Genomic DNA, 46834 nt, shown 5'->3' on the forward strand with positions numbered 1-46834 from the left:
TAACGACTGGGGGGCTGGTATTTGTTTATAAGAGACAGGGTCCCTACGGGCCTTCGGCCCTCCGTTCGCGGCCGTCCTTCGGACGGCCGGCGGACCCGCTCCGCGTGTCCGTGACCTGACCTTCGGTCAGGTCGGCCCGGCTTCGCTCGGGCCAGTCGGTCACTCCGCTTCGCTCCACTCCCTCCAGTGGTTGAGGCTCCATCATATCGCTGAACTGGGAATTTGGCTGGATTCACGACAGGCTGACTAGGGGAAGGGTGGCGCGCGGGGGCGCGTGCGGGTCGGCTTCACTCCCGCTGGATTGGTCTAGTCCACGGTCTAGACCACTGTTTCGGCCTCACGGCGGGTCGGGGTGCGCTACCCTCGGAGGGTGAGCAACGGTCTCCAGTGTATCAGTCTTCAGACGTCAGGTGATCCCGCCGGAAGTGGGGTCCTGACCCGTGCTTTTCGGGCGTTCACCGGAATTTGCGGCCGGGGACTGATATCCTGCCGGATAGTCGCTTCTGTCGCGCGCTATATCCGGTCGCCTCGATTCTCGGGCCGTCCATCGAATGTATCAGTAGGGCACTGTCAGCATTTCCCGCGTGGTCCCTGGTGTGGGTCCGGGAATGAGTGAGGGGAGACACGTCTTCGTGAATGTCGTAAAGCCTGGCTTGAAGGCCGCTCAGGCAGCCGCCGGCATCTCGCTGCGCGGGCACCAGGAGGAGGCGCTGGAAGCCATCGTGCGGGGCCTGACGCCCCGTCCGGGGCACCCGGCTCCGAACGGGCTGCGGGTGACGGTGCAGATGGCCACCGGCTCCGGCAAGAGCTACGTCGGTGCTGCGGCCGGCCAGAAGCTCGTCCCGCGCGGGACGGTGCTGGTGGTCGTGCCCACGCTGGACCTGCTGGTGCAGATGGTCGGCGCCTGGCGGGCGGCCGGGCGCTCCGGGGACATGCACGCCATCTGCTCGCTGGTCGACTCGGAGCTGCCGTTCGGGGTGATGGCGAGCACCAGCCCGCTGATGATCGGCATGTGGCTGTCCCGGGCCGCGAAGCACCGCCGGCCTACCACCCTGTTCGCCACCTACACGTCCGTGGGCGCGGTCGCCGACGCCTACGAGTACTGGGCGGAGCACCAGGGCGAGCTGCTGCCCCCGCTCGGGCTGATGGTCTGCGACGAGGCGCACCGCTCCTCCGGCAGTGTCGAGAAGACCTGGACCGTGGTGCACGACCAGGCCGCCATCCCCGCGGACCGCCGGCTCTACATGACGGCGACCCCGCGGATCTGGGCGCCGCCCAAGCGCCCCGTCAAGGGCCGCGAGGGCGCCCATCAGCCGCTGCCGGAGGAGCTGGCGGTGTCCATGGACGACCAGCGGATCTACGGCCCGCACGTCTACTCCCTGGGCCTGGCCGAGGCCATCGACAGGAAGCTCCTGGCGCCGTTCGAGATCGTGGTCCTGGAGCTGCGCGACCCACTCGGCGACCGGGCCGCGGCCGAGGCACAGGGCGTGCCCTGGGGTCCGGGGGTAGGCGAGGCCCCCGACGGCAGTGAGGACGAGGTGCCGGCCGCGCGCATCGCGGCCATCCAGGCCGGGCTGGTCAAGACCGTGGTCGAGCGGGGGCTGGAGCGGTGCATCACGTTCCACGGCCGCACGATCGAGGCGCGCTATTTCTCGGAGACGCTGAACCAGACCGTCGAGAAGTTGCACTTCGAGAACCCGCAGAAATACCCGCCGGAGTTCTGGACGCAGTGGCTCTCCGGTGAGCACGACGTGGATTTCCGCAAGGAGGTCATCGGCGACTTCGGTAAGGGCAAGGAGGACGACGGACTGAGGCATCGGATCGTTTCCCAGTGTAAGGTCCTGGGCGAGGGAGTTGATATCCCGAATGCAGATTCGATTATTCTCCAAGGCAGGGGCAGCATGGTTGATATCGTCCAGGCCATCGGCCGGGCCCTGCGCATGCAGCCCGGCGAGGGAAAAACTGCCAGCCTGATTGTCCCGGTTTTCCTCAAGCCCGGGGAGCAGCCGGGGGACATTGTGGAGTCCGATTCGTATGGGCCCCTGATCAAGATCCTTACCGCTTTGAGGTCGCACGACGCCAAGGTGGTTGAGGCCCTCGCAGTGCCGCAGAAGTCCGGCAAGCGGACCAAGGGGCGCAGCGCCGAGGCTGCTTCCGGCCCTGGTGAGAGCATGGTTGGTGAGGATGGCGGGTCGGGGGCGTTCACGCTGCCGGTGCGGTTCCAGTCGCCGGTGGACGAGAACGTGCTTGCCCTGTTCATCGCGTCCCGCGTTCTGGTCGGCGAGACGCAGTTGTGGCGTGAGGGGATCGGGCATGCGCGGAAATGGTTCGAGGAGACCGGCGGTCTTGACGTGCCTTATTCCGCGCTTGTCGGGGAAAACGGGAATTATCCTCTCGGAAAGTGGCTGTCGGACCGGCGCGGCGAGAATTCGGCTGGTGAGTTGGCGTCATACCGGGTGGAGATGCTGGATGCGCTCGGGATGATCTGGTCCGTGAGCGATGCTCGGTTCGAGGCCGGGCTGGACTGGGCGCGGGTGTGGGCGAAGGGCCACGGCGGCAGCCTGGCGGCGCCGGCGCGGGCCTCGGTCGGTTCTTACCCGATCGGCACGTGGCTCTCCGAACTGCGGTCTGCGGCCCAGGTGCCGGCAGGCGAGCCGGGGGCGTTGACGCCGGAGCGGCGGCGGGCGCTGGAGGAGATCGACCCGTTCTGGTGCCCCGCCTGGCCGATCACCTGGCAGCGCGCCTTCGCGACCGCCCGGCAGTGGTGGCTGGAGTCCGACGGCCTGGTCGACTGGACCACCCTGCCGGTGGACACGGTGTACGACGGCGAGCAACTCGGCCGCTGGGTGCAGGCGCAGCGGGCCGGCTGGCCCGGCCTGGAGGAGGACCAGCGGGACCTGCTGACGGCGATCGGCATCGAGGCCGACCAGGAGCTGGTGGCCGCCAAGGCCGCCGCCGAGGCGAAGCCAAAGGTGTCCCGCGGCGACAGGTTCGCCCAGGGCGTCGCCGCGCTCGCCCAGTTCGTCGAGCGGGAACGGCATCCCCGGGTGCCCCGCCCGCACAAGGAGCCGGTGGCGACCATGGAGGCCGGCCCCGGAGGTGAGGAGCAGGTGGCGGTGTCGCACTTCGCCCTGGGCACCTGGCTCAACAACCAGAAGGCCCGCCGGGCAAAGCTGACCCCGGGCCAGCTCGCGCAGCTCGCCGAGCACGGCGTCGAGTGGGCCTAGCGGCCCGTACCGGCCGGGTTGATGAGGATCCGCGAATTTCCCCAGGCTTGCTCTTCGCTCCCCAGGTAAGTGCACATACATGGAAGGTGTCGATCTTGCGCGCCGCACTCACTAGCATGCATGCGGGCAACCGCCTGAGAGGTAGGAGGCGACGGCGTGGAGCCTGACGTCGGCCAGGACAGGGACGGGAAGCACCGTGAGCGCCAGGGAGATGTACGGAACGTGCTCAGAGCAGATCGTGGGTGTCCTGAAGGGTGTCGGAGACTCGGCCATGGTGCTCTCGTACGAGGAGGATCGGGCGTTCGCGGCACTGAGTCTGGACCGCTTCGGAGCGATCGGGTCGAGTCGGCTGGACTGGGATGGGGCCGAGGTGCTCGGACGGTGCGAGGGGTTCGACGGTGGGCACTTGCGCAGCATGGTTCGCCTGTACGCCGATGTCGGTCCAGTGCAACCGATGGCGCGGCGAGGTTGTCCCAGAACACGATGGCAAGGCCGCGCTGGTGGCCGACCATGCCGAGGCGGTCGTTGACGCCTCTCGCGCGTGCTGGATCTATCTCACCGGCAGCGGGGTGCTGATCGAGTTCCAGGACGGTGAGGGACTGACGGCGGGGCGGGTGCCGTCCTGACGTTCCACGGACACGTCATGAGCCGTGTGGGTGGGGAATCGAGGTGAGCAGGTCTATCCCACCACCAAGCACGGGGTGGGGATTTTCAACGAGCGCCATCAGGGTTGATGTCGTCGCCCGGCGGTAGGCTGCCGAGGCCCTGAGAAAGCACTGGAAGGCCGTCACCTGCGGGTGGCGGCCTTCGGGCTTCTCTACCCTGCCGCGCGCTCCGTGGCGGTGAATTCTGCTGCTTCGGGCACGCGGTGCGGCGCCGTCCTGGAGACTCCCCGTTATGGACGACAGGACCGTGGGCCAGGACCCGAAGACCGTGGAGAAGAGCCTGGAGGGCACGTTGCCGTGGCTGGTGCCGTCCGGCCTGGCCGCCGAGGCACTCGCGCAGCTGGACCGGCCGCTGCTGGCCTGGATCCAGGACCCGGAGTACAACGAGTTCGACTCCGCCGACTTCTACGCCGAGCACCGCGAGGCCGGCGACAAGCTGTCGAAGCTGGAGAAGCGGATCGCTAAGCTGCCGGTGCGCCAGTCCTGGCGGATGGAACGGGTCTGGACCCCGGACGAGGAGAGCAGCGAGGCGTACGAGGCGGCGTACGAGAAGGCGTCGGTGACGATCGGCGACCGCCGGCTGCACCCCAGGGACCTGGACGCCTACGCCACGATCGCCTACGAGGTGGCCGGCCTCCACCAGGAGGAGGACGGCTTCGACGAGGACGACCAGGGCGAGGTGCCCGGCGAGCTGGACTCCGCGCTGGAGTGGGCCCGCGCCGGGGTGTGCGTCCTCCAGCAGTCGCTGCCCTGGCCGTTCACCGACGTCCTGCTCTACAGCGAGCTCGACAACCGGCCCGCCCACCGCATCCTCTACTGCTACGCCGACCTGCTGCGCCGCCGCGACCCGAAGGCGGCCGCGGCGTGGTTCACCGCGCTGGTCTACCTCAACCCGAACGACAACCTGGGCGCCCGCTTCATCGCCCCGGGCGGCCCCCAGTACCCCGGCTTCTGAGCAGTGCGGAAGGCCGTCACCCTGCGCGCGGGGTGACGGCCTTCGGCGTGTTCGGCTCGGATCGGGGCGGCCGGTGTGTACGGCCGGCTGCCCCGGACAGCGGTGCTGGCCGGCGTCCGGGCGCCGCAGGGGTGTACGAGGCGGGCGGTGAGGCCAGGGCATCGCCGCGCGCCCTGGTCGGGACGCTCGGTGTGCTCAACGAGTGGGCGCGGGCTGGGGTACGTGGTCCCCGGTTTCCCATCCGCAGCGTCGGCACCACGGCAGGCCGGGGATTCCCGGGTCGTACTGGCCGCAGGGCACTTCCTGTTTGGGCAGCGGGGTCGGGGTGTGGAAGTCCCACAGCGGCAGTGCCGCGGGGTCCAGTCCTCGGGCCACCAGCCGGCGGTAGAGCGCTGCGTGGGCGTTGTACTCGGCGACGTCGGTCCCCAACTGTCTGCCGGCCTCGATCACGTCGGCGGCATACAACGTCCTCAGCCCGGCCGTTCCGCTCTTCTCCAGGGCGTGGACGATCGCACGGTCGGCGGCGACCAGGGCCGCTTGAAAGGCGCGCCAGCGCTCGAGTTCCTGCGGCGTCGGGCGGAAGGTCATCCGCAGCCGGCGGCGAATGGCCCTGGCTCTGTCGGCCGCCTTCTTCATCATGACTCGCACACTACCGACCACGGTGGACGACGGTGGCGGGAACGGCGTCAGCGGTCAGCTCTTCTCGGGCGGCCGAGGGTCCGGCCGCTGACCGCTGCGCCCGGGCCGCGAGGTCGGCAAGGTGTGGGTAGTCCGGCCGGCCGGGAGCGCGAGGCCGGGAGGTCGGTGCTTCAGATCCGGCCGGGGATCCGGGTGTCGTGCATGCCCCAGGAGGAGTCGGCGGTGCCCCAGATCGTGTCGGGTGTGCTGAAGCCCCACACCGAGTCCCTGCGCGCGCGTGCGGTCATGACGTCCTCCCAGCGTTCGGTGATCGGGCGCACCACTGTAGGCGTGCTGACCAGGGATGTCATTGCTCCTTCCGTGCTTGGGTCCCGTTCGGTGGCGGGCCTGTCGGTCTACGGGCGCTTCCATGGCTGGTCGGGGGTGGTCATCGGCATGATGGTCTGTCGGTAGGCGGTCTCGGCTGCGGCCATCGCGGCCAGGACTCGTGCTTCGAGGTCGTCGTCGCGCTCGTCCGGGTCGGTGAGCGATTCGGCCAGGGCGAGTGCGAGGTCGAGATGGTCGAGCGTGTGCGGGTAGTGCTCGGCCAGCACGGCGTAGCGGTGGTCGTGGGCGGTGCGGAGTCGGTGGACCCAGGTCTGCGGCCCGGCTTCGTCGACCGGTTCGAGGTCGGGCAGCCAGGTGCGGTGGTGCGCTCGCATGATCGGTTCGAAGGGCCGGTGGTCGACGACGGTGCCGCACGGGTGTGCTTCGGTGGTCGGGGCCATGCCGCCGCGGCTGTGGGCTCCGGCCAGGTAGGCGACCTTGCGCCGGTGGGCGCGGCAGCCGTACGCCTCGAAGCCGCCGCCGCGGCGCCGGATGGTCTTGAAGGTGGCGGGTTCGGTGCACGCGTTGAGGTTGCGGATGGACGGCACAGCGGCTCTCCCCAGGGGTTCGGTTCTCACGTTCCTGGACCGGAGGCTAGAGCCGCGGCCGCCGATCGCTTCCTGCGTTCGGCAGCACCACCGGGCTCGGATCCGTGCTAGGGCGGGGGCTGCCGACCCGTCGGAGCCGGAGGGTGGGCGGGGTACCTCTCCATGGCTGTCGCGTGGGAAGAGGTGTCGTCCGTCCTGATCGGCTTGCCCGACGGGTCCGACCTTGGTGAACAGAGGTGGGCCGTGCGGGGGTGCCCCTGCTTTCGGTGCGCCTCTCGGTGCCCGGGTACGGCCCCCGGCCGGGACAACCCCGGGGCCCCCTGTACGGGCAACCGCCCGGCCGGGCCGGCTGTCACCGGCGGCGGTGACGCCCGGTGGACCGGTGCGGGCCTCCGGGCGGGGGCAGGTCGACCGTCGCGGGGACGTCGACCAGGGCGGCGACGTCGCTCGTGAGCGTGCCGCAGGCCGAACACGCCCCCGGCGCCGCCGAGAGCCCCGGCCCGGCCAGCACCTGGAACAACAGAAGCGTCCGCGCGCACTCCGCACAGCCGAGCGGGCCGGCGCCCAGCTCCGGACGCACCTCCACCAGGTCGAACCCGAACTCGTCCGTGCCGTGTCCAGGTCTCCCTGTCGCTGTGACAGCCCGCTTAGACGCGTTGATCAGTATGGAAGGTTGCAGCCCAGCTGGGACCGGCTGGAATGCCAGCAGTTCGAGAGCTTCATGAAGTGCCGTTCCCACTCGCCTGTGGAAACGTTCTGGGCGTTGATCTCCACGGTCTGGTTCGGCTTGAACCACCAGTGGGGCTGATGCCCGCAGGGGACGAGCCGGAAGTTCGGCGTATGTACGTACTGGTTGTACTGGTTGTAGCCTCCCACGTTCGCGTATTGGCCGAAGTAGGCGTGATCTGAGCAGACGACGACCTCGTAGTTTCGCTCCGCTGCACTGGCGGCCGGAGCGGGCACTGTCAGGCCCAGGGTTGCCAGCCCTAAGGTGACAGCGAGCGTGGTACAGCGCTTGCGGACATTCATGGACACGGTTCCTTCCGTCGTAGCGGGGCTGCGCGGTGTACCGCTGAACCTTGGCTTGCACAGACCACGGTGCACCGCAGTTAGCGGAAAGACGAGGGGGCGGCTCGGCCAAGTTGTGCCTTCTCGGGGCGCCCCACTCCGACAGCCTGTACTGCTGCGGGCGGCCTCTCGTGCGTGGCGAGGATGCGGGGTCAGGCGACTCGCTGGTCGGCCGCCACCACGAGCATGGTGATGGCGTGGTCGGCGTCCTGGGCCACCCAGGGCACGAGGTCGGCGGCGTCGACGACGGCCCGGCCGTCGATGAACGCGAGCCATCCTGTGTCGTTGGTCCGGCGTTCGATCCAGCCCAGCAGACGCCGGTCCGGCCGGCGCACCGCGAGCACGGCCGGTTCGGCGTCCCAGCTCTCGGCCAGCACCGTGCCGCCGTGGGCGGTGCGCGTTCCGGTCGGCGCGCCCAGTCGGCGCAGCAGCGGGTTGACGGAGGTTCGCTCGGTGGCGAGTGCCAGGCGCAGCTCTTCCACCGCGACGGCGCTGGTCCGGGGTTCTGCGTCGGCCTGGTCCACGTCTGTTGATTCGACGCGCGAGGTTTCTGCGGGTGCCGCGGCGGGTGCTGCGCCGGGGCTTGTTTCGACGCGCGTGGAAATGTGGGGGCGGGCCGCCGGAATGTTCGGGCCACCGTCGACGTCGGCGGCCGGGGTGGTGGATCGGGCGCCGTCGGCGGGGGTCCCGCCGGCCGGTGCGGCTGGGCCGGCGAGGCCGCTTGTTTCGACGCGCGACGATTCCGCCGGCGTGGGCACGGCATTCTCGGCGGCGGCGGAGTCGGCCTTCAGTCGGGCGGCCGTCATCTCGTAGCGCAGCACGTGGGCCTGGCGCAGCAGGCGCTGGGTGGCCCCGGTGACGCCGGCCTCCAGCGATCGCAGGGCCTGGTTGCAGCGGGGGTCGTCGCCTTCGCCGCGGCGGGCCTGCTCCAGGCGTTGCAGGTAGCGGGCGGCGCTGCGCTGGACGGCCGCGGCGAGGTCCATCAGCTCGCGGGCGCCGCCCTCCGGACTGCCCAGGGTTTCGACGCGAGAGGAAATGAGGGCGTCGGCGACGGCGTCCTGCTGGCTCTCGGCGCGCCGGCGCCGGTAGGCCTTCGACGAGCAGGCCCGGCCGCAGTAGACCGGACGACGGCCCGGGCCGGAGGCACGCAGGGCGGCCCCGCAGCCGAGGCTCCGAGCCTCGACCGGACCGCACGGTTCGTCGGTGGTGTGCCATAGGGTCCGCTCATGATCGCGCGTCCCACTGGGCAAGCGGAGGGGCCGTACGATGCCGCCTTCCTGCCACGCCAGCAGATGATCCTCAGCGCCACCGAGCTGCCGATCTCCGATCCGGTGGCCAAGTTCGGCGGCGAGCCCGTCTGGCTCGCCGAGCCGACCTGGCCGGTGCATCCGAAGTCCGGCGAACCGCTGGTGTTCATCGGACAGTTCCCCGTACCCGGTCCCGAACTCCGGCTGGCCTACCTCTTCCTCCACGAGGACCACATCGTCATGGGAGGAATCGACCCGGAGGACGGCGAGGCCGTTCTGCTGGTGCAACCGGACGGCCGCATCCCGCCCTTCGCCGCCATCGGCCCGCCCGGAACGCGTGGACGGACCCTGTGGCGCTGGGGCCCCGGGTACACCGAGATCCCAGTCGAATGGCGCGTCGACCTTCAGCCGGTGCCGCCCGACGTCGACCGCACGATCGACGAGGAAGCGGCATACCAGCGCGGCATGCGCGGCGACGGTCCTGACATCGACGACTGCGATGGGGAGGAACTGCACGACTACTACGGCGGCACCGCTTGCTACCCCAACCACGAGGCGCGGGTCGACGCCCCCTGGCAGTTCCTCTTCAAGATCAGTGACGCCGGCGAGGGCAAGAATGATCCGTACTTCCTCAACTTCGGCTACGGGTACGGCTTCGCCTTCGTCAGCCCCGACCACCGAGAAGGCCGCTTCTTCTGGGAGTGCTCATAAGCGCGCAACAGTGCCGAGAAGACTGACAACTCGCGGTTGGCTGCAGGAATCGTGACCACTTGGTGCCAGCAAGCGTGTCCCATCGACCGTAGACCACCAGCTCGCCGAGCCTCACTGGTTCCAACTAACGTGTCACGGCTCAGTCGCGTTGAGTAGTGGTCATGTGCCGTCTCTGGCAGCGCTGAGGTATGTGGCCGTGGTGCTGTTGACGGGTGCCGTGACCGCATAGGTTCGCCGGGTTGCCGGTCGGGACGGGTGGCCCGGTGCGCTCTCGCTGCGGTAAGGGCGCGATCATCAGCCCGGCCGCGGCTGAAGCCTCCTATGACCGCGGTCTGCTGTGCCAGCGCCACGTGGTGAGACGAGGGTGCCCCGGCAGTTCGGCGCGGCCGGTGGCCCACAACAGGGTGAGCCAGGGATCCGCGCCGCCCGGAGCCTCCGGAAACAGACGAGCGAGCACCCGCGAGCAGAGAGCGGAGGGCGGGGTCCAGGCAAGCCCGAAGCCTTCCGCCACATCGTGCACGTGTACCAGCGTCTCTACCACCCCCACCTCCGCGAAGCCTTCAGGATCCGACACCCCGGCGGCGTGGTGGGCGCGGACCCGGGGCGGCGTCGTACGCACCATGGCGACCAGCAGCGCGCCGCACGCCTCCAGCACCTGCACCAGGCCGGCCGGACCCGCATCACGCTCCGCGAAGAGGAAGTACGCGGGTCCGTCCGGCCTCTTCTGGCGCAACGCGAAAGGCACATGGGTGTCCAGCGGCGGGTCCTCACCCTGCAAGCTCCGCCTCGGCCGGTGACCCGCACCGCCCTCCTCCGCCGTCTGTCCGCCGGCCTCCGTCGTCTCGCGCTCGACATCGAGGCCGACGCCGAGCTGGTGGCCGCCAAGCAAGCCGCCGCGGCGAAGCCGAAGGTCTCGCGCGCCGACCGGTTCGGTGCCGGCCCTGGCGGCACGCGCAGCCTTCGTTGAGCGCGAGGGGCACGTCCGGGTCCCGCGCACGCGCAAGGAGAACGGCGTCTCGCTCGGGACCCGGCTGAACAACCAGACCTGGTAGGCCGGTACCGGGTCGCGCTGGTGTCGTTGGCCTGCCGGGGGCCTACGGAGGCGTTGGAGGCCGCCGTCCCGTACTGGGGCTGCGGCCTCCACATTCGTCGGGTCTGTCGCGGTCAGTGTGATCAGGAGCCTGAGCTGCCCTGCGGCTTGGGTAGGGCATGGGCGGTCGATCAGTTAGCGTGGACCGCTGTTGGACGTGGTCGGGGGCATCGTGGGCGCTAGCAAGATGTACGGAACACATGCTGGGTCTCTCACCCGGATGTTGGACGCCGTTGGCGACTCGGTGATGTTGCTCTCGTACGAGGAAGACACGGCATTCGCCTCGCTGAGCTTGGGCCGTTTCCCGGCCGTGGGGTCGAGTCGGCTGGACTGGCACGCGGCGGAGGTGATCGAGCGGTGCGAGGCATTCGACAGCGGGCAGCTGAACAGGATGGTGCGCGCGTACGCCAAGAGCGGCGAACTCGTGGTCGTGTTCTGGTCCAATCTGGCGGTGCCGTCGGTCGCGATGGAGGCCGGGCTGATGGCCGAGTATGCGGGGGAGGTGTTGGAAGTCTCGCCCGCGTGCTGGATCTATCTCACCGACAGCAGGGTGCTGATCGAGTTCCAGGATGGCGAGGGTATGACTGCGGGCCGGGCGCCGAACTGACGTCACTGGAGCCGGCCGTAGGGCGAGGGCCCACCGCAGCTCACGACGACGCGAGCGAGCCGGCAAAGACGACGGACGGGCGGGCGCCCCAGCGAGCGGCACGGGCGGCAGGCAACCTGGGACGGCGGCGCAGAGGACGACGGCCGGACCAGGTACAGCGCAGGCGCGCGGCTTGACGGGTGGGGCCGGTGCTGACGAGTCGTCCCTGGGCCCTTTCGCCCCGGCCGCCGGTTAGGCCGTAGCCACCCCCGTGCAGACCGGGAGGTCTGCCTTTTCGTCTCCAGTGCAGGACACTCCGGTTCCGGCCCCACCCGCACACCACTGTAGAAGCCCCCACCGACACCCCCTCCGGCCACGCGGTCTAGACAGGGACAACCAGTCACCAAGACCACGGGCGCAGCACAGACCACAACGAGAACGACGAGCGCCCACAACGTCAGCTATGACGTGCGCTCTTACCGCCCCAGATCGGCGTGGGGCCGGGGAAGCGGGCGGCGGGAGGGCAGTGCTCAGCGGGGCCTCCGGGGTCTTACCCGCCCTTTCCCGCCCCTCGGGGCGGTCTCGGACCGGGTTGTTGTCCGAGGCGCGCGCTACGCTGCGGCGGCCCTGAAAAGGCTGTGGAGGTCGTCGCCCTGTTGTGGGGTGGCGGCCTTCGGGCATTCTCCGGTGTGGGCCCCGGCGGGCATCCGTGGGGCCGGTAGTTCATTGAGATTTCATGACGCTCACTCGCCACCTGCTGAAATGCATGATCTTTAGCAGTTCTTCCGTGCCGACCAGGCTTGTGCGGGATTATGCGGGGCCAAGGGGCGGTACTTGGCAGGCGTGGGCAGACCGGCACCGCCCTGGAGGCGCTCACGGCGAAGCGGAACCCTGCTCGCGGCGAATTCCCGCGAGACGCGCGCCGCGTCCCGCTGCTGCCGGAGCTTCGCACCCGGCACGGCCGGCCCCTCCGGAGCCGGATGGCGTATCCAAGCGAGTGGGGTCGGCGTGCAACAGGAGGGGCGAATGCTCGCAACGGGCAGGACGCGATGATGCAGGACCAGTTACTCGGAGGCCGCTACCGGCTGCTGCGGCAGCTCGGCGAGGGCGGCATGGGGCAGGTGTGGGAGGCCCTGGACGAGACGCTCGGCCGCAGCGTCGCGGTCAAGGTGATCTCCCTGCTCGCGGGTGACGGAAGCCGCGGCAACGAGGCCCGCGCCCGATTCCTGCGCGAGGCACGCATCACCGCCCAGCTGCAGCACCCGAACATCGTGACCATCCACGACCTCGGCGAGACCGGCGAGGGGAGCGAACGGGCCCCGTTCCTGGTGATGGAGCTGGTGCGGGGCGAGGACCTGCACACGGTCCTGCGTCGAGGTGCGGTCACCCTCGCGAACGCGGCCCGATGGGGCGCGTCGATAGCGGACGCACTGGCCGCGGCGCACGCGGCCGGAGTCACGCACCGGGACATCAAGCCGTCCAACGTCCTCATCACGCCGTCGGGCACGGTGAAGGTCCTCGACTTCGGCATCGCGAGGGCGGCCGACCCCTACGCGACCGGGGACCGGCTCACCCAGACCGGCTTCATCGTGGGCACACCCCCCTACATGGCGCCCGAGCAGGCACGCGGCTACCCCGAGCCGCGCACTGATCTGTACGCACTCGGTTGCGTCCTGTTCGAGATGATCACCGGCCGGCTCCCCTTCCAGGCCCCCGACGCCGTGGGACACCTCACGGCACACCTCACCGAGGAGCCGCCCGTACCCAGCTCGGTGACCGCCGGTGTGCCCGCCACCTGGGACGACCTCCTGCTGAGGCTCCTGGCAAAAGACCCCGACCAGCGATACCCGAGCGCCAGCGACCTTTCCATGGCCCTGCGGCACCTCGACGGCGCACCCGAACCCGTCGGCGGCCTCACACCACCGGCAAGCCCAGCCCTCCGGTCCCCCACGGCAGCGACAGCCCCACTCCCGCCACCGGCCCCCACCCGCAGGCAGAGCGGCCTGACTCCACGGCCGGACACCGCCCCGGCACGCACCCCCGCCCGCCGCGGCCGCGTGACGCGCCACATCCTCTCAGGGGTTCTGTGGCTGCTGCTCCTCGCCGCATCGGTGCTCGCCATAGGGCCCGTCACGATTCTGCTCGCGCCCCTGGTCACCCTGGTGTACACAGCAGTACTCAGGCCGCACTCCAGCACCCTGACGCGCGCAACGGGATTCGTGGCCGCGGCGGCCGTCACCTTACTAGACGCCAGGGTTGTTATCTGGATGATCCGTTACAGAGATTTCTCGTTCTGGCGGACGTGGATCTTCTTCATAGTGTTCACCCTGATCATCGCGGCGTACCTCTACCGCGAGATCAAGACCAGACGCGCGGCACGCTCGCTCTCGACATGATCCCGGGCCACTGCGAGGCGCTGAGCCGGCATCGTGCCGGCCTACGTCTCCGACCGCCAGGCCGAGGGCGCAGGGACGGTGCCGGTCTTGGCGGCCGGGAGGTGTCGTCCAGCGGCGTCCGGGGGTGTACGGGGTCGTCCGGATTCTGCGTTGTGCTCCGTGCCGTCGGCTGCTGAGCTTCAAGGTGCGCCCCGGCACCGGCTCGGGGCGGGACCGACGAACCGGAGGGTTCCATGCGATTCACCAGGACCAGGAAGCGTGCCTCGGCCGTCGCGCTCGCCGTGGTGGCGATGGGCGTGACCGGAGTGGGGAGCGCGACCTCGGCACAGGCAGCCGAGGGCTCCTGGACGATCCGCAGCGGCGGCTGCGTCGCGTTGGAGAAGGTCGAACTCCAGAGCGGCCACGACCACATGGCGATCGATCCGATCGCCGCCCCCAGCGGCTGTACGTTCGGCATCATGGACCTGAACACCGGCCAGTGGGCGTACGGCCCGACCACCTACCCCGGCCAGTCGCCGTGGTTGTACGACGGCCCGGGCATGAGCCTGCAGGCGTGCACGTGGGGGCCGCGCAGCGCAGAGGTGTGCGGCCCGCCCAACTGAGCCGCCACAGCGCGCGGCCCGGGCAACTGACGCCGAACGCTCCGGGCCCGACTGGAATCCGTTCGGTCGCTGTTCGTGGGAGTGCTTCGACCAGGACCGGGCGACCGCTGCGGAGCAGCAGGCGATGATCGATTCCGCGCCCGAGGCCTTCGCCAAATTCGCCGGCTTGGCGCCCGGACGGCGGCTGGACGACGGGCTGCCGTGATGGCGCTGCTCTTCGCCCTGCCGGCGGGTGTCGCCCTCGCCCGCGCCGTCAGCATTCTGCGCCCTGAAGTGGACCCGCCGCGCCGGCCGCGACTGGTACACCTACCTGTCCAGCAGGACGTGATCACGGTTCCCAGGCGCTCCGACGCGGCTCACTGGAGCACGACCGTCACGCCACACCGCTCCAGGAGCTGCACGATCTCCTCGAAGTAGGAGAGCCGACCCTCGGGATCGTCGATGACCTCTGCCAGTGCGCGCCGCGCGACCTCGGAGTCGTGCCAGACCAGGGTGAACGGCGGCACCACACCGAATCCACCACCCAGACAGTCCTTGAAGGCATTCCATTCTCGACCGAAGTACCGTCCCGGCCCCAAGACCGCCTCGCCCATGGCGCAGTGCAACCCGGGAACATCCGTGACGAACCGGCCGTCAAGGTGGTGCTCACCTCCGGAACAGTCCGGCTGCGGCCCTCGCACCCTCCAGGCACGGGTCGTGAGCTCCAGCCACTCGGTCCTGCCTCGCGAGTCGTACGGCGCCCACAGATTGGGCACCGCCGGCGCGCCCTGGTGCCACGCTTCCCAGACCGGGCGGGCCGCCAGTGGTGGCCGATCATCCCCGCCATCGGTGAGGGTGATGTCGACGAGCGCGCCCCCGAGCACGGACGGGCGCGCGCCGGTGATGGCCAGACCCACGGTAGGGGAGGCCATCACGGCACCATGGCGATCGAGCACGAGAAGGTAGGCCCAATCTCGTTCCGTCCGACGCGGGCGTCGCAGTGCGGCGAGTAGCGGCTCCGCAGGCTCGCAGCCGATCAGCTCCATCGGGACGGGAGCCGGGTCCGGTCGCGGCTTGAACAGGCCGTCCACCGCCGAGCACTGGCCAGCACCCGCGGCTGCAGCCGTCGTACCCGCGAAGATCTCGAAGCGTGGCGAGGCGGGCAGTTCGAAGAAGCTCTCCTCGTTCCTCACGCCTGCGCCGAGAACGATGTCGTACCGTGCCGAGTCGGCCACGTTCGTCTGGTAGGCCACCACAACCGTGTCCACCAAGGTCCACCACTGCACAGGCTGTTCGCTGTCCCAGACCTCGACACACACCTCGCCCAGAGCCTGCGGCAACGTGTCAGGCTGCGCGACCGCCTCAGCCAACGGCCCCCTGGGGTCGCACCCCCGGAGAGTCAAGATTTCCCGAGGCGGTGGGACCCGGTCGATGAACAGGCCCTCGACCCCCGCGCACTTCCCCCACAGCCGGTCGCCGCCGTCCTCATCATCCTGAACCAGGAGGTACTTCACCGGGAAGCCCCGATCCCACGCGGCATGATCTGCGGCCTGCACCCAACCCCCGACTGTTCGAGCAACCATCGAACTCACGATACTGTCCCACCCTGAACGGCCGGCCGGAGGCCCCACAGCCGCGGAATACGGCCGCCTCCGAATACATGCCGGTTACCAGCTCACCGAGCCGACCTCACACCGGACCTGCTGACACCCGCAGAAACCCGAATCCGCGCGCCCACCGGGTCCGCACGGCGTGCGCACGCCGCTTCACCAGGGATGCCGGACGAGGGCACGAACCCGGACGTGAACCGCGGCCGGGTCCATACCGGTGAGCTCCGCTACCTCGACCTCGGGGAGTTCCAGCACCAGGTGCAGAAGCAGCACGTCCTGTTCCGGGGCGGTGAGGTGAGCGACCGGGCTCAGCGGCAGGGGCCCGGCCAGGGCGCACACCCGCTGGCGGACAGCCTGCCAGGCACACGCTGCGGGACTGGCCGTGCTCAGAACCTCTCGCCACCGTCGGGCGAGGTCGTCGAATGCGTCGTGGACGACCATCGACGCGACCGTGGCGGGAAGAAGGAGGGCGGCGAACAGGAGATATCGGCGAAGGTGGAGTTCACGCAGGGCGATGAGGTCGAGCGCGGGAGAACAGCAGCACCTGCCGGCCGGTCCAGGTGGTGCGCAGGGTGAGGTCGCCGGTGATGACACCGACGTCGACGGTCATGACGCCGCCGGGGCCGACGGTGATGCCGGTGGTGACGAGCGGCTCGGCCCCGGCGCTGTTGGCCTGCTGGCCGGGGGTGGTCATGAGCCCGCCGGGCAGGTGTCGAGCATCTGGCCGAGCGCGGTCTTCTCCGGCTCGGTGACGGCCAGCTTGTAGAAGGCCTTCACGTCCGTCCAGGGCGACGTCAAATACACCTACCAGCTCAGCATCACCGACACCGAGAAGACCGCCCTCAACCAGATGCTCGACACCTGCGCGTAACAGTGGCCGGCCCGCCCGCCCCTATGCGGGGCGGGTGGGCCGGGTGGCTGCCGTGCGGGTGCGCGCAGCAGAGCTTGACCGCGATGGGCCTCAGCCCCCGGTGAGCCAGGGGAAGTCGTCGGGGTTTCGCATCTGGGTGAGGCACACGAGCAGGCCGTTGTCCTTGGCGCCGTCCTGCGCGTCGCGCAGCCAGGGGACCGGGGCGAGGAGGGCCGTCAGCTCGTCGGTGACCGCGGTGTCGAGGAGGGTGTCGAGTTCGGCGGGGACGGGGTCGGCGACGAGGCAGAGCCAGGCCAGGGCGGCGCTCACGCGCACGTCCGTCGGCTGACTGGGGGCCTGCCACCACTCCCGCAGCTGCGCGACGGCCGTCGGATCTCTTTCCTCCCATGCGAGTTGGCCGATCGCCAGAACCACGCAGGCGCGTGTCGCAGGGTCGCTCTCGCCGGCGAGGCGGGCGTACAGGGCGCCCGGGGCGTCTCCGGGCGGCGGCAGCGCGGCCGCCAGGGCATAGGCGGCGGCCTGACGGACGGCCGGTTCGGGATCGTCCAGCAGGAAGCACAGCAGGTTCGCATCCGCCGCCACGGCCTGCCGGGCCGCCTCGATCGACCAGGTCCCCTGGTAGCCGCTCGGCTCGATCCGGATGGAGCCCGCGGGCTCGCCCGCGCGCAGGAGACCGGCACGTGAGCCGTCGCCGAAGTGCGGGCGGCGCGCCACCGCGCCCACCAGACGCAGAAGGGCGGCCCGGTGGCGGGGGTAGGCGAGCGCGATGCGGATCAGGAAAGGGACGGCCAGAGCTCCGGAGGCGGACGTGCCGCCCTGGTGGCAGACCCGGTTCCACAACCTACCGAGGGCCCGGCCGGAGGCCTCGTCGTCACCGAGACGAACCTCCTCCAGAAGGGCGGGAACGTCGCCGCCGGAGCCGCAGGAGTGGTGAAACCGCGCCCAGGGCACGGCGCCGTAGCGCAGGTCGTCCTTGACCTCCGAGGTCATCGCCGCCACCACGGCCCGTACGTCCTGCGGCGTGCCCGCATGGAAATCCTGCCCGCCCTCGTCACACACCCCCGGCACACCGGCACCGCCCCGCCACCCCACAAGACCCTCTTTCCGACCGTACCCACCCGAGACCCAAAGCCCCACAACACCGACCCACGCCGACGCGAACTCGTCCTACCACCCGCCACCGACACTGACAGTGGGCGTAGCGGGCTGGCGCCGGCCAGGACGGGCTGTTGTCCGAGGACCGGGTTACGCTACGGCGGCCCTGAGAAGGCGCCGGACCGTGCGGGGGCCTGACGGTCGCGTACGCATGGTCGTTGAAGCGCACGGTGCTCGGCCGGGGGGATTCAGGCCGACCCCGCAGTGACGACCAGATGGTCACCGAAGCGGTGTGTGCCCTACTCGGCCGGTCCGGAGAGGGGCGGGATGATGCCAATCTGTTGGACCAAGCCGAGTTCGTCCTTGTCGGACCACTTCTCGGCGAGCCTGCCGTTCTCGATCCGGTGGATCACCACCGCGGTCATGTTCATCGGGTTTCCGGTCGCGGGAGCTCCGGGGAGGTCGCCGCGGTGGACTCCGGTGGCGGTCAGCCGGGTCACCACTTTGTCGCCCTCGGCGATCTGATCCTCGATTCGGTGGGTGCCCGGGGTGGCGTCCCAGAACAGCCGGAACGACTCCTTGAGCCCCTCCCGGCCCGGCGAGGCCTGGAAGGGCGGCGGGTGGTGGTCGATGTAGTCATCGGCGACGAGTTCGTCCATGGCGTCGAGGTTGCCGGCGTCGATCTCCTGGTAGAAGCGTCGGACCAGGCTCTTGTTGTCTTCTGTCGACATGGCCGAAAGCGTGGCGTTCACGTGGTGAGCCGTCCGTCCGGCACGCCGGATCAGCCGGGGCTTCACCCGGACGCAGCGTCCGGCGGTAATTCTCCGCGGTCTGCCTCGTGAAAACCGATCTGCCCGCCAGTAGGACTGGCGGGCAGACGGTGTGCCCCTGTGGGCCGGTGGTCTCACGGGCCGGATCGGGCGGAACCTATTCGCGGGACCTGCGGGAGTTTGCCAGGTAGATCAATCGCCAGGCGCGGCCGGGCCAGCTGTCGTCCGGCGGCCCGAGATGGACCTGGGACTCGATGAGTACTCTCCCTTCGAGAATCGCGTCCAGGTCGAACTCGATGTCCTCGACGTCCTCCTCGAATTCAGGAGAGTTCCTTGATATCGAGAAGTGCAGGACGATCCGATCGTGGGCGGCTTGCACCGCGATTGCGTTGACGTTCTCGGTGATCAGGCCGAGGGTCGCCTGCAGGGCTTGGAGGACGACATCGTTTTCGCGGTCCGAGTAGTCCGGGCGGTCCGAGTGGTTCGTGTGGTCCAACTTCACGGGGTCCAATTCGGATTGGTCGGGACGATGCTGGGCCTGGCCGTCCCCTTGATCATGAATACGTTCGTCGGCTGGTCGATGATATTGTTTCTAACATTGTTGTTATATCCGGTGACTTTGTCGTACCGAATGATTATATGCCCGTTCTTGGTCTGCCCCAGCACAGTGACCTTGCGTGCATGGTAGGCGTCGAGGATCTCCTGCGCTTCAGCCTCGCTCGTCAGATATCCTCCGCCGTTGAAGTCCGCGTGTCCCTTGATGTGCCGGCCCTGCCTTAGGCTGATCTTCTTGGCGACGCCGCAGATGAACGCGCCGCCCGGGGTGCTGTTGTGCACCAGGACCGGCGTCGTTCCGGCGAGCACGTAGTAGGTGTGGAGGTCGCGGACGGTCAGGTTGTAGGCGGGCTGAAGACTCGTCCAGTGCCGGACCGACGTGACCGTCACCTCGTCGGACGTGGAGGTCCGCAGGGTGTCGCCGCCGGCCAGGTCGGTGGCGTCGACCCATGCCTGACGGCTCTGCGACCAGAAGGGGTGGTGGGCGGTGGCGGTGATGGCGCCGTTTCCACCCGTCCGGTCGGTCACGGCGAGATCGACGAAGTCGCGGTCGTCAGGGGTGTAGATGGTGGCGTCGACCCGCCGGGCGGCCGTGGTGGCCGTGTTCGGGTCGGTGGCCAGGACCTGCTCGCCGACGCGGACCTGCTCAATCGGCCGGCCGGACCCGTCCGCCATCAGGACGCGGGTGCCGGCGGGAAAACTGTTCGAGGTGGGGCAGGTTCCGGAGAACTTGGAGAAGAGCTTCTCCAGGAACTGGACGACCTTCTTGCCGCCGGGGACCTTCTCGGCCCACTTGGAGAGCTTGGCGACGGCCGCGGCATCTCCCGCCAGCGGAATGGCGCTGACGCAGGACATGATCGCGTTCGTGACGTCCTTCTGCAGCGCGTAGATGCCGCAGTTGATCAGCGCCGCAGGGGTGCCGGCGCCGGGGACCAGCGAGACGACGTCCAGGATTCCATGGGTGATTTCGAGGGCGAAGTCCAGCCACCCCGAGTTGCCGTCCTCCTTGATCTGCTTGCGGAGGTCGTCTTCCAGGTCGGCGACGTCGTCCTTCGCGTCCTGCTCGTCCTCGGCCTTGATCTGTTCGTCGGCCGCAGCCTGCGCGGCAGCCTTCCGTTCCGCCTCCTGCTCCGCGGCGTGCTTCGTCGTGTAGCTCTGGAAGGCGTTGATCGCGGCCTGGGCGGCCGTCTTGGCGTCCTGGCCCGCCGCCTGTGCGTCGGCCCGGGCCTGGGCGGCCGATGCATAGGCGTCCGCAGCGGACGCATTCGCGCTGTCGGCGGACCGCTGCGCCATGCGCGCCGAGTAGGCGGCGGACGCGGCGGAGTGCCGTGCCGAAGTCTCGGCGACTGCAGCGGTCTTGGCCGATTCGGCGGCCTTCTGCGCGCTCGTGGCGGCCGCGTCCGCCTTGGTGCGGGCGTTGGCCGCGAAGCCGGCGGCCTGGTCGGATGCGGCCTTGGCCTGCTCGGAGGCGGCCTTGGCCTCGTCGGCGGCGTTGCGGGCGACGGCGGCGGCCTGGACTGCTTCGGCGGCGCTCTGCTGGGCGTAGGCGGTCACCGCCGACGCCTCGGAGATCATCCGCTCGATCTCGGCCTTGTGGGTCGCGGCCAGGGCGTCCTTGCGCGCGGCGGTGTACTGGCCGGTCTCGATGAAGGCGTGCAGGACCTCGGGCGTGCCTTCGAGGGCGACCTGGGCGGCGGCCTTGACCTCGTCGCCGCCGGACTGGCGCAGTGCCGCGGCCTTGACCTGGTCGTCGGAGAGCTGGGCCAGGTAGCGGCCGTTGTTCAGGAAGGCGCGCAGGGCGTCGACGTTGCCGTTGAGCGCGGCGCGTCCGGCCGCCTGGACGCCGGGGCCGCCCTCGCTGACGATCTTGGCGACGCTGACCTGGAAGTCCGGGACCGCGGCCTGGTACTGACCGGTGTTCAGGAAGGCGGTCACCGTGTTCGCGTCGCCCGTGAGCGCTGCGGTCGCGGCGGCACGCACGGCGGGCAGCTCGGAACCGACTGCGAGGTTCGAGGCGCGCTCGCGGTCGTCGAGTGCGACCGCGTCGCGCCGCGCGGTGCGGACGAACTCCAGCACAGCGGTGTCGTCACCGGAGAGCGCGGTGCGCGCGGCGGCGCTCTCCCACGGTCCGGCGATCTTCATCGACATGACCGCGAGCTTTCGCCCGTCCGTGACGATGGCCGCAGTGTCGGGGTTCGGCTGCGTCAGTGCGGTGGCGAGGCGGTCGGCATCGTCCTTCGCCTGGCGCAGCTTCTGGACTGCGTCGCCGATTCCGGCCTGCTTGTCGTCGTACGCGGCCTTCGCGGCCCGCGCCTTCTCCACGTCCGTGGCGGTGCGGGCGGTGCGGTCCTCGTCCTCGGCCCGCTGGGCGAGGTCGTGGACCTGGTTGGCCTTGTCGACCGCGTCCTTGGCGGTCTGCGCGGCAGCCACTGCGGCGTCGGCGTGGGTCTTGGCCCGGGTGGCGGCCTGGTCCGCCTCACCGGCGTGCTGGGCTGCGTCCCTGGCCGCGGCTGCGGCGTTGCGGGCGTGCTCGGCGGCCGAGTCGGCGAGGACCTTGGCGGCAGCGGCTGCCTGCGCGGCTTCGCCGGCCAGCGACTTGGCGGCGGTCGCGGCGCGCGTCGCCTCCTGTGCCTCGCGGCGCGTCGCGGCGGCGGCGGCCTTGGCCCGAGCCGACTGGGCGCCGGCCGCGGAGGCGAAACCGCCGGCCTGGTCGGCCGAGTCCGATGCCGCCAGGGCGTTGCCGCCCGCGCTGATCGCCGATGCGGCAGCCTCCTGGCTGGCCGTGGCGGCTGCGTTGGCCTGGGTGAGCGAGCCCGAGGCCGCGGTGGCGGCGCTCGCGGCGGTCTCGGCCGCCGTCGCCGCCTGCGCGGCGGCGTCCGCCTTGGAACGGTCGGACGCCGTTGCGGCGGCCGCGCTGCGGGCAGCGCTCGCGGCCTGCGCCGCGCCGGCCGCCGCATAGGCGGCCTGGGAGGCCGCACTGGCCGCGGTGCGCGCCGAGTTGGTCGCGCTCCGGGCGGCCTTCACCGCCGTCTGGGCAGCCTGCGCCGCCCGTCCCGCGGCGTCCGCCGCACGTCCGGCCGCCGCGTCCGCGGCGTTCGAGTCGCTGCCCGCGGCCGCGGTCTCGGCCGCCGCCTTCGCGGCCGACTCCTTGGCCAGCTGCGAGGCCGCCACCGCCTGGGCAGAGGCCTCCTTCGCCGACTCCGTCTCGCGCACGGCCTGGGCGGAGGCCTCCTTGGCCTGCTGCGTCAGCTGGGCGATGCTGGTGCGCTCGGCGTCCCGGGCCCGGGCCACGTGCACGCCGACATTGAGGAACTCGCGGACGTCGTCGATCGAGCCGTTGATGGCCAGGCGCGCGGCTGCCTGGGTGTTGGGGCCGCCGGTGCTGAGGATCTGGACGAGTCTGACCCGGTCGTCGGCCTCCCGCGCGGTGAACTGGCCCTCGTTGAGGAACAGCTGCACGTCGTCGGCGGTGCCGTTCAGCGCCGCCTTGGCGGCTTCCTGGACACCGGGCCCGGCTCCGTTCATCAGCGAGGCCGCCTTGACCTGCTGATCGATCTTCAGCGGCTCCTGCCAGCCGCTGTCCAGGAAGGTCCGCAGCTCGTCGGGCGTGCCGGCCAGGGCCTTGCGTGCGGCCTCCCGTACGCCCGCCCCGCCGAAGGAGGAGATCTGCGCGGCGCTGACCTGGCCGTCCTGCACCTGGGCAAGCAGCCGGTCGTTGTCCAGGAACTTGCGTACGTCCGCGTCCGACCCGGTCAGTGCTGCCTCTGCCGCGGCCTTGACCGCGGGCCCGCCGTCCTTCCAGAACGCCACGATGCGGCCCCGGTCGGTCAGCGGGACCGTTCCGCTGCCGGCCATGGAATCTGCAGCGGCCACAGGCGCTGCTCCCAGCAGTCCGGCTGTCAGGGCCAGGGGCAATAGACCTGCACTGAGCAATCCGGATATGGAATGCCCGCCTCGCCTTCGCCGCCTTGATTCGGAAAACATTCTCTCCACAAAAGACCCTTCAACGTCAACTCGGCCGCGCTTCGGCCCAAGCGAGCATAGCGGCACCTGATGACCCGCCAAGATAATCCAACGCAAGCGGAACTGACGTTCCGTCCTCACTGGGTTTCAAGCGAATCAAGTCATGACAATTCGGGCAAAAAGCAATCAAATACATACCTTTCCCGGCTCCGTCGAGCGAGGATTGGTCGATTCTTGCGACCCTAGAGTCAACTTCAAGAACAGGGAATGTCTTAGACTGCAGCCCGCCAAGTCATCCAGGGCGCAAATAAATCGGTGGACATCCGACGCTTCGTCTGCTTGTCGTCACCGGATCCGGCTGTAGCAGTCGCCTCGGAAAGCTCCGCTTGGCACTCCCGTCGACATACCGTCAACTAGCTCGAGAGGAAAGCCAGATGAAGAACGGCATAGCCCGCTGGCTGGTCGCCGGCACACTCGCCGTCGCCACCACCTTCGGTGTCACCGCGTTCGCCGCGGCCGACAGTGTCCCGGCCGCCGGCGACACCGCCACTCCCCCGCCCGCCGTCGAGGACTTCAGCTACCCGGGCACGTCGCCCTACCCGCAGCTCAAGCTGATCCGCGGCGACGGCCACATCGTCCTGGCGGACTGCAACACCGCCACCCAGATCCAGCTGTGGAGCCGGGCCGTCCCGAGCCCCAGCGGCGGCCCCGGCGTGTGCTTCCGCGTCACCGGCACCAGCGGCTACCTGGCGCTGGAACTCCCGCAGACCTTCATGATCCAGACCGGTGACAAGGCCGTGCGCGCCGACCTCACCTCCGACGGCATCGGGCAGAGCGTGGACGTCGCCAAGAACGCCGCCGTCGCCGTCGGCGAGGGCCTGGGCCAGAAGCCGACCATGCTCGTCGAGCTGCGCGTCACCGGCTGACGGCCCACGGATCGCCGACCACCACCGACCGATACGGGATCACTCATGAAGCACCGCATCCGCGGCTGGACGGCGGCCATCGCCGCCACCGCCGCCGGCGTCTTCGGCCTGAGCGCCCTCGCCGCTGCCGACACCACCCCACCACCCACGCCGGCGGCCGATGCCTCCGCACCGCCGACCGCGGTCGAGGACTTCTCCTACCCCGGCGCCTCCGGCATCAGCAACGTCAAGCTGCTGCGCGGCGACGGCGCCATCGTGCTCGCCGACTGCTCCAAGCCCTCCCAGATCCAGTTGTGGACCCGCGCCCCGGGCAACACCGACAACAAGATCTGCTTCACCGCGCCCTCCGCGACCGGCTACCTGTCCCTGGAACTGCCGGACGTATTCGCCGCGCAGACCTCCGGCCGGGCCGTACGGGTCGGCCTCACCGCCGCCGGCGCCTCCCGGAGCACCGACGTGCCCAAGAACGGCTTCACCGGCGTCGGCGAGGGACTGGGCCAGACCCCGACCACCGTCGTCGAACTACGCGTCACCGGCTGACCCCGGCTCCCCAATCCTCCTCATCCGACAGGAATCCACGTGCTTCACAGGACTTCGTCCCGCTCGCTGCGGGCCGGCGTGCTCGCCGCAGCCGCAGCCGCTGGCGCGCTGACCACCTTCACCACCCCGGCCGGAGCCGTCGTCGGCGACCCGGCGGCCAACGGCTCCTACGCCTACACCGCCAAGCTCGCCATCGGCGACAACTTCCGCGCCTGCACCGGCGCGCTGGTGGACCCATCCTGGGTGATCACCGCCGCCAGTTGCTTCTCCGACGACCCCGCGCAGCCGCAGGCGCTGGCGGCCGGCGCGCCGAAGTGGAAGACCACCGCCACCATCGCCGGCAACGCCGTCGACGTCGTCGAGCTGGCGCCGCGCGCCGACCGCGACCTCGTCCTGGCGCGCGTCGCCGCCCCCGTACAGGGCGTCGCCCCGCTCGCCCTCGCCACCACCGCACCCGCCGCGGGCGAGAAGCTGCGCGTGGCCGGCTACGGGCGCACCAAGGACGAGTGGGTGCCCGCCGCCCTGCACACCGGCGTGTTCGGCCTCGACGCCGTCCAGCCCACCAGCATCGCCACCACCGGCACGGGCGGCGCGGCGATCTGCAAGGGCGACACCGGCGCCCCCGCCGTCCGCGAGACGAACGGCAATGCCGAACTCGTCGCCGTCGCCTCGCGCTCCTGGCAGGGCGGGTGCCTGGGTACCCCCGCCACCGAGACCCGCACCGGCGCCACCTCCTCGCGCGTGGACGACCTCGGCGCCTGGGTCCAGCAGGTGCGCGACACCGCCACCGCGCCGACCGCCAGCGCGGTGTACGACCCGGTCAAGCAGACGTCCACGGTGTTCACCGTCGACAACAAGGGCCGCGTCGTCGGCGCGTACAACATCAACGGCCAGGGCTGGAGCACCTGGTCGCCGATCAGCGAACGCCCGGCCGGCACCAAGCCGTTCGTCGGCTCGCCCACCGCCCTGTACAACCCGGCCACCGGCGCGATCGAGCTGTCCGCGATCGACAGCGACGGCCTCATGTGGCGCACCTACTACACGGCCGACGCGCAGGGCTGGCGCCCGTGGGCCGGCACCGGATCGACCCGGTTCACCGGCAGCGCCACCGCCGTCTACAACCCGGCCACCAAGACCGCCGAGTTCTTCGCCACCACCGTCAACGGCCCCGTCGCCCACACCTACTACACCGCCGGCATCGGCATGACGGGCTGGAGCGACTGGGCGACCATCAACGATCGGCAGTTCAACGCCACCCCCGGCGCGATCTACAACCCCGCCACCGGCGCGATCGAGCTGTTCGCCGTCGAGCGCGGCGGCACCATGTACCACACCTACTGGTTCAACGACGGCAAGCCGTGGGCCCAGTGGCTCCCCCTGGACGGGGCCGCCTTCACCGGCAGCCCGAGCCTGGTCTACAACCCCTCCACGAAGACCGCCGAGGTCTTCGCCACCGCCACCGACGGCACCGTCGCCCACCGCTACTACACCCCGGGCATGACCAACTGGAGCAACTGGGCCACCATCAACGGCGACTACCGCTTCGCCGGCGCCCCCAGCGCCCTCTACAACCCGGCCACCGACGCCATCGAGCTCTTCGTCACCGGCCGCGACACCGCCCTCTACCACGCCTACTGGTTCAACAACGGCAAGCCATGGAGCGCCTGGGAGGCCCTGAGCGGAGCCACGAAGATCGCCGCCGGCCGCATCCCGGCCCCGCTGTTCAGCGCCTCCTCCAACACCGTGGACGTCTTCGACGCCGGTACCACCGGCGCCGTCAACCACACCGCCTACAAGCCCGGCATGCCCGGCTGGGCCCCCCTGGACACCCTGACCGGTACCACCCTGCCCACCAGCTGATTGACAACGCACCACCTGGGGGCGCGGGCTGCAACCACCCCCGCCCCCAGGACACACCGCACCACAAGCCACGACGTGAACCGGTGTCAGACTGATCCGTCGGCGCCGAAGCGGCGCAGCGGCGGCAGCATGATGGCTACCACCAGCAGCAGACGGTGGCAATCGCGGGTGCGGACCGCTTGACCGCCGTAGACGGGCGGGCGCTTGCCAGGACGCCTTCGGAGGCGTCTCGACCTCAAGCAGGCCGTGCAACAACCGCTGCTGGTGCCACACCCAGGCTCGACTGGGCGCGGGTGTGGGCGCAGGGCCGCGGCAGCTCTTTGGCGGCGCCGGCGCGGGCGTCGGTCGGCGGGTACGCGATCGGGACGTGGCTCTCGGAGCTGCGGGCCGCAGCCCAGGTGCCGGCGGGCGAGCAGGGGGCGCTGTCGCCGGAGCGGCGGCGGGCGCTGGAGGAGATCGACCCGTTCTGGTGCCCCGCCTGGCCGGTCACCTGGCAGCGCGCCTACGCCACCGCCCGACGGTGGTGGCTGGAGTCCGACGGCCGCGTCGACTGGGCCACGCTGCCCGAGGACACCGTCTACGAGGGCGAACAGCTCGGCCGCTGGGTACGCGCGCAGCGGGCCGGTTTCTCCGAGCTCGAGCAGGACCAGCAGGACCTGCTGACGGCGATCGGGATCGGCGAGGACCCGGAGCTGGCCGCCGCGAAGGCCCCCGCCGAGGCGAAGCCGAAGGTGTCCCGTGCAGACCGCTTCGCGCAGGGCCTGGCGGCCCTGGCGCAGTTCGTGGAGCGGGAAGGGCACGCGGCCGTCAAGCGCCCGCACAAGGAGGAGCTGGAGATGGTGACGATCGGCGCCGGCGGCGAGGAAACGGTGGAGACGGTCTCCGTCTCACTCGGGACCTTCCTCAACAACACGAAAGCCAGGCGGACGAAGCTCAGCTCCGGTCAGCTCGCGCAGCTCGCCGAACACGGCGTCGAGTGGGCGTAGCGACCGGGTCGGGTGGTGTCCGGGGCGGGCGCTACGCTACGGCGACCCGTTCCCTAGGAGGAGTCAACGAGGTGGCGCGGATGGACAACGCCGCGCTGCCGGTGCCGCTCCCCTGGCCGGTACCGGACCCGCGCCCACCACTTCGTGCCCCCTGCTCAGACATGCCTGCCTCGGTGTCTTTCACGGGATCCCGATGCGACCGATGACGCCTGGTCAGGCCGTAAGGGATGCCGTTGTACTGTTCCAGGCCTCGGAGTGGGTCAGTGCCGAAGCGGCGATCGCAGCTGCGGCGACCTTGTCGAATTCGTGTTCCCAGCTGTTCCAGACTGGTCCGGTTCCCGTGGCCTCGGCGATGAGGGCGTTCCTGGCGTGCCAGGGCAGGGCAAGGAGGCCGCGACGCGCTTGATGGCTTCGAGCGGCGTGTTGAAGTGTCTGGGGCAGGTATGAGGCCGGGTCGGTGCGCCGCAGTGCCCCGGCTAGTTCCTCGGCTGCTTGTGCAGGCGTCTTGTGTGTGAGGTCGTGGGTGTAGGCGGAGATCAGGAGGTTGCCGTGGGGGCACCTTGCGGCGAGGGCCCCGAGCGTCGACGCTGCCTGGCTTCTGGCGAGACGGTCGGCGGGACCGCCTGGGCGGATCAGGGCATCTTCGAGATCGGATAGCCAGGCGGGCCCATCGGCTTGGTAGGGGGAAGCGCGCTGTGCCACGCCCCAGTGGGTGGGGCTGATGGCAGTGGCGAGGGCGGCATCGGGTGAGGGCGCGCGGGCAGGTCGGGGCACGGGGGCGGTGCCGACTGGGAAATGCCTGGTGGCGAGTGTGAGATCTGTGGTCGAGAGCGGTCCTGCGAGTACGAGCGCAGCTGTGTCTCGGCGGTAGTGGTCCGTCAGGTGGTGGTTGATCTGCTCGGCTGTGAGGCGGCTGATTTCCTCGGGACCTGCCTCGTGTGCTCGTCCGAATCCGGTCGCGGGAAGGATTCGGTCTGCGACGAATGCCGCGATTCTTCCTGTCGTGGTGTGGTTCATGGTGAGCTCCAGCCCGACCACGGGCTTTTCCTGATCAACCATCCCTTGGAGGTGTTCCAGGGGTGGCTGGGCTATCGCTGCGAACAGCTGAAGCGTGGCTGCGAGCTCGCCCGGCAGGACCTCGGTGGTGAAAGTCGTGCTGTGGCAGTGGGTGGTCGCGGTGACGGTAGGTACCGCTACTGATACGAACGGGGCCAGTGCCAGCGCCACGTGCTCGCTCAGATGTGTGGCCCCGGGCGCCTCGGGTGGGTCGTCGGCGAACCCCACGGGGATGGCAAGGCCGATCGCAACGTGCTTCGCGGACGGCAGGTCGACCGCGTGCACGCCTCCTTCCCTGATCTGCGTACCACCTGCGGGGTGCTTGCCGCTCACCATGTCTGCTCCACCGCTCCTAGCGTCTGGTCTGGTACGGGGCCGTGGACAGCCCACTGCGGCCGTACTCCGGCAGGGAGGTGGTCAGAGAACGCCGCGGTGGCAGGGGCGGATTCGGATGTGGCGGTGGTGCAGTCCGCTTCGAGAAGCGAGCGGTGTACGGGCCCGAGCGTTTCGCCAGCCTCGAGTAGCGCGTGCGCAAGGCTGACCTGCCGCGCCAGCGCCGTACGGGCGTCAGCGACCTGGTCGGGTGCAGGCGGTGCGGAGAGGAGTTCCCTGACTTCGTCGGCGAGGTGACGTGCGCACTCGGAAGCGTTGGCTGTCGTGGTGCTGGCCGCCGCCAGGAGCGCGACCTTCCGGCCTCGGACGACGGGGATGGCGGCGATTCCGTAGGCGAGTGCGCGTTGGATCCGGAGCCGGTGGAAGAGCCGGCCCGTCTGAGGCGCGCCGAGCAGGGTGGCGGCCACGGTGGCGAGCATCGGGGCGCCCTCGCCTGTGAGAGGTACCGCGATCGCCAGTTCCGTGCGGGTGGATGTGTCGTCGGCGCGGGTAGGTGCATCGTGGTGGAGAGGCCCGGGGGCCCATTCGCCGTATCTGTGATCGGGTGAAGGAAATGCCGCGGAGAACGGCTCGTCCCGAGGCGGAGCCGACGCCCATGCACCGATCAGAGCGGTGACGTCCTGCCCGGTGAACTGGAGTTCCTCCGCGCCCCAGTATTCGCTCCAGCGGCTGGTGCCCCATGCCGCCGTCTCGATCCGGTGGAGCGCTCGCTCCACCGGATCGGACAGCATCCTCTGGGCGTTGCGGCGGTGCAGGGGCGTGAAGGCCTCGGCAATCCGGTCGGTCGCCGGGTCCGTGGAAAGCCAGCGTGCAGGCGTGTCCCGGGGATCCGGTGAGGACAGGGTTACCTGGAGGGCGCGCGATGCCAGCGTCAGCCCCAGCTCCCGCCCCTCAGAGGCAGCTCTGGTGACTGGTGTTCCGGTGACGGGTGTCGAGAGCAGGAGGGCCCCGAAGGCGGCCAGACCCGGCGGATGGTCACTGAACCCGCCGGGGACGACGAACGCCTGCCTGTTCACGTCCGGTCCGCCAGGTCACGGCCGCCCATCAGGACGACGATCAGTGTCGTGGCCAGCACGCCGCCGACCAGCAGGGCCTGCCCCGGGGAGAACCAGTCTGCGAGGTAGGGAAGGGCAACGGACGACAGCGCCAGAGCACCGTTGGTGACACTGCGCCGGAGCGCCACTACCTGGCCTATGGAGTCGGGTTCCACCAGTTGCTGCCAGCCCAGGGAAGCACCTGAGGCGACGAGGGAGTTGGCGGCGCCGGCCCACACGCCAGCGATCAGGAGAAGAGCCGGCGGGCTGATCTCCATGGCGGCGACAAATGCGGCGGCAGCCGGAATGAGTACCGCACCGGTCAGCAGGGCGCGCCGAGGTGCCCGCTTCCTCGCCGGCAGGATCAGCATGGACACGAACAGCCATGCCGCCCCTACGCATGCCGGATACCATCCGGCCAGGGCCTCTCCGACGAGGCCGGCAGCATGGGTGATGACGACGGCGGTGGTGCCGCCGAAGAACAGGAAGTATGCGGCCTCCGCGGCCAGCAGCCGGCGCAGCGCCGCGGTTCCCCGGACGATGGCCAGACCGTTGCCGAGTCGGGGCCGAGGGCGGCTGGCTACAGGGGCCGCCAGCGGCTGTTGGCTGCGGATCGCGGTGACGCAGGCGCCGCCGATCACGAAGGACGCGGCGTTGGCCAGTAGAGCCGCTGACGGCCCCAGGGCGGAGAAGAGCAGCGCGCCGGCGGGCGGACCAAGGACGATGGTCGCGCCGGTCAGCCCCTCGAAGCGTGACACCGCCTTGGGCAGCGCCGTCTCTGCGGGCAGTACCGCGCGGATCAGTCCTTGCAGCGCGGGCACGGAGATCGTGTTGATCGTCTTGATCACCGCGGCGCAGGCAAGAGCGCCCACGATCGAGTGCGCCCGCACCGAGAGCGCCATCGCTACGACGACGACGGCGGAGACGGACTCGGCGAGGAGTACGAGCCTGCGGCGGTCGTAGCGGTCTGCCATGAGCCCGGCCCACGGGGCCAGGATGATGATCGGCAGGGTTTCGACGGCGAAGGCCAGTCCGGAACCGACGGCCGATCCGGTCTCGGACAGCACCCACAGCGGCAGCGCGATGTACTGGATCATCGTGCCGGCCATGGAGCAGAACTGGCCTGTCCACAGGAGGGTGTAGTCCCTGCCCAGGCGAGTCGTGCCGCTCTGCGCGACGGGTGCTTCAGCGGGTGCGGTCATGCGCGGGAACCCTGCCATCCGGCGATTCGGGCGGCCAGTTGGGGCTTGGTGGTGTGGCTGGGCGCGCTGCCGAGCACCGTGTCGGCTGCCGATGCCAGGTGTGCGAGGGCGTTCAGGGCGCGCTGGTCGCCCGAGTTGGCCTCGATCTCGAACCACCAGGTGGGTGTGCCGGCGTCGGCCTGCGTCCCGGTGGCTGACAGGCGGCTGCTGTCCAGGGTGATCCCGAGGGCCAGGCCTTCGCCGAGGCGCCAGAGCACCTTGCGACGACGCTGGACGACCTTCCCGAAGGGCACCAGCTCCGGAAGCGAATTTCCCAGGCGCTGGCTGGCTCGGCGCAGCGGTTCTGCCTGGCCTTCCGTCATGGCTTTTGCCAGCTCGCGTGTGTCGAGGGATTCGGCGACCTCGAGGGCGTCCCTGCGGTGCCCCGCCCAGCGGACCGTCTCCTTCAGCACCAGCCAGCCGGTTCCGGTCATGGCGCCGTAGTTGACGAGCCCGGCAAGCGACAGGTTTCGCTCGGCGAGGTCCCAGGCGGCCGTGTCGAAGTACAGCGCCGACTGCGCGAAAGTGTGGAGTTCACCATGTTCGCCGCCGAGCGCGGGGGCTGCGGAGCGGAGAATTTCCTCGACGATGGCATCGCCGCGCTCGGGCTCCTCGGGTGCCCAACCATCCGCGAGGGCGTCGACTCGCCACTTGTACTCGTACTCCACACCGACCGCCGAAACAGGCATCCGACTCGTCACACCTTTTCCTCTGGCTAGCGATTACTGGGGAGAGTTCCCGGGAACGTCTGGAACAGTGAGGACATCACACGATTCCGCCGCAAGCCCGAGGCTTTCAGCGCACGCGCGCCGAACGCTGAGGGCCGCCTCGGGAGACGGCCTAAAGTGGCCGGATTTGAGGTTGGCCACCACTCCGGTGATTTGGTCTCCAAAGATAGGAGTTATCTCTCCCGCAGCCCTCACCCTCAGCCGCTCGGGAACAAGCATTGGGTGCGCAACAGGAACCCCGGAAACCGTCGCCCTGTTCCGGCCCAGAACAAGGTCAGACATCCGGAATTGGCGGACCCAGACCCTCATTTTGAAGTCTTCGTCGACAACGTACATGTAAGCCGTAGGCCGACTCTGCGACTCTGGCTTCCAATTCTCCAGCACCACCACGTCGCACTGAATCAATTCGGCAGCTGCAGCGTATTTCTCGGCGAATACTTCACGGTCGAATTCAATGACGCCCGCATCCCCAGGGGGCCGTCGTACCGGAGGCGCCGGCCCGTCCGGGAACGGGCTCGCGTCGTACAGGCTCTGCAGCTTCAGGGCCGTGGAGCGGCGCTGCCGCTCCAGGACCGGGGCCGCATCGGGATGTGCCTCCAGAAGCGCGAACCGCATGGTCACCAGTTCTTCCATCAGGAAGAACGCCCGGGCCTGGGATCCCAGCCCATATTTCCGGGCATAACTGCCCTCGAGCTCGTCGAAGCGGTCCGCAAGTTGCCGCGCGTCGTGCTCTGATATCATCCGAAGCGGCTCCGTTCAATCGGAAAGCCGCAGAAGGCGGGGCGCATATCGGGCGCCCCGCCTTCTGCTTTACATCAGTTGGCGGTGAACTGCGCCTGGGTCGCCGCGAGGGCTTCACGGGTGTCCGACTCCAGGTTGAGCTCCTCGAGCTCGGCAACCAGAGCGTCGATACGCGACTCGGTCATAACACTCTCCCATTCTGTGATCGTGAATGTTTCTAGCTGCGGAAAGGCGTCCGGGGCCAGGCTCAAATATGGGCCCGATCTCTTCCGCTCTCTCACGTGACACCACGATAGTTCAGAAGCCGCGTGAATAGATTGGCGCTGCGTCGACAGTTCCTTGGTTGTGCATCTACTCGGCTGTCAGCGCGAACGCCTGGTGCCGGTGCTCGCTGGGCGAGATCCCGTACGCGGCCCGGAAGGCCCGGCTGAAGTCGTCGGCCCGGAGGATGCCCCACTGGGCGGCGACGATGTGGATCGGCACGGCGCGCAGCGCGGGATCGGCCAGGTCGTGGTGGGCCTTCTTCAGCCGCTGGCTGCGAATCCAGGCGGCGACAGTCTCGCCCTGCGACTCCTGGGTGAAGACACGGTGCAGGTAGCTGAGGGAGATGTGGTGGGCCGCGGCGACCGTGGCTGGGCTCAGGTCCGGGTCGTGGAGGTTGCGGCGGATGAACCCGCGGACGCTCTCCACCAGGGCCCGCCGCCGGGTTTCGTGCGGCAGGGCGGGGAGAGTGTCGAGTTCCCTGGCGACCCAGGCCGCCACCAGGTCGACCACCACCGTCCCGAGCCGCGCCGCCTCCGCCGGCCCCAGCGTGTGGGCCTGACGATCCAGCCCGAGCAGGAAATCCGCCAGCACCGCACCCGTGCCCTCACGAGCGCAAAGCGCACGACCGAGGAGATCGCGCACCCGGTCGGGCGACACGGGCAGCAGCGAGATCGGCAGGTCGACGCTGATCCCGGTGGCCCGGGGATCCGCTTGGCCGGGGGACCGGACACCGGAGAACCGGCCGTCGTAGGGGTGCGAGCTGTCGATGAGCCAGAGATCTCCCACGCGGTGCGTCTCCCGCTGGTCCTCAGCACACCCGAGAGCGTGGCGTCCTGCCGTCAGCAGGGTCAGGTGGTAGAGCTCCTGGTCCGAGCTTCGGATCATGCGCTCGCTGCGCCGGAACCGCGCGGACGGGAAAGATGTGGCCATCAGCGTCACCGGGCCCATCTCGAACATCCGCAACTGCGCCGCGAAGGTCTCGACATGGGCACTGGTCGTATCGGCAACCCGCGTTCGCCCCACCAGGTCCCGCCAGCGTTCGAAACGTTCCCGCGGTGACAGACCGTCATCCTCCGTCATGCCCTCAGCCCCCACGAAGACCACTCCCTACCCTCAGGCCGTTCCCGGCCACGCCAACAGAGACCCAGGCACCTGCCGCCATCGTCACCCCTCCGATGAGCACTCCCCCGACAGGCCGGCGAGGGCTGGGCGGCATCATCGCCTTCCGCAATGTCCACGCCAAGTCAGTGCCCGAAGGAAGCCGCCGTGCGGGAGACCAGCGCGCACCCGGCACACGACGCCGCCGGGCTTGCGGAAGTCCTCTGCCTCCCCAATGCCGTTCGGATAGCAGGCCTGTAGTGCCGCCAGCCGTGCCCGTACCGCCAGCTGGCCTCGTCGGCTGACCCCGCACAGGCTCACGGCCCCACCTCACGGGACATCGCGCCCCGCACAGGACTGGCCGCGTAGGACGACGGCGGGACCGGACGGCAGCGAAGGGGACGCCGAGGCGGACACGGGACGGCCGCCTCCTGGCCGAGCACCACGGCCAGGGCAGCGACCCAAGCGACCCGCACAGCGGCACAGCAGACCCGGCGCAGCAGGCCGACGCTGGCGGGCCCGACCGAGGACGCCGGCCCGGCCGACTTCCTGTGTTCTGCACTTCAGCGCTGCGCGTGGGAGGTGGAGTTCAGCAGGGCTCGGCGGCCGAGGGCGGCGAGGCCGAAGAGCAGCCCGCCGGTCATGAAGAAGGGCTCGTAGAGCAGGGTGGCGAAGCGGCCCATGGCATCGAAGTCGGCCGTCGTCCGGGCGCCGGTGGCCAGGGCGAGCCAGTCCGGGACGGACGGCACGGAGTGCACCAGCAGGATGGCGGTGATGGCCCAGATCGCGAAGTCGAGGAGCCTGCCCGGCAGCCGTCCGGCCCACGGCCGGACGATCGCCAGAGCGAGCGCGGCGGCGACCGCGCAGCCGGGGACGGCGAGGACGGCGATCACCAGCAGCGGGGTGTTGCCGGTGACGGAGAGGCCGTCCGGCAGGCCGGTCCGGCCGCCCAGCAGCCAGTACAGGTGAACGAGAGAAAACGCGGCGGACCAGGTGGCGGCGGCGTAGGGGGCGACCCGGAGGGTGGCGGTCTTCATGCCTCCACGTTCGCCGCCCGGGGCGGTTCGACGGATCGTCCCGGCGGACCGACCCACTCCCCCAGAAAGGGGAGTTTCGACTCATCCCGAGGCCTGACCGCCGATTCCGGGGCCGCCGGGGCCGGCAGGCTCGCCGGACTGGGGCCGTCGCTCTGGTGGCAGTGAATCATGAAGACGGTGCGACCGAGACCGATCGTGCACTCACTGCGCACCCGGCAGCACATCGACCCGCTGCGCGCACGGGCCGGTGCCGCGGTGGCGGAGGCGGGTTGGGTGGGAACAGGATGGGGGCGCTGCTTGTCGAAGGCCTGCGGTGGCAGGCCCAGGGACCTGGCACGTGAGTGGCGTCGGCTGCGGCGCGGGCCCGGTTTCGTCATGACTCACAGCATCCCGCGCGGGACGGGAGCCAGCTGACCATCGCGTCTCGGTGATGTCTGCGGCCGGGGTCCTGGTGCGCTTCACCCAGGTCAGGACGGTGGCGGCCAGGGCTAGGGCGGCGCCGTCGGTGACGTGGTGGCCGCTGTGCCGGACGATGAGCTTCTGCACCGAGCGGTGGGCGCGGCCCTCGCGGGCGAGGGCGAGGATGTCGGTGGCGGCTCGCTCGCCTCTCCAGTGGCCGGCGGGAAGGGCGGTGCCCGTGAGCAGCCCTGCCGGGATTCCGGCGGGGCCGGTGGACCCGTTGTCCAGCAGGAGCATGGCGAGGCCGGCGGCGTGCGCGCCGGTGACGGGCTGGGCGTCGGTGGGGTCCGGGCCGAGGGAGTCGAGGAGCCGGGCGGCGTGCACGTTCTCACCGGCCGCCACGGAGACGACGACCTGGCGCAGCAGCTCGGCCGCCTGGCCGCGGGCCTTGCCGGTCGGGGTGAACAGCGCGGTGTTGTAGCGGGCGATGGCGCGGTCCAGGGCGGCCTGAAGGGTCGGCAGGTCGGTCGGGTCGCTGTCCTCGGTGATGCCTTCGTCGGCGAGCAGCGGGGCGATCTCGCGCCACATCTCGTCGGCGAGGCCGGTGGGCTGCTGGATGGCGATCAGGGCGGGAGGTTCGGGTGCGTCGAGTCCCAGGTCCGTCATGACAGGTCATGCTCGCAGCCCGGCCGCGGAGCCGGGCCCGGCTCGGCGGGATTCGCCCGGCCGGGGCCGTGGAAAGGGCCGATCCGCCGCGCCGGGAGCGGGCGGGCCTCGTCGACGCAGACCTCCATCTCCCGGCCGCCGTCTTCCGGGCGCGGCTGGACCATGGTGGGGATCTGGTCGTCCTGCCACGGGTTGCGGCCCTTGGGCCGTTGGTCGGGGCATGGGTGTGCCGGGGGTCAGCGCTGGGTGAGGTTCCATCCGCTGTCCTGGCCACGCGAGCCGTTGGCGGCGCCCCGGATCGTGTCCGGCGCGCTGATGCCCCACACCGAGTCCCTGCGTCGACGAGCGGTCATGGCGTCCTCCCTGGTGGCCCACTGTATGGGCGCTGACCTGGTCTGTCACCGTTCCTTCGGGCTTGTGGTGCCTGCGGCTGCAACGCGTGCGCGGCATCGTCCCCGCCCGCGCCTGACCCGGACCTCCGAGGCGCGGGCTCGGGACACGCCCACCGCGGGTTTCCTGAGCCGCCGTGATCTTGTGTCGCCTGGCGGGGTCCGAACGGCCGCTTCAGCGCAAAGATGGCCTTCATGACGACTGACGACGAGTCCGTGCCCGATCTCGTGGCCATGGAGGCTTTTGTGCGTGCGCGGCTCGACAACGACGGGTACGTCGCGCGGCTCATGGACTCGGCTCCCCAGCTGTTCGAACGCGCCGGAAAAGCGGCCCCCTGAGGCACGGGCTGGAGCGGGCTGGGGCAGCCCTGCCCGAGCCCGACGGACCGCCCGATGCCGTGCTACTTGTCGAGGACGCCGACCGCGTGGGCGGTGACGAGCAGCGACGTGATGAGAGCGGCGATGCTCTCGCTCGACAGCATCGTCGTTCTCGTCCTGGGAGAACCGGAAGTCCGCAAGCGGCAGTTCGGAGCGCTCGGCCTGGCTGCGCACCACCGGGCCGCCGCGGTCGAGCTCCCAGAACGCGAGGCCGAAGACGATGATGCCGGTGGCCCAGACCTGGAGGGCGGCCAGCAGCAGGGAGCCGCCCTACTGGGCCTTGCTGGTGACCATGGCGTGCACCAGTAGGCCGAGCGAGACGAGGTTGCTGACGCCGATGAGGGCCACCAGGGTCAGCGACACGATCCGGGAGAAGCGGTTCTGCCGGGTCATGCGACGCGGGTTGACCGCAACCAGCGAGACCAGCAGCAAGAGCTCCGGGCCGGGCAGGACGAAGCGCGGGACGAACAGCAGCCGCCCCGGCAGGACGAGGTAGAGCAGGATCGCCGCCAGGGTGGCGAGCACGGCGGGAAGCCGGGCCTCACCGCGGCGCTCGTAGCGGGGGAAGCGTCCACGCGCCTTCGCCCGGTGGTCGTGGAGACGCGGGTTGGGCTGTGGCCGCAGTGGGCGATGTGCGGTCCGGCCCGGCACCTCGCGTGCCGGGCCGGACCAGCGCTCAGAAGTCCCAGCTCTGGCTCGGCGCGCCGTTGCAGCTCCAGCTCACCAGGAGCTGTCCGTTCTCGGGCCGGCCGCCCAGGATGTCGAGGCACTTTCCGTTCATCCGGCTACGGATCTCGCCGCCGTTCCGGTACCACCTCTGGTTACTGCCGCCGTCGCAGTCCCACGTGCTCACCGACCCCTGGTCACCCTGGACGAAGGCGTAGATCTCCAGGCACTTTCCGTTCATGCCCGAACGGATCTGCTCACCGTCCCAGCTCCACTGCTGGTTGGTGTTGCCGGTGCAGTCCCACGTCACGGTGGAGGCGCCGTTCTCCTGGTGGAACATGAAGATGTCGGCGCACTTCCCGTTCATGTTGGACCTGAGCAGCGGCGCGGCGGCGGACGCCGGCGAACCCGTCAAGGTACTGCCGACCGCGAGCCCGACGGCCACCAGCAGCGGCATCAGTCGTTTCACAGCTTTCACGCATGCCTCCGTACAGTCAGTGCGCGGTTGCGCTAGGTCATGTCTAGCCGCCAATGTTGTCCGGTGCCGGGACGGGAACGCCGGACATCAACTGCCGGACAATCGCCGTGAATCGCGGCTCCGGAAAGGCTCTGCAAAGGACAGCCATGCCACGCGCCGAACGCCCGCTGGACCCGGACGCCGGTCCCCTGACGCGGTTCGCGGCCGACCTGCGGAGGCTGCGCGAGGAAGCGGGACGGCCGACCTACCGGGCACTGGCGCAAAGCGCGCACTACTCGTCCACGACACTGTCGGACGCCGCGGGCGGGCGCACCTTTCCGAGCCTGGGTGTGACGCTGGCGTACGTTGCGGCGTGTCAGGGCGACCGCCGTGCCTGGGAATCCCGATGGCACACGGTCGCCGCCGAGCTCGCCGTCGGCGCTGCCTGCGGCGAGTCCGGCGAAGCCGACCTGCGGGGCGCACCGTACGCCGGTCTGTCGGCGTTCCAGCCGGAGGGCGCCGACCGGTTCTTCGGCCGCGAGCGACTGACCGGCGAGGTGCTGGCGAAGGTGCGTGACCGCCGCTTCGTGGCGGTCTTCGGGCCGTCCGGATCGGGGAAGTCCTCGCTGCTACGGGCGGGGCTCGTCGCTCACGCGCGGGCGTCCGGGTGGCCGGTGATGCTCTTCACGCCAGGCCCCCACCCCGTGGAGGAATGCGCGATCCGGCTGGCCGTGGCGACGGGAGAGGCACCCGGCCCGCTGATGACCGAGCTGCGCGACGATCCCGCGATGCTGCACCTGCGGATCCGGCAGGCCACGATCGACCGTACGCCGGACATCGACATGCTGATCGTGGTCGACCAGTTCGAGGAGGTCTTCACGCTCTGCCGGGACCGGGACGAACGGGACGCGTTCATCACCATGCTGATCGCGGCCACCACCGCGACGACCAGTCGGACTCGGGTGGTCCTCGGCGTGCGCGCCGACTTCTACGGCCACTGCGTCCAGGACCCCCGGCTGGTGAGGGCGATGCGCGACGCGCAGATCGCGGTCGGCCCGATGAGCAGCCAGGAGCTGCGCGAGGCCATCACCCGGCCGGCCAAACTCGCGGACTGCACGGTGACCGGCCCGCTGCTGGCGGCCGTGGTCGCGGACGCGACCGGCCAGCCGGGTGCGTTGCCACTGGTCTCACACGCGATGGTCGAAACCTGGCGCCGCCGCAGCGGCAACCGCCTGACGCTGGACGGGTACCTGGCGGCCGGCGGAATCCAGCACGCGCTCGCGCAGACGGCGGAGGCCGCCTTCCGGGCGCTGTCACCGGTGCAGCAGGACCTCGCCAGATCGCTGTTCCTGCGGCTGACCGCGCTGGGCGACGGGACCGAGGACACCAGGCGCCGGATCAGCAGGGACGAGCTTGACCCGGCCCCCGACATGGCCGCCGTGCTCGAATCCCTTGCCCGGCAACGGCTGGTGACGCTGGACCAGGACTGCGTCGAGATCACCCACGAGGCGATCATCCGGTGCTGGCCAAGGCTGCGCGGCTGGCTGACCGAAGACCGGGACCGACTGCTCCTGCACCGGCAGATCACTGACGCGACCGCCGGCTGGGAGGCGCACGACCGCGACCCGCACGCCCTGTACCGGGGTACCCGCCTTGCTGCGGCACTGGACCTGGCCGCTGCGGACGGCAGTCGGCTGACGTCCAGGGAACGGCGCTTCCTCGACGCGAGCCGGGATGCGCAGACCGGTGAGACGGCGGCGATCAGGCGGCGGACGGTCCGCCTTCGGCAGTTGGTCACGCTTCTCACCGTGCTGGTGGTCATCGCCGCCACCGCGGGCGTGCTGGCCGTCGGCTCGCGCAGCTCGGTCATCCGGCAGCGCAACGTGGCCATTGCACGCAAGGCCGCCGCGGACGCGGCCGGGGTACGACAGCAGAACCCCTCGCTCGCCGCGCAGCTGAACCTGGCCGCGTACCGGCTGGCAGCCACTGACGACGTCCGCGATCAGCTGATGAGCACGTTCGCGGCGCCGTACACGAGCCGGCTCACCAACCACACCTCCGATGTCGTCTCGGTCTCCTTCGCCCCGGAGAGCACGGTCCTCGCCACCGCGAGCTGGGACCGCACGATCCGGCTGTGGAACGTCGGGGACGCCCACCACCCCGTCCAGCTGGCGGTCCTGGACCAGCCCTGGCGGCTGCTGTCGGTCGCGTTCGGGCAGGGTGGCCACGTCCTCGCGGCGGCGAGCGAACGATCGGTGCGGTTGTGGGATGTGACGAACCGGCGAGCGCCCGTCGAGCTGGGCACCCTGCCGGATCAGCCGGCCGCGCCGACGTGGGTGGCGTTCCGGCCCGGCGGCGACGTCATCGCCACCGGCCACACCGACGGCACGGCGCGGCTGTGGAACGTGCACGACCCCCGGCAGCCATGGCTGCTGGCCACCCTCCCCGGTCACACCGGCCAGATCACCTCGGTGGCATTCACACCGGACGGCCACACACTGGCGACCACCGGCGACACCACCGCCAGACTGTGGGACGTCACCGACCCGGCGAACCCGCGCGACCTCGAGGTGCTGCGCGGCCACACCGACACGGTGGCCTCGGTCGCATTCAGTCCGGACGGCCGCACCGTGGCGACCAGCAGCTGGGATCACACCGCACGTATCTGGGACATCGGCAGCAGCCCGCGGACGCAGCCGCCAGCCGTCCTGATCGGCCATCCCACGATCGTCTGGTCGGTGGCGTTCGCCCCTGACGGCCGGACACTCGTCTCGGTCGGCGGGTCCACTCTCCTGTGGGATGTCACCGATCCGGCTCACCCGATGCGCGTCAGCGCGATTCCCGGTGGGGCCTACCAGGCCGCGTTCAGCCCGGACAGTCGCACACTCGCCGACTCCGACCGGCTGCTGGACCTACGGGACCTGTCGCTCGCGACCCACGACGACGTGGTCACGTCCCTGACCTTCGCCCCTGGCGGCCACCTGCTCGCCAGCGCCGGCTGGGACGGCACCGCACGACTGTGGCAGGTCACCGGCGGCCGGGCCCTGTGGCCGCTGGCCGTCCTGCGCGGCCACACCAGGTTCGTCCGGTCCGTGGCGTTCAGCCCGGACGGGCGCACCCTCGTCACCGCCAGCGAGGACACCACCGTCCGCATCTGGGACGTGACCGATCCACGGGCACCGCGGGTCACATCGATCCTCGCCCCCGACGCCGGCGAAGTCGCAGGGGCCGGCTTCGCCCCGGGCGGCCACCTGCTGGCCGTGTGGGCGCAACATGCGGCCGGACTGTGGGACCTGACCGATCCCGGCCGTCCTCGGCAGCTGAGCCGGATCGTCGAGAACGGGCCGGACGTCACGATGGCGTCGTTCCGCCCGGACGGCCGCACGCTGGTGACGAGCACGGGCGAGTCCGGCTCGCTGCGGTTCTGGGACATCAGCGATCCGCGCAGCCCCCGGGAACTGCCGTCCCCGTTGCGATCCGAGCCGCTGACCGATGGCGTGTTCAGCCCCGACAACCGGAGTCTGGCCGCCGTCCACGGGACGGACAAGACCGTCTGGCTGATCGACATCAGCGACATCGGCCGCCCGGCGAAGGTGACGCAGCTACCCGCGGCCGGCTCCTTTCTCTACGCGCTGGCCTTCTCCGCGGACGGCCGCCGGCTGGCAGCCGGCGCCGCAGACGGCAGAGTCCTGCTGTGGGACGTGAGCGGTGCGCCCGCTCCTGCCGTCCTCACCGGCCCTTCGACCCCGGTACCGGCAGTGGCGTTCGGTCCGGACGGCAACACCCTGGCCACCGGCGGCAACGACTTCACGATCCGGCTGTGGGACACCGGCCTGGAGAAGGTCGCCGCCCGTATCTGCGACAGCGCCTACCCTCGGATCACCAGAGCCGAATGGGCACGGTACTTCCCGGCGGTCGACTTCACCCCGCCCTGCCCCGCCACGTGACATCCGTCGCCGCCCAGCCCGAGTGGACCGGTCCACCGGAACCGCCATCTCCGGCCTCAACCGGGTGGTCGTCGCGCAGACCGGCGACGATCTCCCCGCTGAGCTTGCCGAGCGTGTCGTCCGAGGTGGTCCGGTAGTAGCGATCGAGGAGGTCGTCCCCGTCCAGGGACACGAGGCCGTTCCAATAGAGGTGGGCGCGGTCAGGCTGGCCGGCGCGCACCCGGGGCTGGCGAGGATCGAGCGGCTCGCGGCACTGCGTGAGGCGCTCGCCGTCCTCGCGGTGACCGTCGGGGCGCCGGGGGCTGCTACAGCTCGACGTCCATCCACGCGATGTCGTTGAGCTCCACATCGAGGCCGCGGGCGCGGTGGCCGTTGTCCTTGAAGTAGTGCTCGCGCAGGCCTTCGGCGAGGATCCGCTCCTGCTCGTCCTGGCCGGCTCCGGCGTCGCGGGCCGCGTACAGCCGCTGGGCCACCGGGCCGGGCATCTTCTGCGTGATCATCCGGGGGCGCGGGTCGTCGGTGGAGCCGCCTGCCGCGCTGAATCCGAACGTCGCCTGGATGTGCAGCATGAAGCCGCGCTGCTCGGCGTCGCGGCGCACCCGCTTCCTCACCCGCGGCTGCCAGGCCGCCCGGACCGCGCGCTCGACCTTGGCCGCGTTGGCCTTCGTCATCGGGATGTCGCCGCTCACCTCGCCGGCGGCGACGGCGGCCAGCGCGTGGGCCCAACGCTGCGCGGTGCGCACCGAGACGCCGGCTGCCTGGGCGAGGCGCTTGGTGTCGTTCCTGGCGACCTTCTCCCACAGGAACTTGACCCTGGTGTTCAGGTGGACCGGGATGGGGCGGGTGCGCTCGGCACGCTCCAGGCCCTCGTCGATCTCCCGGCTCATGGGGCATCAGGTCCTTCCTCGCCCCGTCGGGGCGAACTCGAGAATTGGGGAGCGGCCCGCCAGCCTGGTGTCGGAGCCGTACGGGACGGCGGCTACTCGTCGTCGGAGACGACCCCGCCGGTCTTGATGTGCCGGGCCGGATTGGCGCCGTCGGCGATCAACTTGGCGGTCTCGGCCATCGGCCGGGAACCCTCGAACTTCACCATCCCCGGCGACACCCCCAGTCGCAGCGAGGTCGTGAGGGTGCCGTCCGGCTTGGTGAGGACGTCGAGTGCACCGGGACCGGGACCGGCGAACACCGCGCAGTCGGAGAGGACCGCGAAGCAGCTCAGGCCGGTGTCGTGGGCCATCTTGCGGAGCTTGCGGTGGAGGTTGACGGTGGCGGTGTCGATGACCAGGGCGCGCATCAGCGGGTCCCAGGTCGGACGTTCCAGGGCGGCCCAGCGCTCGCCGTACTCGTAGCCGTGGCCGCGCGGACGCTCCCTCATTTTCCCGATCGCGCCCTTCGCGGTCTGCTTGATCGCGTGCAGCACCGCGAGCTCCGCCGGGTCGCCGGTCGTTTTGAGGCCTGCCATGGTGTCCAGGAAGGCGAACGGGTCGCGGTCGGCCAGGTCGATCGGGACGCCGAGGGCGGCCATCGTGTCCAGGTAGGCCTGGCGCAGGTGCTTGTGCCACGGGTCCAGGTACGGCCCGTGCTCGTAGCGCAGCCAGCCCTCGGTGGGTCGCACCGTGGCGCCGAGTTCGATGGCGTAGGCGACCTTCACCGTCGAGTACCAGGCCGGACCCGTCGGCCGCGCCCCGTCCGCGGTGAACGGGCCGGGCAGCAGCGGGTCCATCTCGACGCCGGACAGGTCGACCAGCCACGAGCCCGGCGTCTTCGGGTCGAAGACCGGGTCCACCACGCGCACCGGCGGGCCGAGTGGCAGCGTCAACCTGCCCGCGGCCGCGAGGAACGCCATGTTGACGTCCAGGCCCACCGCGAACGGCGCCACCTGTTCCTGCTCGGTGAGCTCGCGGAACCAGTCCCACGCCTCCGTCACCAGCGCATCGCCCGGCTCCCGGCCCTGGGCGAGCGGATGCATGTCCGGGACCTCCGGCGGCGCCGGGTCGAACGCCGTCTTCGGCCGCGAGCCCTCCACCGGGCCGGACGTCCAGCCGGACTCGGTGCGCACGGCCTTCGTGGGCGGGCGCAGCGTGGTGACCAGTTCGAGGCCGGAGACGGCCGTGGAGCCACGGGGAGTCAGGACTCGGGTGGCGTAGGTGCCCAGCAGGCGCGCCAGACCGGCCGCGTCTAGGCCCTCGGGAATCTGCCAGCCACCGGACGCGAGGGCACCCCAACCGGGGATGCACAGCTGCACGCACACCCGCTTGCCGTCCTCCGGGGTGCGGTAGACCCTGGCCCAGGGGCCAAGGCCACGCTGCGTCAGCAGCCAGCCGGCCTTCTCGATCTGCTTGACGGCCTTGTGGGTCTTCGGCAACTGACCCAGACGCTGGACGAACTCCTTCTTCTCGTCACGGCCAATCGGCGGCAGGCCGAGCTCCGCCAGCGCCGCGTCGGTCAGGACGACCAGGGCGTCGCCGTCCTTGCCGTGCCGGTGCAACCTGGGCGAACCCAGCTTCACCTCCAGCGCCCACTCCACGACATCGGCCACCGTGCGGCCAGCCGGTGCGGTCGCAGCCGGCGTGCCGTCGGCCAGGTAAGCCACCAACGCCTTGCCTGACGACGCGACGTCCACCACCGCCAGCGGTCCGGCCGGAAAGCGCGCGGCCGCGGCCACCTGCCAGTCCGACAGGCCCTCAGCCGTCGCCGCCGCCTTCTTCGCCGGAGCCTTGCGCGCCTGCGAAGACGCCGCCGGACGCGACGACGACGTGCGGCGCGACACCACCGACGGACCAGTCGCCGGGCCGGTCCCGGGCGCGGCCTGACGGGGCGCAGCGACCGGCGCGACCGAGGCCGCCGGCTCCGGCAACGCCGCGGCGGGCGCGGCAGTGGGCGCGGCCTGGGCGGCGGCGACCGGACGGCAGAACCCGCCCAGGTGCATGGGCATCCCCTGGGCGCGGTAGACCGAGGGCTGCCCGCACTGCACGCACGGCAGCGGCGGGGCCATCAGCAGCGAGCCATCCGGGTTCTGGTCCAGCATCACCACCGCTGGCGCGGCCGGGGCGCTCGGCTCGGGCGCCGGCGCGGCTGCGAACACTTCCGGCACTGGCAGCTGCACCGCGGCCTGGGCGGCGGGGGCGGGCGCAGGGAACCGCTCCGCCAGGCCCCGCAGCAGCCGCGCGTAGTCACCACGCTGCGGCGGCCGCGGCTCGGAGCGGCCGGTCTCCCACGTCCAGACCGTCTCCTCCCGCACCCCAACCCGCTCGGCCACCCGGGCCCGCGTCAGCTTCGCCGCCCGGCGCAGCCGCTTGCGCTCCGCCGGCGGCGGCAGTTCCTCCTCGTCGACCTCCGCGAGCAACGCGTCGATCGGGTCCATCCCCTCGGACATGGCCCACCTCCCGCCACCATCATAGTGGCACTTCTAAGTTTGGATCTAATGTTTTTCTAACCCGTGCGAGTGGTTCTGGGATCCTCGGTGTGACGGAGCACCGTACTTTGCGAGTGGTGCACGGTAGTTCGCGAACCGTCCCGCCTGACCTGGTGTGCCGAAGCTCGATAGTCGTCACTTCAACGCTGCAGTTGGCACCACTGGTAGTCATCGGGCCCGCCAGACGGCGGTAGCCGTCCTCTCGCACGGCAGAAGGCGGATTCTCACCGCTCCGCGCGCTGCGCTGGAGACCTGGTTCTCTCGCGCTCGGCGGCACCCCTTCCAGGATCCGTCCGGACGACATCCGTCCACCCGGAGGCGCCTGGTCGCGGGACGGGGAACGTTCTCCTCCCGACCGAGGACCAGGCCACGAGGAGGCCGGAATGAGACGCACCCGCAGTACCGCACGGACGATCAGCACGTTCCTTGCCGCAGCCCTTCCCCTGTCCGTCCCGTGTGCGCTCACCGCCCCGCACGCGCGGGCGGACGACAAGCCGGCACCGGCGACCCGCGGTGTCGGCCAGCAGCCGGGACACCCCGCCGTCCTGTACCCGGGCCAGGAGCGGACGGTGGCCGCGTACTGCCCCCAGGGGACGAGGCCCACCGGGGGCGGGGCGTCGGTCGAGAGCGACCTGCGCAGCGCGGTCTACTTCCGGAAGTCGGTCCCGGACCCGGCGGGCAACCGCTGGGTGCTCCAGGCATACAACGCCAGCCCCGACGTGCAGACCGTCCACCCCAAGGTGATCTGCTCGACCGACCCCACCCTCACCTACGAGACCGGGAACGACGAGCGGCTCGAACCCGGGGAGAACGGGTACAGCCCATCGAACTGCGCCAACAACCGCTTCGTGGCCGGCGGCGGCTTCGAGGGCGGCGACCGGACCTTCGTCTCCGCGTCGTTCTCCAATCTCAGAGGATGGGCGGCGGAAATGATCTACACCAACTACAGCCCGGACGCGCCCGCGTCCTTCCAGCGGGCCGTCGCCGTCTGCTCCGACACACAGCCCGTCTGGAAGTTCGGCACCACCGTCGACCTGGCGCCAGGGGAGGTGGGAAACGCCACCGCGGAGTGCCCCTCCGGGCAGGTGCCGCTCGGCGGCGACGCAGACAGCGGCCTCGATGTCCTGCTGACCACCTCGGCCCCGACGGCGACAGGCTGGACGGTGTGGGCCAAGAACGGGGTCTTCGGCCCGCGCAAACTCTCCGCCGCGGTGCTGTGCACCACCCCCTGACGCCGGGCGACCTGCACACAGTCGAAACAGTCTGGACCGACACTTCCGCTCCGAACCGCTCGCGGACGTACTGGTGGACCATTCGTACCTTTGCCCCCGGCGACACCGCCCTGGGCTACATCCCTTCCAGATCCCCGGCTCGTCCAAAATCCAGAAGGTCCAGTTCGGGCTGGACAGCGGCTTTGCCCCGACCGTCGGACAGTGGGACGTCCCCTGACGTCGCCACGCCGCCCGGGTCCAGCCAGGACATCGAACGGACCGACCGAGCGATCAAGATCCTCCGGAGAACGGTCAAGATCATCTGTCACGGGACGCCGGGGTCCGGTCACGACTCCTACGGAAGTCTTCCGCGGTCGACGGGCGCCGCAGTGGGTGGAGCCGCGTCGGGCGGCGGCGGTGGCCGCGGCAGGCGACGCCACGACGGGTGTCCCGTCGCGG

The 46834-nt window shown here is 70.4% G+C and carries 42 protein-coding genes and 1 pseudogene; 16 read left to right on the forward strand and 27 right to left on the reverse strand.

What is annotated here, in order from left to right:
* Positions 1-632 precede the first annotated feature (632 nt).
* From ACFXDE_RS34320 to ACFXDE_RS34330, 3 genes are all read left to right on the forward strand, one after another.
* The gene (locus ACFXDE_RS34320) at positions 633-3227 is read left to right on the forward strand and encodes a Helicase associated domain protein (protein ID WP_380498403.1); all 2595 of its coding nucleotides are present in this window, start codon (positions 633-635) and stop codon (positions 3225-3227) included.
* 434 nt (positions 3228-3661) lie between these two features.
* Positions 3662-3853, forward strand: a complete 192-nt coding sequence (locus ACFXDE_RS34325; RefSeq protein WP_380498404.1) for a hypothetical protein — start codon at positions 3662-3664, stop codon at positions 3851-3853.
* 271 nt (positions 3854-4124) lie between these two features.
* Complete coding sequence (locus ACFXDE_RS34330) at positions 4125-4847, forward strand: hypothetical protein (RefSeq protein WP_380498405.1); 723 nt, start codon at positions 4125-4127, stop codon at positions 4845-4847.
* Between the two features lie 195 nt (positions 4848-5042).
* Here ACFXDE_RS34330 and ACFXDE_RS34335 read toward each other — a convergent pair whose 3' ends face one another.
* From ACFXDE_RS34335 to ACFXDE_RS34360, 6 genes are all read right to left on the reverse strand, one after another.
* Positions 5043-5486, reverse strand: a complete 444-nt coding sequence (locus ACFXDE_RS34335; protein ID WP_380498406.1) for a hypothetical protein — start codon at positions 5484-5486, stop codon at positions 5043-5045.
* 170 nt (positions 5487-5656) lie between these two features.
* Entirely contained in the window at positions 5657-5836 is a 180-nt protein-coding gene (locus ACFXDE_RS34340; RefSeq protein ID WP_380498407.1) for a hypothetical protein, read from the reverse strand.
* 45 nt (positions 5837-5881) lie between these two features.
* Entirely contained in the window at positions 5882-6400 is a 519-nt protein-coding gene (locus ACFXDE_RS34345; protein ID WP_380498408.1) for a hypothetical protein, read from the reverse strand.
* A 352-nt stretch (positions 6401-6752) separates the two neighbouring features.
* Positions 6753-6986, reverse strand: coding sequence for a hypothetical protein (locus ACFXDE_RS34350; RefSeq protein WP_380498409.1), 234 nt, complete (start codon positions 6984-6986; stop codon positions 6753-6755).
* Between the two features lie 74 nt (positions 6987-7060).
* Complete coding sequence (locus ACFXDE_RS34355; protein WP_380498410.1) at positions 7061-7429, reverse strand: hypothetical protein; 369 nt, start codon at positions 7427-7429, stop codon at positions 7061-7063.
* Positions 7430-7620: 191 nt separating this feature from the next.
* Positions 7621-8718, reverse strand: coding sequence for a hypothetical protein (locus ACFXDE_RS34360; RefSeq protein ID WP_380498411.1), 1098 nt, complete (start codon positions 8716-8718; stop codon positions 7621-7623).
* Between ACFXDE_RS34360 and ACFXDE_RS34365 the strand changes: the two genes are divergently transcribed.
* A complete protein-coding gene (locus ACFXDE_RS34365) occupies positions 8695-9426 on the forward strand; it encodes a hypothetical protein (protein WP_380498412.1) in 732 nt (243 codons plus the stop codon). The two genes, ACFXDE_RS34360 and ACFXDE_RS34365, sit on opposite strands and share 24 nt — an antisense overlap.
* Positions 9427-9745: 319 nt before the next feature.
* Here the strand turns inward: ACFXDE_RS34365 and ACFXDE_RS34370 are convergent.
* Positions 9746-10195, reverse strand: a pseudogene (locus tag ACFXDE_RS34370) (hypothetical protein); the annotation flags it as partial.
* A 24-nt stretch (positions 10196-10219) separates the two neighbouring features.
* Here ACFXDE_RS34370 and ACFXDE_RS34375 point away from each other — a divergent pair.
* The 4 genes from ACFXDE_RS34375 to ACFXDE_RS34390 all read left to right on the forward strand — a co-directional run bounded on the left by ACFXDE_RS34375 (position 10220) and on the right by ACFXDE_RS34390 (position 14100).
* Positions 10220-10393: a hypothetical protein gene (locus ACFXDE_RS34375; protein ID WP_380498413.1), complete on the forward strand. Its 174-nt coding sequence runs from the start codon at positions 10220-10222 to the stop codon at positions 10391-10393.
* Between the two features lie 343 nt (positions 10394-10736).
* Positions 10737-11123 carry a hypothetical protein gene (locus tag ACFXDE_RS34380; protein WP_380498414.1) on the forward strand — a complete coding sequence of 129 codons (387 nt, stop codon included), beginning with the start codon at positions 10737-10739 and terminating at the stop codon, positions 11121-11123.
* A 1028-nt stretch (positions 11124-12151) separates the two neighbouring features.
* The gene (locus tag ACFXDE_RS34385) at positions 12152-13498 is read left to right on the forward strand and encodes a serine/threonine-protein kinase (protein WP_380498415.1); all 1347 of its coding nucleotides are present in this window, start codon (positions 12152-12154) and stop codon (positions 13496-13498) included.
* A 233-nt stretch (positions 13499-13731) separates the two neighbouring features.
* Complete coding sequence (locus ACFXDE_RS34390) at positions 13732-14100, forward strand: hypothetical protein (RefSeq protein WP_380498416.1); 369 nt, start codon at positions 13732-13734, stop codon at positions 14098-14100.
* 356 nt (positions 14101-14456) lie between these two features.
* Here the strand turns inward: ACFXDE_RS34390 and ACFXDE_RS34395 are convergent, their stop codons facing one another.
* The 7 genes from ACFXDE_RS34395 to ACFXDE_RS34425 form a co-directional block, all read right to left on the reverse strand.
* Complete coding sequence (locus tag ACFXDE_RS34395; protein ID WP_380498417.1) at positions 14457-15593, reverse strand: barstar family protein; 1137 nt, start codon at positions 15591-15593, stop codon at positions 14457-14459.
* A 252-nt stretch (positions 15594-15845) separates the two neighbouring features.
* Positions 15846-16130, reverse strand: a complete 285-nt coding sequence (locus ACFXDE_RS34400) for a sigma factor-like helix-turn-helix DNA-binding protein (RefSeq protein WP_380498418.1) — start codon at positions 16128-16130, stop codon at positions 15846-15848.
* 61 nt (positions 16131-16191) lie between these two features.
* On the reverse strand, positions 16192-16383 hold the full coding sequence (locus ACFXDE_RS34405) for a hypothetical protein (RefSeq protein WP_380498419.1): 192 nt from the start codon (positions 16381-16383) through the stop codon (positions 16192-16194).
* 267 nt (positions 16384-16650) lie between these two features.
* Positions 16651-17550 (reverse strand): HEAT repeat domain-containing protein, encoded by a 900-nt coding sequence (locus ACFXDE_RS34410; RefSeq protein WP_380498420.1) that lies wholly within the window; start codon positions 17548-17550, stop codon positions 16651-16653.
* Positions 17551-17954: 404 nt separating this feature from the next.
* Positions 17955-18386, reverse strand: a complete 432-nt coding sequence (locus tag ACFXDE_RS34415) for an ester cyclase (protein ID WP_380498421.1) — start codon at positions 18384-18386, stop codon at positions 17955-17957.
* A 196-nt stretch (positions 18387-18582) separates the two neighbouring features.
* Positions 18583-18927 (reverse strand): hypothetical protein, encoded by a 345-nt coding sequence (locus ACFXDE_RS34420; RefSeq protein WP_380498422.1) that lies wholly within the window; start codon positions 18925-18927, stop codon positions 18583-18585.
* Positions 18924-22853 carry a polymorphic toxin-type HINT domain-containing protein gene (locus tag ACFXDE_RS34425; protein WP_380498423.1) on the reverse strand — a complete coding sequence of 1310 codons (3930 nt, stop codon included), beginning with the start codon at positions 22851-22853 and terminating at the stop codon, positions 18924-18926. The genes ACFXDE_RS34420 and ACFXDE_RS34425 overlap by 4 nt, the downstream gene beginning before the upstream one ends.
* Before the next feature lie 524 nt (positions 22854-23377).
* Between ACFXDE_RS34425 and ACFXDE_RS34430 the strand changes: the two genes are divergently transcribed.
* The 4 genes from ACFXDE_RS34430 (at position 23378) to ACFXDE_RS34445 (ending at position 27255) form a co-directional block, all read left to right on the forward strand.
* A complete protein-coding gene (locus ACFXDE_RS34430) occupies positions 23378-23869 on the forward strand; it encodes a hypothetical protein (RefSeq protein WP_380498424.1) in 492 nt (163 codons plus the stop codon).
* A gap of 45 nt (positions 23870-23914) precedes the next feature.
* Positions 23915-24409 carry a hypothetical protein gene (locus ACFXDE_RS34435; protein ID WP_380498425.1) on the forward strand — a complete coding sequence of 165 codons (495 nt, stop codon included), beginning with the start codon at positions 23915-23917 and terminating at the stop codon, positions 24407-24409.
* Positions 24410-24448: 39 nt separating this feature from the next.
* Positions 24449-26269 carry a trypsin-like serine protease gene (locus tag ACFXDE_RS34440; protein WP_380498426.1) on the forward strand — a complete coding sequence of 607 codons (1821 nt, stop codon included), beginning with the start codon at positions 24449-24451 and terminating at the stop codon, positions 26267-26269.
* A 293-nt stretch (positions 26270-26562) separates the two neighbouring features.
* Positions 26563-27255 (forward strand): helicase associated domain-containing protein, encoded by a 693-nt coding sequence (locus tag ACFXDE_RS34445; RefSeq protein WP_380498427.1) that lies wholly within the window; start codon positions 26563-26565, stop codon positions 27253-27255.
* Between the two features lie 213 nt (positions 27256-27468).
* Here ACFXDE_RS34445 and ACFXDE_RS34450 read toward each other — a convergent pair whose 3' ends face one another.
* The 8 genes from ACFXDE_RS34450 to ACFXDE_RS34485 all read right to left on the reverse strand — a co-directional run bounded on the left by ACFXDE_RS34450 (position 27469) and on the right by ACFXDE_RS34485 (position 35912).
* The gene (locus ACFXDE_RS34450) at positions 27469-28647 is read right to left on the reverse strand and encodes an insulinase family protein (RefSeq protein ID WP_380498428.1); all 1179 of its coding nucleotides are present in this window, start codon (positions 28645-28647) and stop codon (positions 27469-27471) included.
* Positions 28641-29720, reverse strand: coding sequence for an insulinase family protein (locus ACFXDE_RS34455; RefSeq protein ID WP_380498429.1), 1080 nt, complete (start codon positions 29718-29720; stop codon positions 28641-28643). Before ACFXDE_RS34455 ends, ACFXDE_RS34450 begins: the two co-directional genes overlap by 7 nt.
* Entirely contained in the window at positions 29717-30940 is a 1224-nt protein-coding gene (locus ACFXDE_RS34460; protein WP_380498430.1) for an MFS transporter, read from the reverse strand. The genes ACFXDE_RS34455 and ACFXDE_RS34460 overlap by 4 nt, the downstream gene beginning before the upstream one ends.
* Positions 30937-31668, reverse strand: coding sequence for a hypothetical protein (locus ACFXDE_RS34465; protein ID WP_380498431.1), 732 nt, complete (start codon positions 31666-31668; stop codon positions 30937-30939). Before ACFXDE_RS34465 ends, ACFXDE_RS34460 begins: the two co-directional genes overlap by 4 nt.
* 33 nt (positions 31669-31701) lie before the next feature.
* Positions 31702-32448 carry a hypothetical protein gene (locus ACFXDE_RS34470; RefSeq protein ID WP_380498432.1) on the reverse strand — a complete coding sequence of 249 codons (747 nt, stop codon included), beginning with the start codon at positions 32446-32448 and terminating at the stop codon, positions 31702-31704.
* A gap of 351 nt (positions 32449-32799) precedes the next feature.
* Positions 32800-33792 carry a helix-turn-helix domain-containing protein gene (locus ACFXDE_RS34475; RefSeq protein ID WP_380498433.1) on the reverse strand — a complete coding sequence of 331 codons (993 nt, stop codon included), beginning with the start codon at positions 33790-33792 and terminating at the stop codon, positions 32800-32802.
* A 581-nt stretch (positions 33793-34373) separates the two neighbouring features.
* Entirely contained in the window at positions 34374-34847 is a 474-nt protein-coding gene (locus ACFXDE_RS34480; protein ID WP_380498434.1) for a DUF3995 domain-containing protein, read from the reverse strand.
* A gap of 201 nt (positions 34848-35048) precedes the next feature.
* A complete protein-coding gene (locus ACFXDE_RS34485; RefSeq protein ID WP_380498435.1) occupies positions 35049-35912 on the reverse strand; it encodes a hypothetical protein in 864 nt (287 codons plus the stop codon).
* A gap of 584 nt (positions 35913-36496) precedes the next feature.
* Between ACFXDE_RS34485 and ACFXDE_RS34490 the strand changes: the two genes are divergently transcribed.
* On the forward strand, positions 36497-36640 hold the full coding sequence (locus ACFXDE_RS34490; RefSeq protein WP_380498436.1) for a hypothetical protein: 144 nt from the start codon (positions 36497-36499) through the stop codon (positions 36638-36640).
* A gap of 93 nt (positions 36641-36733) precedes the next feature.
* Positions 36734-36988 (forward strand): hypothetical protein, encoded by a 255-nt coding sequence (locus ACFXDE_RS34495; RefSeq protein ID WP_380498437.1) that lies wholly within the window; start codon positions 36734-36736, stop codon positions 36986-36988.
* On the opposite strand, the gene ACFXDE_RS34500 is transcribed toward ACFXDE_RS34495, so the two are convergent.
* Complete coding sequence (locus tag ACFXDE_RS34500) at positions 36950-37204, reverse strand: hypothetical protein (RefSeq protein WP_380498438.1); 255 nt, start codon at positions 37202-37204, stop codon at positions 36950-36952. The two genes, ACFXDE_RS34495 and ACFXDE_RS34500, sit on opposite strands and share 39 nt — an antisense overlap.
* A gap of 151 nt (positions 37205-37355) precedes the next feature.
* Complete coding sequence (locus ACFXDE_RS34505) at positions 37356-37823, reverse strand: RICIN domain-containing protein (RefSeq protein WP_380498439.1); 468 nt, start codon at positions 37821-37823, stop codon at positions 37356-37358.
* A 146-nt stretch (positions 37824-37969) separates the two neighbouring features.
* Between ACFXDE_RS34505 and ACFXDE_RS34510 the strand changes: the two genes are divergently transcribed.
* Positions 37970-41749 carry a helix-turn-helix domain-containing protein gene (locus ACFXDE_RS34510; protein WP_380498440.1) on the forward strand — a complete coding sequence of 1260 codons (3780 nt, stop codon included), beginning with the start codon at positions 37970-37972 and terminating at the stop codon, positions 41747-41749.
* Here ACFXDE_RS34510 and ACFXDE_RS34515 read toward each other — a convergent pair.
* The 3 genes from ACFXDE_RS34515 to tap all read right to left on the reverse strand — a co-directional run bounded on the left by ACFXDE_RS34515 (position 41724) and on the right by tap (position 45125).
* Positions 41724-41969, reverse strand: coding sequence for a hypothetical protein (locus tag ACFXDE_RS34515; protein ID WP_380498441.1), 246 nt, complete (start codon positions 41967-41969; stop codon positions 41724-41726). The genes ACFXDE_RS34510 and ACFXDE_RS34515 overlap by 26 nt on opposite strands.
* 85 nt (positions 41970-42054) lie before the next feature.
* On the reverse strand, positions 42055-42636 hold the full coding sequence (gene tpg, locus ACFXDE_RS34520) for a telomere-protecting terminal protein Tpg (RefSeq protein ID WP_380498442.1): 582 nt from the start codon (positions 42634-42636) through the stop codon (positions 42055-42057).
* Between the two features lie 92 nt (positions 42637-42728).
* Positions 42729-45125, reverse strand: a complete 2397-nt coding sequence (tap, locus tag ACFXDE_RS34525; RefSeq protein ID WP_380498443.1) for a telomere-associated protein Tap — start codon at positions 45123-45125, stop codon at positions 42729-42731.
* 422 nt (positions 45126-45547) lie between these two features.
* On the opposite strand from tap, the gene ACFXDE_RS34530 reads away from it, so the two are divergent.
* A complete protein-coding gene (locus tag ACFXDE_RS34530) occupies positions 45548-46396 on the forward strand; it encodes a hypothetical protein (RefSeq protein WP_380498444.1) in 849 nt (282 codons plus the stop codon).
* The last annotated feature ends 438 nt before the right edge of the window (positions 46397-46834 follow it).

The sequence above is a fragment of the Kitasatospora sp. NPDC059408 genome (assembly GCF_042751525.1).
GTDB lineage: Bacteria > Actinomycetota > Actinomycetes > Streptomycetales > Streptomycetaceae > Kitasatospora.

Excerpts from the sequence above, each read along its gene's own strand:
- ACFXDE_RS34325 (WP_380498404.1), top strand. The coding sequence starts at position 3,662 with ATGTCGGTCCAGTGCAACCGATGGCGCGGCGAGGTTGTCCCAGAACAC.
- ACFXDE_RS34330 (WP_380498405.1), top strand. The coding sequence starts at position 4,125 with ATGGACGACAGGACCGTGGGCCAGGACCCGAAGACCGTGGAGAAGAGC.
- ACFXDE_RS34335 (WP_380498406.1), bottom strand. The coding sequence starts at position 5,486 with ATGATGAAGAAGGCGGCCGACAGAGCCAGGGCCATTCGCCGCCGGCTG.
- ACFXDE_RS34340 (WP_380498407.1), bottom strand. The coding sequence starts at position 5,836 with ATGACATCCCTGGTCAGCACGCCTACAGTGGTGCGCCCGATCACCGAA.
- ACFXDE_RS34355 (WP_380498410.1), bottom strand. The coding sequence starts at position 7,429 with ATGAATGTCCGCAAGCGCTGTACCACGCTCGCTGTCACCTTAGGGCTG.
- ACFXDE_RS34365 (WP_380498412.1), top strand. The coding sequence starts at position 8,695 with ATGATCGCGCGTCCCACTGGGCAAGCGGAGGGGCCGTACGATGCCGCC.
- ACFXDE_RS34380 (WP_380498414.1), top strand. The coding sequence starts at position 10,737 with ATGTTGGACGCCGTTGGCGACTCGGTGATGTTGCTCTCGTACGAGGAA.
- ACFXDE_RS34385 (WP_380498415.1), top strand. The coding sequence starts at position 12,152 with ATGATGCAGGACCAGTTACTCGGAGGCCGCTACCGGCTGCTGCGGCAG.
- ACFXDE_RS34390 (WP_380498416.1), top strand. The coding sequence starts at position 13,732 with ATGCGATTCACCAGGACCAGGAAGCGTGCCTCGGCCGTCGCGCTCGCC.
- ACFXDE_RS34400 (WP_380498418.1), bottom strand. The coding sequence starts at position 16,130 with ATGGTCGTCCACGACGCATTCGACGACCTCGCCCGACGGTGGCGAGAG.
- ACFXDE_RS34405 (WP_380498419.1), bottom strand. The coding sequence starts at position 16,383 with ATGACCACCCCCGGCCAGCAGGCCAACAGCGCCGGGGCCGAGCCGCTC.
- ACFXDE_RS34410 (WP_380498420.1), bottom strand. The coding sequence starts at position 17,550 with ATGACCTCGGAGGTCAAGGACGACCTGCGCTACGGCGCCGTGCCCTGG.
- ACFXDE_RS34415 (WP_380498421.1), bottom strand. The coding sequence starts at position 18,386 with ATGTCGACAGAAGACAACAAGAGCCTGGTCCGACGCTTCTACCAGGAG.
- ACFXDE_RS34430 (WP_380498424.1), top strand. The coding sequence starts at position 23,378 with ATGAAGAACGGCATAGCCCGCTGGCTGGTCGCCGGCACACTCGCCGTC.
- ACFXDE_RS34435 (WP_380498425.1), top strand. The coding sequence starts at position 23,915 with ATGAAGCACCGCATCCGCGGCTGGACGGCGGCCATCGCCGCCACCGCC.
- ACFXDE_RS34450 (WP_380498428.1), bottom strand. The coding sequence starts at position 28,647 with ATGGTGAGCGGCAAGCACCCCGCAGGTGGTACGCAGATCAGGGAAGGA.
- ACFXDE_RS34460 (WP_380498430.1), bottom strand. The coding sequence starts at position 30,940 with ATGACCGCACCCGCTGAAGCACCCGTCGCGCAGAGCGGCACGACTCGC.
- ACFXDE_RS34465 (WP_380498431.1), bottom strand. The coding sequence starts at position 31,668 with ATGCCTGTTTCGGCGGTCGGTGTGGAGTACGAGTACAAGTGGCGAGTC.
- ACFXDE_RS34470 (WP_380498432.1), bottom strand. The coding sequence starts at position 32,448 with ATGATATCAGAGCACGACGCGCGGCAACTTGCGGACCGCTTCGACGAG.
- ACFXDE_RS34475 (WP_380498433.1), bottom strand. The coding sequence starts at position 33,792 with ATGACGGAGGATGACGGTCTGTCACCGCGGGAACGTTTCGAACGCTGG.
- ACFXDE_RS34480 (WP_380498434.1), bottom strand. The coding sequence starts at position 34,847 with ATGAAGACCGCCACCCTCCGGGTCGCCCCCTACGCCGCCGCCACCTGG.
- ACFXDE_RS34485 (WP_380498435.1), bottom strand. The coding sequence starts at position 35,912 with ATGACGGACCTGGGACTCGACGCACCCGAACCTCCCGCCCTGATCGCC.
- ACFXDE_RS34490 (WP_380498436.1), top strand. The coding sequence starts at position 36,497 with ATGACGACTGACGACGAGTCCGTGCCCGATCTCGTGGCCATGGAGGCT.
- ACFXDE_RS34510 (WP_380498440.1), top strand. The coding sequence starts at position 37,970 with ATGCCACGCGCCGAACGCCCGCTGGACCCGGACGCCGGTCCCCTGACG.
- tpg (WP_380498442.1), bottom strand. The coding sequence starts at position 42,636 with ATGAGCCGGGAGATCGACGAGGGCCTGGAGCGTGCCGAGCGCACCCGC.
- tap (WP_380498443.1), bottom strand. The coding sequence starts at position 45,125 with ATGTCCGAGGGGATGGACCCGATCGACGCGTTGCTCGCGGAGGTCGAC.
- ACFXDE_RS34530 (WP_380498444.1), top strand. The coding sequence starts at position 45,548 with ATGAGACGCACCCGCAGTACCGCACGGACGATCAGCACGTTCCTTGCC.